This is a genomic window from Pedobacter puniceum, from assembly GCF_009674685.1.
GTDB lineage: Bacteria > Bacteroidota > Bacteroidia > Sphingobacteriales > Sphingobacteriaceae > Pseudopedobacter > Pseudopedobacter puniceum.
Window position 1 is genome coordinate 980,418 of the sequence record NZ_WKJI01000001.1, and the last position, 57,671, is coordinate 1,038,088.

Here is a 57,671-nt window from a genome sequence, read left to right on the forward strand (position 1 = left end):
GTAATTTAAGCATCCCAGAACAGCCAGAAATTACGGTTAAAGATGAGGTACAAACCCAACCTATGATAGAAGAGCGTACTGAGGCTACCGAACTTAAACCTGATTATAAACTTTCTAAGCCAGAAAAATACGAAAAAGAACAGTATGAACGTATGGTTTACGAAAGATTAAGATCTACAGATAAGAAACCTGCTGATTATTATAATCCTGAAATCCCTAGTGCAGAAGTTATAGAAAACAGGGCTATCCACGAAAAACATAAACATGGTATTTCACAACCCAAAAAAGAAGAACAAGAAAGCTACGACTTTGATTTAAGACAAGCCGTTATTAATGAAGCGATATTGAAAAGACCTTATTAGGTGGTTAGTTAGTTATATGGTTGGTTTGTTAGTTTGTTAGGTGGTTAGATTGTTAGGGCCGTTATTTCGATGAGGAACGAAGAAGTAAGCTGTTTTTATTGATTGAAGGATTGAATTTCTATTTATTGATTTTTAAATGAGTGAATGATAGATTGGTTTTTTTGAATTTTTAATTCTCCCTTTTGAATTTCTATTGATTGGTTTTTTTTGAATTTTTAATTTTCCCTTTTGAATTTTTAATTCTCTTACATTGCGCTCGTTTGTAACGAGTGCTTAACATGGTTTAACGATTACATCGTTTATTTATTTAACCACAGAGCCGGATAAAGACTTATTGATTGATTTTTGATTGAGTGATTTTTTAATTTTTACTTTTGAATTTTTAATTTCTCCTCACTGCTTAGCTGCATTAAACAAAGCTTTTAGTTCTGTAGCATCATCAGGATTCATTTTTCCTGATAAGATAAGTCGTAACTGTCTGCGTCTTAAAGCGCCATCATAAAGTGCTTTTTCTTCATCAGATTCTGGAATTAACTCTGGAACAGGAACTGTTTTACCTTCATCATTTAAAGCTACGAAAGTATAATAAGCCTCGTTAGATTTGATACGTGTTCCTGACGGAATGTTTTCTGCCCAAACATCTAACCTAACTTCAACAGAAGTATGGAAAGCCCTTGTAACTTTGGCATTTATCGTTACCACATCGCCCAATTTTATAGGCTGCTTAAAAGAAACATTATCTACAGAAGCGGTTACCACAATACGGTTGCTATGTCTTTGTGCAGAAATTGCAGCCGCAATATCCATCCAATGTAATAAACGACCACCCATTAAATTGTTTAGGGTATTGGTGTCATTGGGTAATACCAACTCGTTCATGGTAATTAATGAATCTTTTGCTTTCTTGCCGCTCATATATTTTAGTTTGTTCTGGGTAATTGTCTGCTGTTTAATTCTCTAAAGGCTATTAATTCTTCAAATCTTGAAGCTGGGGCCCTATAATAAACCATTATTTGATAATCATTCTCGGTTTCAAAAAAAGAACCATCAAAAGCATTATCATTGATGATTTTGCCATCTTCTGTAGCCCAAGTGTATTTATAATCATAAACACCTTGCTTTAAAAGCATCGTTTTTGAAAATTGTTTGCTTTCAGGATTATAAATCAATCTGCTATCTGCATTTTTTTGGTAAGCATTAAACTGCCCAATGATGTAAGCATGTCCGTTTGCATCTGGCTCTTCGGCGTTTAAGGTAAAAGTTACAGCTGCGTAATCACCAGCATAGTCATCACTATTACCATCTTGATTGATGATGTAAAACTTGCCATTTTCATCAAACTGATAGGAATAGTTTGGCGTATTTAAAACAGCATCAGGAAATAATAAAATTCTATATAAGCTATCTAGAACAATTTGCCCTACTCGTTCTGATTTAAACCTTAAACTTCTGGTATCAAACCTTCTAAACTCATTAGCGCCATCAAAATCATTAGTTAAATTATCTGCATAAACCAATAAGTTGTTTCTTACAAAAAGAGGTTTATTGATGGTTTTGATTAAATCTGTACGGTTATTTTTTAAGGTAACGATTCTAATTTCCTGATAAGGATTTTGAATAGCCAAACCCGGATGCGCAACATTGATATTAATTTTCTGACGCTCATCTCTTTTAGCTACAATTGCAGATTGTGTAATTTCTGCTTGTACATTAACCTTTGCTTGTACAATATATAACCTTCTGCTGATGAGTATTTTACGCTGGTCGCCATCTTCATAAACTTTAAGTAAGTAATTACCAGATATTTTAGGGATGATACTGCTATTGGGCAAGCTTAACTCGTAATGCGTATAGCTAATAAAAGTTCCAAAGGAATATCTAAAGTTATTAATACGCTCTTCGGTAAAGCTTTGCAAATACTCAATAGGAGATAAGGACGAAGGTTTCCAATCAGCATCGCAATGTTCTAGTGTGTAAAACAAATTTCTACTTCCACCACGTAAATCATCAAACTTTAAAATAATTTGCTGACTGCTACCTAAATTTAAAACCGGAAAGCTTTGGTCTTTCTCGGCATTAAAAAACTCTACACTTTTAATCTCTGGGATATAATTTTTATTATCATAAACCGTCACAGATTCTGGCGTAGGAGCAACAAAAGCCCTAACTTTTTTAGGTTTCTTTTGTGCAAAAGAAGATAAACTTAATAGCGTTAAAAACAGATATATCAAACTCTTTCTCATACCATTAAGTTTATTTAATATTTAGCCTTCCAAAATTAAAATCTCATCAGCCAGTTGCTCCCAATGTAATTGTAAAGCACCTAACTGTTCTTTTAATTGATAATAACGCTCGTTAACCTCTTTTAATTTTTGAGGATTACTATAAACTTCTTCTTTGGCAATTTCAGCTTCAGCTTCTTTCACCAATTTATCTTGTGCTGCTACATCATCTTCAAGCTTTTGCAATTGCTGATTTAGCTTTTTCAGTTGTTTAGCTTTATCATCAGAAACTTGTGGCTTAGCTTCTTCTTTCTTTGCCTTTTCTACTTTAGCATGTTTAATGCCTCCACCCGGAACAATCTCTTTTGCTCTTCTGGCTTGCCATTCTTCATACTCGGCATAAGTACCCGGATATTCTTTAATTTGTTTATCCTCAATAAACCAAATTTTATTAGCCACATTGTCTAAGAAATACCTATCGTGAGAAACAGCTATAAAAGTACCTTCATATTGCTGTAAGGCTTGTATTAAGATGTTTACCGATTGTATATCTAGGTGGTTGGTAGGCTCATCCAGAATCAAGAAATTAGAATCCGTAGTTAAGGATTTAGCCAAGGCAACCCTAGATTTTTCGCCTCCAGATAATACCCTAATTTTCTTAAATACATCATCACCAGAAAAAAGGAAACATCCTAAAATAGAGCGTAGCTCGGTATCAGAATGTTTAGGTGCAAAAGCCTGTAATTCTTCTAAAATAGCATTATCTAAGTGTAAAGATTCTAACTGGTGCTGTGCAAAAAAGGTTGTGGTAACGTTATGCCCGGTTTCACATTTACCGCTAAAAGCTTCTGTACCTGCGATAATTCTTAATAGGGTAGACTTACCCTTACCATTAGCTCCAATTAAAGCTATTTTATCTCCTTTTTCTATTACTGCCTCGGCGTTTTCTAAAATATCTATAGTTGGGTAGCTTTTAGATGCATTTTCTATTCTGATAACATGCCTTCCTGAAGGTTTAGAGAATTTAAACCTGAAGTTTACGGTAGGGTTATCATCGTCAACATCCTCAACACGCTCCATTTTATCTAAAGCTTTCATTCTGGATTGAGCCATCTTTGCTTTAGATGCTTTAGCTTTAAAACGTTCTATCAAACGCTCTTCTTGCTTAATTTTAGCTTGTTGGTTTTTAAATTCGCCTTTTTGAATTTCTGCTCTTAAAGCTTTTTCTTCTAAATAGAACGAGTAATTACCAGAATAGATGGTTAATTTACCTTTACGAGATTCTACAATACGGTTTACAATTCTATCTAAGAAATACCTATCGTGAGATACAATCACAATTGCACCTTCAAAGCTATTTAAATAAGTTTCTAACCACTTGATAGAAGGTAAATCCATGTGGTTGGTAGGCTCATCCAGCAATAAAATATCAGGGTTCTGTAGTAATATTTTAGCTAACATGACACGCATACGCCAACCTCCAGAGAAGGTGTTTAATGGCCTGTGTTGGTCTTCTGTACTAAAACCCAATCCGGCTAAAATCTCATTGGCTCTATACTCAATATTATAACCGTCTAAAGCCTCAAATTCTTGTTGTTTATCACTTAATTTATTGATGAGTTCGTCTGAATAATCAGTTTCAATCTTCTTAAGTAATACTTCAATTTCATCATGCAGCTGGTTTTGACGCTCAAAAGCTTCCATAGCTACGTGTAAAATGGTATGATGAGAATCGTAAGAAAGTAAATCTTGGTTAAGGTAACCTATTTTGATGTCTTTAGACATAGAAACAGTACCTTCAGAAGGCGTATATTCGCCAACGATAATTTTTAAAAGTGTAGATTTTCCGGTTCCATTAGCACCAATTAAACCTATTTTTTCTCCTGGTTTGATATGCCAGTTAGCTTCTTCATACAAAGCTCTTGAACCTATACGGAAAGTTAAATTATTTATTGCAATCATTTGGGCGCAAAGGTACGCAATTTTAGATAGCTTTTATTTCAGATTTCTGTTACACTAACACTCGTAAAATTCTATAGGTAATCCATCAGGATCAGCAATAAAAGTGAATTTTTTACCAGTAAATTCATCTATTCTAATATCCTCAACTTTAATGTTCTGATTTTCTAGTGTTAACTTAACATTCTCCAAATCATCAACAGCAAATGCCAAATGTCTTAGTCCGCAAGCTTCAGGAAATGATGAGCGTAGAGGAGGTTCAGGAAAAGAAAATAATTCTATACAATAATTATTTCCCAAGGCTAAATCTAGTTTGTAAGAATCTCTAGCCTCGCGGTATACTTCTCTTACAATTTTAAATCCCAATATTTGAGTGTAAAAATGCTTTGAAACAGAATAATTACTACAAATAATGGCAATATGATGAATATTTTTGAGCGATAACATTAGTAAATATTAATTATCTCTCAACATCAGCATATCCGCAAACTCTTTTAAAACAGATTTTCTTTCTTCATCAACTGCAATTTTGTCTAAAGAAGCTAAGCCTTTAGCTGCATAGTTTTCCATTTCTTTTTTAGCAATTTCCTGAATATTTAAACTGTTATAAATAGCGGTAACGGCTGTAACCTTCTCTTGTGGGTTAAATGTGGTTTTACTTAGCCAATTTTGAAGCTCTTCTTTTTGTGCTCCTTGCGCAAGCTCTAAAGCTCTTATCAGTAAAAAGGTTTTTTTATTAGAAATGATATCTCCGCCTACTTGTTTTCCAAATTTCTCTGGGTCGCCATAAACATCTAAAATATCATCTTGAAGCTGAAAAGCAATTCCTAGTTTCTCACCAAAATCATACAATAACTGAGCGTCATTTTCTGCTGCTTCGCCAATTAAAGCACCAATTTTTAATGCTCCGCCCAATAAAACAGCTGTCTTAAGTCTTATCATGTTGATGTATTCATCAACTTTTACTTCCTGATAGTTTTCAAAGTTCATATCAATTTGCTGACCTTCACAAACACCAACGGCAGTATCATTAAATATCTTTAAAATATCTGGTAGGATAGCAGTTTTAACCTGCATAATGAGTTTATAAGCTTCTACCAGCATCACATCTCCGGAAAGGATAGCCACAGCCTCATTCCACTTGGCATGTACCGTAGGATTTCCTCTTCTTAAAGGTGCTTTATCCATGATATCATCATGCATTAAGGTGAAATTATGGAAAACTTCTATCGCTAAAGCTGGTTTAATGGCCTTTTCAACATCGCCTTTGAATAAGTCTGTAGCCATTAACAACAAAGCAGGTCTTAACCTTTTACCACCTAAATTCATGAGATAGCTGATAGGCTCATACAGTTCTGATGGGTTTACAGGATATTTTTGTTGAGCTATAGCTCTGGTGATTAATTGTTGAAGATTAGAAATGCTGTACATTTAACTGTAAAAGATAATGGATTAGGAAATTAACGTAAAGTCTATTTGTCTCTTGCTTAAATCTACTCTTTTTACCCTGATACTCACTTCATCACCCAACTGATAGATTTTCTTTTTTCTTTGCCCAATAATACAATAATTTTTCTCGTCTAAGGTATAGAAATCATCAGAAATATCTCTCAGCCTAATCATTCCCTCACATTTATTCTCTTCAATTTCCACATACATTCCCCACTCAGTTACACCAGAAACTATCCCCAAATAGGTTTGCCCGATGTTATCTTGCAAAAATTCTGCTTGTTTATATTTGATAGAAGCTCTTTCTGCATCGGCAGCCTTTTTCTCCATTTGGGAAGCATGCTGACAAAGTTTTTCGTAATGTTCTGCACTGGCATTGGCACCACCGTCTAAATAATGTTGTAGTAAACGGTGTGTCATCACATCGGGGTAACGACGAATAGGAGAGGTGAAGTGCGTGTAAAAATCAAATGCTAAACCATAATGACTGCTACTTTTTGTGGTGTAAATAGCTTTCGCCATAGAGCGGATGGCTAATTGAGTTAATACATTTTGTTCTTTTTTACCTTCAATATCTGCCATTAATTTGTTTAAGGACCTGGCTGTATCTCGGTCTGATTTGGTAGAGATTTTATGCCCAAATTTTAAAGCAAACTGAGAGAAATTGGCTAAGCTTTCTGGTTTTGGCGAATCATGAGCCCGGTAAACAAAGGTTAATTTGTTTTTTCCTTTTCCTTTTTTAGCGATAAACTCGGCGACTCTTCTGTTGGCTAGCAACATAAAATCTTCGATAAGTTTATGTGCATCTTTACGTTCTTTGATATAAACGCCAGTAGGCTTGCCTTTATCATCAAGTTTAAATTTAACTTCGGTAGATTCAAAACTGATAGCACCATGTTTAAACTTACGGTCTCTAAGTTTATAAGCTAAATCATTTAAAGTCAATATCTCATCAACAAAATCACCTGTTTTTTGCTCGATAATTTCTTGTACTTCTTCATAAGCAAAACGTCTATCAGAGTAAATAACAGTTCTACCAAACCATTCATTCTGGATATTTGCTTCTGTATCTAATTCGAAAACAGCAGAAAAACATAGCTTTTCTTCTTTTGGTCGTAAAGAACATAAACCATTTGATAAACGCTCTGGCAACATTGGTATCACCCTGTCTACCAAATAAACGGAAGTTCCTCTGTCAAAAGCTTCTTTATCTAATTCTGTTTCTGGTATGACATAATGAGAAACATCTGCAATATGAACACCTACCTCATAGTTTCCATTTTCTAATTGTCGGAAAGAGATCGCATCATCAAAATCTTTCGCATCAAAAGGATCTATGGTAAAGGTGGTGATTTTTCTAAAATCTCTTCTTTTAGCTATCTCTTCTTTAGAAATCTGGTCTGATATAGCATTAGCTTCTTTTTCTACTACTTCAGGAAAAGCCAATGGGAAGCCATATTCTGCTAGAATGGCGTTCATTTCGGTGTCATTCTCACCTTGTTTTCCTAAAATACTTTTGATAATACCTACTGGGTTTTTAGCGCCATCAGGCCAATCAACAATTCTTGCTAATGCTTTTACACCGTTTCTGGCGCCATTTAAATCCTCTAAAGGGATAAAAATATCGTGAAGCATTTTTCTATCATCAGGAATGAAAAACGCAAAATGCTGAGATACTTTTACCAAACCTGTAAATTCTAATTTAGCTCTGGTGATGATTTCTACTACTTCACCTTCTTTACGCTTACCTTTTTTGCTGGCGTAAACATATAGTTTTACAATATCGCCATGTAAAGCAGTTCTTAACTTACGTGGAGCTATATAAATATCATTTTCAAAGGTATCATCAGGGATTAAAAATGCAGAGCCATCATTGGCCATATCAATTTTACCGGTAACAAAGGTTTTAATCTCATGTAATTGATATTTGCCTTTCTCTTTTTCTATAAACAAACCTTCTTTGGTAACATCTTTAAGAACGTCGTATATAGTTTTTTTTGATTCTGGATCACTGATATTTAGTTTAGCTGCTACTTGTTTATAATTGAGAGGCTTATTACCGTTTTTTTCAAAAATATCGGTGATAAGCTGTGTAAGAACATGTTTGATATTATTTCCTTTTTGGTTAGACATATTGTGACGTGTTTGTTCTAAATATAGTCTTAAAAGCTTAAATTGAGGATTAAGTTTTAAAGAATTTTTAGATTTTGGTGAAATTTAGTTAATCGATATCGTTAAATATGATATGACATATCAAAAAACCTACCATTGAAGTATTCATTAAGGTTTAAAAATAAGATGTTTTTGCTCTAGCGGCAGGTAGTGGTTTCTTTTTTTATTGGCAATTACGCACAAGGCTTTCCGGCCTCATAGGCGGCCAGCCCTAGGCACTTTTTTCTTGATAAAAATTGAACAAAAAACGAGGAACGAGTTCATGAATGCCTAAGAAAAACCATAAACAAAAAATGAATAAATCAAGGCTGATGAATATTTGTCGTTTCGTCTAAATAAATCTTTAGCCACAATCCTGAGTGGTGTGAAGGGTTTTGCTTGATGATTACTTCTACAACACCCGTCGGATTGTTTTCCGACAGTGTTTAATAAAAGTTTATGCAGAAGATTTATTTGACTACACTTCCAAATCTTCATAGGCCGTCTTCGTTCTTAGGAAAGATGAATTTTATGTTTATAGGTAGTTCCTAAATATCCACTTTTTAGGGTCTCTCTACTTTCTACTTTATACTCCGTATTTTTTACTACTAGATAGGAACAAACTTTGATAATAAAACAGCTTAAACCGAAGCGCATGATCAATCCCCCAGAGCCGGAAAGACGAAAAAACAGTAGCAGAAATTAAAAAATCTTGCACAACCAAGCCTATAGCGAATGCGGTTTTGCGTTCGAGTTTGTAAAAGCATTCATAAAGCACAAACGAGCAAAAATAAGCGCCAATTGTTTTTTGAGTGTGGGTAGGGTTTGTGCGACAAAGGCTCCTGCGGGATTGTTCAGGACTTTTGGTTCCTTTTGGTCCCGCAAAAGGAACGAGCCCCGCCGGCGATAGAGGCGGATATTTATGTTTTATAGAGATTGTGAACTAATTGGCTGTTGCGCACAAGGCTTTCCGGTCTCATAGGTCATCGATATAATCGAAAAACCATTTTAAGCACTCGTTGCAAACGAGCGCAAGATGGTCTTTCTACTTTCTACTCCGTACTTTCTACTTCCAAGACATATAAACAAAAAACTCTCCTAAAAAGGAGAGTTTGGAAGTTAAATTCTTCTAATATCAGCACCAAGTGCTCGTAATCGGGTATCAATATCTTGATAACCTCTTTCTATTTGTTCAATATTGTAAATGGTAGACCTTCCAGAGGCAGAAAGTGCAGCAATTAATAAGGAAACTCCTGCTCTAATATCAGGTGAAGTCATTTCTATACCTTTTAACTGATATTTCTTATCTAAACCAATAACAGTCGCTCTGTGTGGATCGCATAAAATAATTTGTGCACCCATGTCTATCAATTTATCCACAAAGAATAAACGACTCTCGAACATTTTTTGGTGAATCAATACCGAGCCTTTGGCTTGTGTAGCCACTACTAAAACGATAGAGAGTAAATCGGGTGTAAAACCTGGCCAAGGAGCATCAGCAACAGTTAAAATAGAACCATCAATAAAAGTATCTATTTCATAGCTTTTCTGAGCCGGTATAAAAATATCATCACCACGCAATTCCATTTTAATACCTAATCTTTTAAAAACATCAGGTATAATACCTAATTCTTGGTAGCAAACATTCTTGATGGTGATTTCAGACTCTGTCATGGCAGCTAAGCCTATAAAAGAGCCAATTTCAATCATATCAGGTAATAAACGGTGTTCTGTACCACCTAAGGCTTCAACACCTTCTATGGTTAATAAATTAGAACCAATACCAGTAATTTTTGCACCCATGCGATTAAGCATTTTGCAAAGTTGTTGTAAATAAGGCTCACAAGCTGCATTATAAATGGTAGTAGTACCTTTTGCAAGAACTGCCGCCATCACGATATTTGCTGTACCTGTTACAGAAGCCTCATCTAATAAAATAAATGTTCCTTTTAATTCGGTAGCATCAACATTAAAGAAATTGGTCTCTGCATTATAAATAAATTTAGCACCAAGTTTCTCGAAACCCAAAAAGTGAGTATCTAAACGTCGTCTACCAATTTTATCCCCACCTGGTTTAGGAATTGCAGCTTTACCAAAACGGGCTAAAAGCGGACCTACAATCATGATAGAGCCTCTTAAACTACCACCTTTTGCTTTAAAAGTTTGAGATTGAAAAAACTCTAAGTTGATATTGGCTGCTGTAAACTCATAAGTATCTTTTGATAATCTATTAACTTCAACACCTAAGTCTCCTAAAAGCTCTATAAGTTTATTGACGTCTTTAATATCGGGTATATTGCTTATGGTAACTTTTTCTGGTGTTAATAAAACAGCAGAAAGAATTTGCAATGCTTCATTTTTTGCTCCCTGGGGTATAATTTCTCCTTTTAAAGGTTTACCACCACGAATCTCAAATGCATTCATCATATAAAATATTTTTTGTTTTGATTAGTTTGATCTTTTACCACCACCATTGTTTTGGAAATTCCTAGGGCGGTTTTTGTTGTTGTTATTTTGGTTATTATTTTGTCTTTGGCCACCACCACCTCTATTGTTTTGGTTGTTCTTTTGTGAGCGACCATTATTGTTGTTATTGTTGCTGGATGGAGTATTTTGTTTAACATCAACTTTGTTTAACACAACCTGACTTAAATCTAACTCGCCACCAGATAAATCATTTAAATCAGAGATGATTTGTTCATCTGCAACATGATCTTTATTCCAAAGTACATAAGCCATTTTCATAAAATTAGCTATAGAATTTACCATATGCTGTTTTTTTTCAGGCTCGGTAATTTCTTTTGCTCTTTTAATCATGAGCTCAATGGTTTTTCCGTAATGCTTAAATTTAATACGGTTTTGAGGATAACTTAAAACTTCTGGTTTGAAATTGATGCCTTCTTTAGTAGGAGTAGGGTAAGGCGAATCAACATCTATCCTGAAACCCGAAATGATATGTAAATGATCCCAAAGTTTATGTTTAAAATCTGGAACATCTCTTAAATGAGGATTTAAAAATCCCATCATATCTATCACCACTTGGGCGTATTTATTTCTTTCTTCTTTGGTGGGTAACTCGCAGATATACTCAACCATATTCTGCACATTTCTACCATACTCTGCCAAGATGAGTTTATCTCTTGAAGTATTGTAATCAAATTTATTTTCAACAGTGTTATTCATTTTTGAATTATTAAAGCTAAATGGTGTAAGCTTTCTTTCTATACTGATAATGTTTTTTATGTATGATTAACTTATCCGTTTGATTATGAGATTATAACAATCAAAATAATTTAATAAAAGCGGGTTAAAAACAGTATGTAATTTTAATTTTTGTAGCTAAAAGCTGCAATTTAAGAAAATAAATAAAATTGCAATGTTTTTATTTATTCCTCTTCACGTTAATTTTTAACAATCCTCAGTTTTGCAAATTTCAGTAGTAATTGTTTTTGCCCAATCTCTTTAAAGAAAATAGTTGCTTTGATATCGGGCTTAGAGCCTTCTAAATTAATCACTTTTCCAAAGCCAAAGCGTTCGTGTTCTACCTCTTCGCCTACTTGTAGGTTAGAAGTATCATCTGGTGTAAACCCTTCGGTAGGCACATGTGCTTTTGCTAATAGGGAAGTAGTTTTTACTTTGCCAGCTACCGGTGGTTTAGGCTTAGAAAAATAATCTCCGCTACTAGTATTACTAGAACTGGTTTTACTTTGCCATTGTGTACGTTCATTCTCAAAAAACGGATTACCTGCTGGGGCCTTCTTAACAAAATCTAATTCTAAATATTTAGGGTCTATTTCATCTAAAAACCTAGAAGGCTCACAATTAATTAAGCTACCAAACTTAAATCTAGATGTTGCATAGCTCATATGCAATTTCTTTTCGGCCCGGGTAATCGCTACATAAAATAAACGACGTTCTTCTTCTAAATCTGCTCTAGAATTTAAGGCCATTTGAGATGGAAACAAGTTTTCTTCTAAGCCTACAATATAAACTTGCGGAAACTCTAAACCTTTAGAAGAGTGTATGGTCATCAAGGAAACGGTATCTTTATTGTCTCCTTTATCATTATCATCATTGGTAAGTAAAGCTACATCTTGCATAAAAACATCTAAACCTTTGTCTTCGATATCTTCACGTTCAGAAAATTCTTTAATACCATTTAACAACTCTTGGATGTTTTCATATCGGCTTAAGCCTTCTACAGATTTATCATCATATAAATCTTTTAGCAAGCCAGAGTGCTGGGCAATATGCAAAGCAGCATCATAAGCATTGCTGTTTTTAGCAACAGCGGCAAAACTTTTAATGGTAGTAGCAAAATTACTAACAGATAATGCTGCTCTATTATCAAGGTGTTGAGAAGCATTACTGATGATTTCAAACATGGTTTGATTTTGCTGATCTGCAGCAACGATAATTTTATCTATCGTAGTTTTTCCAATTCCCCTTGCCGGATAATTGATAACTCTTTTAAAAGCTTCTTCATCACTAGGGTTAAATGTTAATCTGAAATATGCTATTAAATCTTTAATCTCTTTTCTTTGATAGAAAGATAAACCGCCATAAATTTTATAAGGGATATTTAGCTTTCTTAGAGCCTCCTCCATAGAACGAGACTGAGCATTTGTTCTATATAAAATGGCAAAGTCATTCCAATTTAGAGCGTTATTACTTCTTTCTTGTAAGATAGATTCGGCAACACTTTTTCCTTCTTCATTATCAGAAAAAGAGCGAGTAATTTTTATTTTATCGCCGATATCGTTTTCAGAGAAAACATTTTTATCTAACTGGTTTTTATTGTTTGCAATAATGCTATTGGCAACATTTACTATATTTTGAGTAGAGCGATAGTTCTGCTCTAGCTTATAAATTTTAACGTCTGGATAATCCTTTTGGAAATTTAAGATATTTTGAATGTTAGCACCTCTAAAACCATAAATACTTTGCGCATCATCACCAACTACACATAAATTATAATTTACAGCAGCTAGCTTTTTTACAATCAGGTACTGCGAGAAATTAGTATCCTGATACTCGTCTACCATTAAGTATTTAAACTTATGTTGATATTTATGTAAAACGTCTGGATGTTCTTTTAATAAAACATTGGTTTTAAAAAGTAAATCGTCAAAGTCCATTGCTCCAGCTTTAAAACAACGGGCAGCATAGGTTTCATAAACTTTACCCAACATACCTCTACCGGTAGAAAAATCTTCGGCCTGTATTTGCTCGTTCTGGTTATACTCAGCGGCTGATATCAAATTGTTTTTGCACATTGAAATTCTTCCATATACAAAATTTGGGTTGTATAGCTTATCATCCAGATTCATCTCTTTCAGAATAGCTTTAATTAAGCTTTTGCTATCATCAGTATCGTAAATGGTGAAGTTATTAGGATAGCCTATTTTATGTGCTTCTACACGGAGTATTTTGGCAAATACCGAGTGGAAGGTACCCATCCAAATATTTTTGGCTTCAGCACCAACTACCTTCATGATACGCTCTCGCATCTCCTTTGCCGCTTTGTTGGTAAAAGTAAGAACCAGTATCTGAAACGGATCTACACCTTTTGATATTAAATGTGCTACACGATAAGTAATAACCCTTGTTTTACCAGAACCTGCACCAGCAACAATCATTACTGGGCCTTGTGTTTGTTCTACAGCTTGTCTTTGTGAAGTGTTTAATCCTTTTAAATAATCCAAATCGTCTCCTTTTAACAAGACGCTAAATTAAAGAATGGTCAGGAAATAATCTTCATGTTCATGACTAAAGATTTCCACCATTTTGATTCGGATTTTTTAAGCCGTGTCTAGAAGGGTCATGCAAGGCTATATTGATATCCATAATTTGCTCATCAATATCGTCAACACATTTTTTCATTTGTACGATACACTCTTTTTCCTCGATTAAATTATCCTGAGAAAGCATAATTAAACCTTTTAAGGTAGCAACAGGGCCACGTACTTGATGGGAGAGGTGGTAAGAATATTCTGAAAGTTTTTGGTTTTTACTGAGTAAGTCTTTGGTACGCTCGGCAATAATTTCTTCTAATTTGAGGTTAACCCTATCTAAATCTTCTTTCTGTCGAATAACTTCTTTATTTAAAGCAAGAAGTTCTTGATTACTTTTTTCAGTTTTTCGCTTACTTCTTATTAAAATAAAAATAATAATGGCAGAAAGAGCAGAAACGATGATAGCGGCCATAAAGAGTATTCGGTTGTTTTTTTGGCGTTCTAAGCCAACTTCATATTGTTTTTGAATTTCTGCGTTTTTAACTTGTTCCTCGTTGAGTTTTACAATATTCGCTAAATTTTTTTGATATTCAACACTATCCAATGCATGTACTTCTTTTAGATATTTTAATGCCTGCTTATGGTTTTGTTTTTTAAGCTCAATTTCATATTGGAGGAATTTGTATTCATAAATATACTTTTCATTTTCTAGCTCTACAGCTAAAGAATAACCATCATTAGCAAATTCCTGAGCTTTATCAAGCATGTTTTTCTTTAAATAAATATATGCTAGTATGTCATAACAAGACACAATAATGGTTTGCAGTTTGTTTTTCTTAGAAATTTCAATTGCTTTTAAACAATAAAACTCAGCTTTTTTATTGTCATTTAAATAATAATATGATATAGCAATATTGGAGTATGATGTGGCTAAACCTATTTCATTATTAAGTTTTGAGAATAGTTCAATAGCTTTTTGAAAATAAGAAATTGAGTTTTTATAATCTTTTTTTTCAATATATATAGTACCAATATTAGAATTACAACCAGCTATTAAATCTACTATGTCATACTTTTGAGCAATTTTTAGTGCCTTTTTGTAATATCCGATTGCTTCGTTTGGGTCTAAACTTTTATAAATTCCTCCTAAATTATTATAACATCTTGCAATACCTTCCGAAAATCTAATTTTTTCATATATATCTAATGCCAAATGGTAGTATTTAATACTACTATCTTTCTTATTTAAGAAATTATAGTTCATGCCTATAACTCGATAAGCTTCACCTAAACCTTTCTTATAATTAGTTTTTTTTGATAATGTTAAAGCTTCTTTTGCTGTTTCAATTCCTTTTAAAGGATTTGAAAATTTTAAACTCGATGCTTCTTTGTTCAGATTATCCACCAATGTTGTATCCTTAGCATTATTTGCAATAACATCAAAACCTAAACAACATAAAAGTAGTACAAGGATAGTAGAGTTTAATTTCATGTAAATGCTTATATGGTACAGTAAATGTATTTAATAAAATTAAAAATATTTATGAGTAGTAAAAAAAAATTAAAAATATACTAAAAAATAAATAATTTATTTAATTAAATATATATTTATTATAATAATTAAAATATATTTTATTTTGTAAATATAGGTTTATATATTTAAATATTATTTCATTTAAACAAATAAATTTAAATATAAAATCATGAAAAAATTATTCTTACTATCATTTCTATCTATTACTATTTTAATGGTTTCTTGTAAAAAAGAAGAAGCTTTAGTTGTTAAAAAGACAAATTCTACAACTGTAATGCATGGCGCTAAAACTATTCCTACATATGAAGAATAAAATATCATAAAGGGAATTGCCAAAATCTTGTAACAATTCCCTTTATAATTTGCTTCTCCAAATCATCATATTCAGATAATCTTATATTTGCATAAAAGCAATTTTATGCAAGAGATAAAAGATTATATAGAACAACATAAACCTCGTTTTTTAGAGGAATTATTTGCCTTATTAAGATTTCCATCAGTAAGTGCAGACCCTAAATACAAAGGTGATGTTTTAAAAACGGCTGAATTTGTAGCTTCTAAACTAGCTGAAGCTGGTGCTGATTTGGTAGAAGTTTGTCCTACGGCAGGTTATCCTATTGTTTATGGCGAAAAAATCATAGATAGCAGCTTGCCTACAGTCTTGGTTTATGGGCATTATGATGTTCAACCACCAGATCCTTTAGAGCTTTGGGAAACACCTCCTTTTGAACCAACAGTACGTGATGGTAAAATATTTGCCCGCGGTGCTTGTGATGATAAAGGTCAGTTTTACATGCACATCAAAGCATTTGAAACGATGATGAACACCCAACAACTTCCTTGCAATATCAAATTTATGATTGAAGGGGAGGAAGAAGTAGGTTCTGATAATCTTGGACAATTTGTAAAAGATAATAAAGCCAGATTACAAGCCGACGTAGTGCTTATTTCTGATACTTCTATGATTAGCATGGAAAACCCATCTCTGGAAACAGGGTTAAGAGGTTTAGCCTACATGGAGGTTGAAGTTGTTGGCCCTAATCGAGATTTACATTCTGGTGTTTATGGAGGTGCTGTTGCAAACCCCGCAACAATTCTTTGCCAAATGATTGCTTCTTTACACGATGAAAACAATCATGTTACCATACCCGGTTTTTATGATGGCGTTATAGAACTTTCTGATGCTGAAAAACAAGCCTTAAATGCAGCTCCTTTTGATTTAGATGAATACAAAAAAGATTTAGCTGTTGATGATGTTTGGGGAGAAAAAGGTTATAGCACTTTAGAGCGTACAGGCACCAGGCCAACGCTAGAAGTAAATGGTATTTGGGGTGGTTACACTGGGCCGGGTGCTAAAACAGTTTTACCTTCAAAAGCTGAAGCTAAAATTTCTATGCGACTTGTTCCAGGGCAAGATTGGCAAAGAATATCAGATTTATTCAAAAATCATTTCGAAAGTATTGCTCCAAAATCTGTTAAAGTTAAAGTAACGGCTCATCATGGTGGCATGCCTTACGTAACACCGGTAGACTCTGTTGCTTTCAAAGCAGCTTTCAAAGCTATTGAAGAATCTTTTGGTAAAGCACCTGTGCCAACTAGAGGCGGAGGTAGTATTCCAATCGTAGCTTTGTTTGAGCAAGAATTAAATATTAAAACCGTTTTGATGGGTTTTGGCTTAGATAGCGATAACTTACATTCTCCTAATGAGAAGTATGACATTTATAACTATTATAAAGGCATAGAAACCATACCTTTATTCTTTAAGCATTTTGCAGATTTAAGTAAGTAACAAAAAGAGGCTATCTCAAATCTCACAACTTTATGTCAGGCTGGGCGGAGTCGGTGCCCTTTCTTATCCTTCAACTCCGCTCAGGATGACATTTCCTTCGACTCCGCTAAGGACAAAGACTCAGCTTCATGTGATAAATATGATTTTTAAGACAGTTTCCTGTTTTATTCAAATGAGATAAAAAGACCTTCCTACTTCGCTTTAATGCTATTTCTAAGTATTTAATTTATCGTTTATGTTAGATAAATAGTATAGGATATAGATTTAACCTTGTAGTGCTTTTAACTATAGCATTATTAAGCAACAAAAACTTAACAATACCTTAATTAAACTTAAACACAAGTAGCTATATCTTTATATCTGTAGCTACCGTACTAACTTAAAACAATTCTTATGAAAATAGGGCTATTAAAAGCCTATTATACAACAATTTTGTAACATATTAGATGTTGAACTCGTAATATAAGTTATATTTAAAAGAAAACATAAATCCAAATTAATATCATGATAAAATCTGTCTATTTTAAATTTACCATCATCACGTTGATTTCTTTATTAAGTTTTGGCTGTGAGAAAGATTTATTAAAAAAAGGAGAATATTGATCCAAAAGTAACCTACAAAGGTGTAGTGTTAGCTAAACAGTGCCCGAGTTACGCAATAATTCAGATAATTGATAAAAATATTGGCGATAATTGGGTTCAGAATAGTATAAGTTACGATCATGTAATTGCCATATCTAATCTACCTGAAGATTTTCAAAGCGACAGTATTTTTTTATCGATTGATACTACAAAATTTAGCCAGGATTGTATCATACAGAAGCCATGTCAACAAATTGTAACCGTTGATTTGAGCAGTTTTGAAAAGATATATTGTGCTTCAAAAATAACCCCCAATTAACTGCTTATAAAATGAGAATTAAAATATTTTTACTGTTAATGTCCGTTTTTTATTGGACAGTTTCTTTTTGCCAAGATACTTATTACTGGTCAGCAAAGGAGAAAATTTATTTAAAAAAGGATTCTAATAAAGTTATTGTGTATTTTAAAAATTTTGAAGGTTTGGAAAGATTTAAAAAATACGATCAGACTATTTCAGATAATTCAAAAACAGCCGAAATATTAGTAGGAAGAACTAAGGCGGTACTTTTGGATTCTAATAAGATAGATGATTTTATTAATTATGAAGATGAACCGTAGATATTTTCAAGATAAACTCTTTGATGGACTCGTTATCGCTAATATTACTGAATTATGAGTGTTTAAGGATATAAAAAAAATTATTTTTTATTTGAATGACACCTAATCTCGTATAATTATTTTAATTCTAATAGATATATCTTATAAGTTTAATCCTATTTATGAAGCAATTATTAGCAACATTTGTATTAGCCATTCTTCTAACATGTTGTAAGAAAACCGGTTCAGAAAAAGAATTACAAAATAGCTCATGGATTACTGTAACCAGATTGAATAATCCAGACCACAGGTTTAGAGATATTGATTTTGTTAATGAAAAAGACGGTTATGCATTAGCAATAGAAGGAATTCTAGGAAACCACAGTCTTTGGTACACCAACAATGGTGGAGAAATATGGAAATCAAACTCATTTGTTTTTAAAGATGAATTTCCTAATAGCATTGCCATAAATGGGACTACTGTTTTTTGCGTTGGGAAATCTATTTATTGCTCAACAGACAAAGGCTCGACTTGGAAAAACCTAAACCCGCCTTTTGAGGGATACCGGGATATACAGTTCTTAAATAAGAATACCCTAATAGTAGGTAATGCAAATATCATCAGGAGATCTACAGACGGTGGAAATACATGGCAGGAAGTATTTAACTCAAATATTAGGGCTAGTTTTAAAAAATTCTTTTTCACTGTCCATCAAACTGGGTATGCTATTGCAGGCGAGACTTATGACAATACAAATTTTGGTATTGTTGCAAAAACAATTGACAATGGCCTTACGTGGAGGATTTTAGATAAGCGATTTGTAAATGTAACAGACATCTTTTTTCTTAATGATAAAATAGGCTTTGTATTTACGTTTAACTACGAGCTTTTTAAAACATTGGATGGAGGGGATACTTGGATACTGGTAAGTAATAAATCTCCAGATGCTTACCCTAATAGTTATTTTCTTTCCGAAAAAGAAGCGTATATAGGCGGTTATAGAGGCATATTCCACACATTAGATGGCGGCATAACCTGGAAAGAAGAGTATAAAGCGCAGGACTCAGTTGTAAATAAAATAATTTATAATGGCAAATCATTATATGCTATAACTGGCAATGGAGCCATTTTGACTAAAAAAAATAATAATTAAAATAATCTGATATGAAAAAAATCTTTACACTTTCACTTAATCCGCTTACATTAAAAGTATTAGCTGTAACGAAATATTTTCTATATTCGTAAGGATAAATATATTTCACCAATAAGCAACAAAAAAGTCAGTCATTAATTGATAAACATCTGTAATTATTAAAAATCAAAGATTAATTCTATTTTTTCTTATTATTTCTACAATCACCACTTTTAGTTGTGAAAAGTCTGATACTAATTGTGATTCTCTTGAATTTGAAGCCATTAATTTTATAAATTATCCCTCATTAAAAATTATTAATGACGATGTTGAAGACATTTATCTGGTAATTAATTCTAAAGAGGAATTTGATCAGAAAATTTATATAGCTGAAGAATCGTTGGAACAATTTAATATCGATTTTAGCAATAAAACATTATTGATAGGAAAAAAAAGAATTGGAGGGATACCAGGAAGTTTAATCTGCCAGACATGGCAAAAAGAATGCGGAAGTAATAATTACATTTATAAAGTTGATATAAAGAATGGAGGTTATACTGCATTAGGTAATTTTTATTTTGGTATTATCGTAGATAAGGTTAGCGCCGATGAGATTAGGTTTGATGTTTATTTAAGTGAATAATATCTAAGTAGATTTAATGGTAAATTATTTTAAATACTATAAACATTAACTTGATTCCGTAACTATTATTAGCTGTATCTTTTTTTTGATAATCAACGTATTATCTTAAAAGCGATTCTTTTGAAAATCTAAATCTCAAATCCTGCAGCTTCTACCTTTATGCTTTATTATTACCACAATTATGAAATGCGAAAAGGACGATACAACTCACCGGGAAAATGCAATTTTTATTTGCCCAGCTTAACTCTAATGATATTAAATTAATTAAATTTTCTTAGATTACTTTAAATATTTACCGAAATGAAAAATTCACAAAGACTACACTTAGCATTAGCATTAATCTTCCTCGTTTTTACAAACATGCAATGTAAAAAAGGAACAGTATTACCAAGATCAAAGGAAGAACTACCAGCCATTACACAAACTGGTGCCAATACATTTGGCTTTTTGTTAAACGGAGAATTATGGTTACCTAAGGCTCCTTTGTTAAGAGAAAAGCTTGATTTAACCTATGATCCTACCTATAAAGATGGTTCTTTTGGAATAATTGCTAATAGGTATTTATCTGATACAGATCAAATGGAGCTAAGCATAGGTTTAACAGGAATAAATAAAGCGGATAGATATTTTTTTAATGATAATGGTATAATATATCGAAGCACTAAATCAGGTTGTTATTATTTTGAAGACAGAAAAGTCTCAGGTTCGTTAATAATCACAAAAATAGATTTAAATAATAAATTTATTTCAGGAACTTTCGAGTTCAAACTGGAAAAAGACGGCTGCCCAACTATTAATGCTACGCAAGGCAGGTTTGATCTTAAAATAGAATAATCAATTAAATACATTTATATATGAGAAAAATCTACTTTACGCTCATTCTAATAATGGGCCTTAAATTTCTTTATGCTCAGGATACCACCCAGTTGGCCGGTAAGATGCAATTTGTATTTGCCCAGCTTAACCGTAATGCTATTTCAACAGGTTTTTTAGAAGAAAGGGCATTCCCACTGGTTTCTTTAACTCCGTTTAACGGGGTTTTAACTGATAGCAATAAAGTTTATCTTAATGCCTTGCGAGCTACATACTTTACGCAATACAGCGCATGCATGCTAAGTAATAATTCTATGCTGCCTGTTGATACTATAAACCAACGTATCAACCAATATTTGCCTGCTACTACTGCAGTTCCTGTTGCCGTACATTTTGGTGAATTTAATTCCTTTAAATCTTATGCTGCTACCAGCAATCTGGTAAGTATAGGGGCAGATGATGTGATACACGATGTACCTAACCGCACTGAAAACCCTTACTTGTTAAGGCAACTGTTTACGGCTTGCCCTATTAAAAGCGAGTTTGAAAATAGCAATTTCTCACTTGTTTTTAAATCAAATTTATTTTTCACCAATACCAGTTTAAGTGTTAGTGCCTTATATATAGATTTTGATGATTGACAAGGCTACCAGGCTGCTGCCTGGAATACCGAAGTTTCCCCAACTTACTATACAGCAGGAGAAAAGAATATGAGAATAAAGCTGGTGCTAAGTAATAGCAGTCAGTATGAATGTTATGCCCCTATTACTGTAAAAGAGGTTACCATACTAGGGCGTTTCAGTTCTAGTGGTCCTAACCATACCGAGTTTTTTTATGCCACATCTAACCATAGCGGAGGAAAGGCTTATGTACGTTATAGCAGTAGTAATAGTACCGGGCATCTTAAAAAACCACTAATAGTAGTAGAAGGTTATGATGCGTCCTTGGTGGCTCCTAATTTGGCAGGGGATAATTATAGTTATGAAAGTTTTATTACAAGCTTAAATCGTGTTGTAGATTTAGGTTACGATTTCAACTATCAGCTAGACGACATCGCCGGTTACGATCTTGTTTTTATAGATTATAATTACGGAACAGATTATATTGAACGTAATGCCAGTTTGTTTAAAGATGTATTAAACTGGGTAAATGCAGATAAGGCCTTGGGTGGTAGTGTCCAGCAAAACGTAGTTTTAGGCATCAGTATGGGCGGGTTGGTGGCTCGCTATGCGCTGGCAGATATGACAAAAAAATAACCAGCCTACACAAACTCGCCTGCTAATTACACATGACAGCCCGCATCAGGGTGCTAACGTACCGGTAGGCCTGCAAAAAGTAGTACAGGGTATGGGGCAGGCAGATATGTTCGGTAAAAAAATATTAGATGTTTTTCCACAATACAATGAAGTTACTGCTGTTTTAAATGAGCCTGCTACAGCGCAATTATTAACCTACAGATCTTTACAACATAATGGAAGCATACAAACTAATACCTGGCTTGCCGGTACCTATAAGCCCATGGTAACATTTGCTCCATCAGGTCCACAGCCTTCTTATCGTTTTATAGCAACCAGCCAGGGGTCAGAATGTGGTACGCCATTATTTGGTGCAGGTGCTCAGTTATTAAATGTACAGGCTAGTGGCGGTGCAGTAGTGTTTTTTTTACCAGGCTTCTATTCTAAATTTGGGGCAGAAATAAAAGCAAATGCGCTTCCTGCTACAGGGGGTAGCGTAGAACTGGCCAAGATAAAGTTGGAAGCAAAAGTAAAGTACTTGTTTGTGCGAGTAAAAAAAGAAACTTTTAACTTTTCTTATCCTTTATCATCATCACCATACCTTCCAATTGATGGCGCACCGGGTGGAGCTTCACCTGTAGGCTCTACAGCTATATCTCCTCAGTCTTTTGGTGGGTTAATAGGAATCATCTTTGGAGCTTACGTATTAAATGTAAATGTAGGAAGCCTTAATACCTTTACATTTGTGCCAACCCCAAGTGCACTTGATATTCAAAATTATAATCAATCCAGTTTAAATTCTACCTATGTTGGGGGGTGGAATCCTTTAAATCCTTCCTCTGCAGAAACTTTTATTGCCCAGGAAGCAGCTTCCGGTAGCTTTAATGAAAGTCATACCCGCTTTACTGCAAGGAATGCAGAATGGCTTTACAAACAAATGGAGAATATAAGCAGTAACACCTTAAATTGCTCAAATATCTGTTCTCAAGCTACAAACAACTCTTTAATAAATGGCCCTTCCCAATTCTGCACCACTGCCACTTACCAAATTCCAAACTTGCCTAGCGGTGCAACCGTAACATGGAGTGCTACAGGTAGCATTAGCATTTCTGGTTCTACTACAGCAAACCCTGTAAGTGTAAGCAAATCTATTGATGGAACAGGAACATTAACAGCAACTGTAAGTACGGCATGTGGGAGTTTTAATTTGTCTAAGATGATTAATACAGGAGCACCCACTTTAGGAATGCCTAGTTTTACAAATTTAGATAATCAAAACCCTTATTGGTGTTCAAATAATTCGGGTAATTCTTTTACTGTAGAATCTAATGATCTTAGTTCTACATATGAAGCAAGGCTATTAACATATCCATCTTTAAATGTATATGCTTCCAACAATAATGCTTATCCTGGATTTGATGTTTTTGGTTATGTTCCACCTGGTTATTATGTTTTTCAATTAAGAGCCACAAATGCTTGTGGTACATCAGCTTGGGTAGAAACAGAGGTAGAATCTGTTTATTGTACAAGCGATTGGGAAAGCAATAATTTAAATGTTTATCCAAACCCTGTTGAAGAAACCCTTACCATAACTTATTCAAGTACAGAAGGCATGCAAGCTTTTAAACTATCAAAAACAGCATCAGAAGAAAAACACCTACTTCTTTTTGATGATAAGGGTAAGGAAGTTAAAAAAGATATGATGAAGGCAGGAGAAACTAAATTGGAATGGGATATCAAAAACTTTCCAAGTGGTCGTTATTTCTTACATATAAAAGAAGGTAAAGAAGTTGTCAAAAAGCAAATCATCATCAAACATTAAGAGATTGTTATATCCAAACAGGAGGCTGCCTCAAATCACCACTTTGTGTCAGGCTGGGCGGAGTCGGTGCCCTTTCTTATCCTTCAACTCCGCTCAGGATGATCGAGACACAGCTTGATGTAGTGAATATGATTTCTGACACAAGCTCTTTTAAGTGCCTTAATAATAATTAAGAATTTTCATCATATAATTAAAGATTACAAAAAAATAATTAATTTTGTCTTTAATTATTATGAAAAACCAAATAAATATTAATCCTAAAAAAACTTTTAAGATAATATTTGCCTTAGTACTATCTGCTTTAATACTTTCATGTTCTAAGGAAGAGCCAGAGTTCATATGCAATGGAGATTTCTTTTTAGAAAAAAGAATTGTTAGAGATACAAGCGCTCAATACAGTAATGCTTTTCCTTTTGTAAAAAAGTGTTTCAAAATTGCTTCTGTTAGTAAATCTACAGAAAACCAATTATCAAAATTAAATATTAAACTTACGGAAACTGGAAATGGTGCATTGGGTAATTATTTAACTTTCACCCTTTATTACCAAAATGATGATGATTTCTATACTAAGAGTTCAAGAAATATAACTTTAAGTGTTTCTAAATATTTGTATGATGACCAACAAACGGGTATAAATTTTAACGCTTATCCAAGTTTAAAAACAATAAATTCAAATCCTAAAATACAAGCAGGCGTTCATAATTTTAAGATATTAAATATAGATAAAGAAGCTAAAACTTTAACTTTTACTATTGATAAAATTGTAGGGATAACCGGGCATGATTCTTATATAGAGTACGTAGGTTTTAGTCCTATTACCATTAAAATACCTGAATAAAAAAAACCGATGGATATCTCTACATCGGTTTTTTATATTTTCAAATATCTTTTTAATTAAGCTGCAGCTTTTTGTGTTACACTTGAATCTTTATAGTATTTATTTTTAAAAATAAATGGGAATATCAAAGCTAAAACTAAAGCATAGCCAGCAAAACTAAGCCATATTCCTTGCCAGTCTTTACTTTGGTCTGCTAAAGTAAAATACTTATCAATGATAATTCCACTAGCAAAGCTTCCCAAAAGAGCACCAAAACCGTTAACCATCATCATAAATAAACCTTGAGCGCTTCCTCTTATATTGGCTGATGTTTGAGTTTCTATGTACAAAGAACCAGATATATTGAAGAAATCAAAAGCCATTCCGTAAATGATACATGATAAAATAATCATCCAAAGACCATCTGCTGGATTTGCAAAAGCAAATAATCCAAATCTTAAAACCCAAGCTATCATACTGAAAAGCATCACTTGCTTAATACCAAATTTCCTTAAGAAAAATGGAATCGCTAGTATAAATAGTGTTTCAGAAATCTGTGAGATAGACATGATAATGGCAGGATATTTCACTGCAATTAAATCCTTATAAGCATCAACTTTATTAAAATCATGAATATAGGTGTCTCCATAAGCATTGGTAAGTTGTAAAGCAGCACCTAAGAACATAGAAAAGATAAAGAAAATAGCAAATCTACTTTCTTTAAATAGTTTAAAAGCATCTAAACCTAAGGCGTTAATAAAAGATTTAGTATTCTCTTTTTTAAGTAATGGAGGGCATTTAGGAAGTGTAAATGCATATAAACCTAAAAACAAAGAAACAGCTGATGCAATATAAAATTGATTTACCGATGTCTCATTATGTGTTAAACTTACCACCCATAAAGCTGCAATAAAGCCTATTGTTCCCCATACTCTAATAAGTGGATAATCTTTAATTACATCATAATTATTGTTTTTCAAGGCTGTATAAGCCACTGTTATCGATAAGGATAAAGTTGGCATATAAAAAATCATGTTTAATAAAATAACCCAGAAAAATGTGGTAGGATTATCTACAAGGGGAAGACAAAATAGAACTGTTGCTCCTAAGATATGCATAATAGCATATAATTTTTCTGCATTAACAAATCTATCTGAAATGATTCCTATAAGAGCTGGCATAAATATAGCCGAAATACCCATGGTAGAGAATATGGCTCCAAACTCGGCACCAGACCATTGTTTATTTTGAAACCAATAGGCACCTATGGTTATTAGCCAAGAACCCCAGATGAAAAATTGCATAAAGCTCATGACCGTTAAACGGAACTTCATATTCATGGAATAAGGATAATATGATTTAAAACTTAAAATTATTTTTTAATATACGATGTTTTAAGTCCTTTTATAGAAAAGTGTAATACAATTTTTAATAAAATATGTAATTATAAGCTTATGAGGATTTTCTTTTATTGAGCTCATCTCTAATTTTAGCTGCCTTTTCATAAGCTTCTTCAGCCAAAGCTTCTTGAAGTTTAGTTTGCAATTCTTCATTAGAAAAACTAGAAAATTTATCGCCAGAACTAGAAGAGCTGCTAGCAACGTTGCTTAAAGGACCGTCTTCTGCAACGGGCTCAATATTATCTAAAAACAAAAAGTCGTTACCTTCTATAACAATTCCCGCTGAAGCTAGTATAAACTCGTAGGTATAAATAGGGCATTCAAACCTTACTGCTAGAGCGATAGCATCTGATGTTCTGGCATCAATTTCTAAAATTTTCTTGCCATCATTACAGATGAGTTTCGCATAAAAAATACCTTCAACCAGGTTATAAATGATAACTTCTTGAATGTTGATATGATAAGCGTCCGCAAAAGATTTGAATAAATCATGCGTTAGCGGACGACTAGGGGTCATTTTTTCAATTTCTATAGCAATTGCTTGAGCTTCAAATCCACCGATAATAATGGGTAGCCTTCTTCTTCCATTAACCTCGCCCAATACCAGGGCATAAGCCCCGGATTGAGTTTGGCTGTATGATAATCCTATGATATCTAATTTTAATTTCTTCATTTAATTAGACAAACCTAGTTATTTGCTTTGAAAGATTTAAGCTCTTCAATTAATTTTGGTACAATTTCAAAAGCATCACCAACTATGCCATAATCTGCAACTTTAAAAAATGGTGCTTCAGGGTCTTTATTAATCACCACAATAACTTTTGATGATGAAACACCTGCCAAATGTTGTATAGCACCTGAAATGCCAATAGCTATATACAAATTAGGACTAATGGCTATTCCTGTTTGTCCAACGTGTTCAGAATGTGGCCTCCAATCAGCATCAGAAACAGGTTTAGAACAAGCTGTAGCAGCACCTAAAAGATTAGCCAATTCTTCAACCATACCCCAATTTTCAGGACCTTTTAATCCTCTACCGGCAGAAACCACCAACTCAGCATCAGGTAATGAAACTTTATCTGTTGCCCTAACAATATCTTTAATTAAAGCCGTTAAATCTGTTGGTTTAACTGTAGCTGCAAAGTCTTCTATAGCAGCCTGTCCTCCTGCTTCTACGATTTTATAGGAGTTTGGAGTTAATGAAATAACTTTTTTATCGGCATGAAGCTCTACATAGGCGAAAGCTTTATTTGAGAAAGCTGTTTTTTTAACAATAAATTTCCCATCATTTAGCTCTGGTAAAGATATAGCACCATCTACCAAACCAGCGTTTAATTTTACAGCTATACGAGGGGCTAAACCTTTTCCGGAGAAAGAATTAGATAAAACTACTACAGAAGCAGCTATTTTTTCTGCTGCCTCAGCAATAACAGAAGCATAAGCTTGGTTGATAAAACTCTTTAAAGCATCCTGATTTACATTTAAAATTTTTGCAGCACCATAATTACCCAATTTTTGTAATTCGTCTTGGGCAACATTACCTATAGAAACAGCTGTTAAGCTGGTGTTTAATTGGTCTGCAATTGCTTTTGCATAAGATACGGCTTCAAAAATTGATTTTTTGAATTTGCCTTCTGCATTTTCTACATATACTAGAACTGACATCTTTTCTTAATTTTTTAGTGGATAGATTAAATAACTTTGGCTTCTGCGTGTAGTAAGTCTACCAATTTCTGCGGCTCCGCAGCATCAATCAGGGTAACTTGTCCGCGAGGTGCAGGTGTCTCAAATTTCACGATTTTAGAAGAAGTTTGCACTTCAATAGGCTCTAAAACTTGTAAAGGCTTTGTTCTTGCAGACATAATACCTCTCATATTAGGAATTTTCCATTCGGCAACACCTTCGGCTGTACCAGCTACGAAAGGGAAGGGTATAGCTAATACTTCTTTACCGCCTTCTATTTCTCTTTCTACCACGCCCATATTACCTTCAATATTTAACTTTTTGATGATAGAAACAGATGGGATATCTAAAATTTCTGCCAACATAGCCGGCACTTTAGCACCATTATAATCTATAGATTCTCTTCCCGCCAAGATTAAATCAAAATTTTGGTCTTTAGCGTAAGCAGCTATTTGTGTGGCTACAAAAAAAGCATCAGTAGGTACGGCGTTTACCCTTACCGCATCATGTGCGCCAATAGCCAAGGCCTTTCTTATGGTAGGCTCGGCAGAAGCATCACCAACATGTATAACGGTTACCGTTCCTGCTCCGTTATCTGTTAATTCTATAGCTCTGGCCAAAGCAATTTCATCATAAGGATTAAGAATAAATTGAACCCCGTTTTGGTTAAACTGTGTATCGTTATCACTAAAAGTTATTTTTGTAGTGGTATCGGGTACATTACTTATACAAACTAGTATTTTCATCTTTCTTGTTTATTTTGGTGTAGATAATTGATTTTATATTTTAGCGTATGATGATTTCAAAACTATACGTAGTTTTATCACCTCTTAAAACAAATTTAATTAATTAAGCGAAATTCTCTCATGCCAATAAATAGATTAGAACGATTATTAGAATTCTTTAACAATGAGCCCAATGACCCCTTTCTAAAATACGCATTGGCTACTGAATATGTTCGGTTAAATAACGAAGATTTAGCTTTAAAGTTTTACCTTGATTTGGTAAAAAACCACGAAGATTATGTAGGGACTTATTATCATTTAGGTAAACTTTATGAAGGTTTAAATCAAAAAGAAGAAGCTCTTAAAACTTACGAGAAGGGTATCCAAGTAGCTAGAAAGATAAAAGATCAACACGCTTTAAACGAACTTTTAGGGGTATATAATAATTTACAGGACGAATTATTTGATTGATATTTTGAGAAAAAGACACCTCATTTTTTTAAGGGATGTAATAAGTTTTATGCTTACCTCTTTTGGTGGGCCTCAAGCACATATTGCTATTCTTTTAAAAGATTTTGTACTTAAAAGAGCCTACCTCACAGAAGAAGAACTGTTAGAGCTCTATTCTCTTTCTCAAATTTTACCGGGCCCAGCATCAACCCAAACCCTTATTGGGATAGCATATAAGGTAGGAGGATATTTTCTGGCTATTATTACATTTTTCATTTGGGCGCTACCTTCTGCTGGAATCATGTGCTTTTTAGCCATCAGCTATAAAAGTTTATCCTTAAGTCGGGTTTTTGTTAATATAAACCAATATATACAGCCTATAGCATTAGGGATAGTTGCTTTTGCAGCTTATTCCTTTGGTAAAAAAATCATCAAATCTAAAGTAACCCTAGCTTTAACCATAGGTGCTGTTATTTGTTCGCTTATCCTTAAAAATGCCTATGCTTTTCCTATCATGATTTTGATAGGAGGGATCATTACATCAGCCACGGAAACAAAAAAAGAAGAAAACGAATTAAGGGTAAGGCTTTTTTCTAATATCAATATCAAAAAAGTTATTTACTTTATTGGGGTATTACTTTTCTTTGGTTTATTAGGAGCTACCATCAACAGAACATCTCCTTTTAGCTTACCGGTAAGGCTATTTGAGAATTTTTACAGAAACGGAATACTAATTTTTGGAGGTGGCAATGTACTTGTTCCTTTAATGTATACCGAGTTTGTAGAGATGAAACATTATTTAACTAGTCATGAGTTTCTGAGTGGTTTTGCTATACAGCAAGGTTTACCCGGGCCTACTTTTTCTTTCACTTCTTTTCTTGGCGCCATGACTTTAGCTAATAATGGCTATGGAGTTACTGGACAAATGATGGGAGCATTAATTGCTGTTTTAGGCATCAATTTGCCTGGCATTATCCTCATCTTATTTATTGTTCCCTTTTGGGATGATTTGAAAAAGATTACCCGTATTAAAAAATCATTATCAGGAATTAATGCGGTAGGAGTAGGTTTTATGGTTGCTGCTTTTATCCTTTTAATGATTCCTATAGGTACAAGTTATACCTCTTTAATGATTGTTTTGGCAACCTTTTTAATACTACAATTTACCAAAATAAAAACCCCATACTTGATATTAGCTGGGGTTCTATTAGGTTGTATTCCTTTATGGTTAAGTTAAAAAGGCGGATCTTCATCATTATCCCAATTCTTAGGTTTTAGGGTGATGCTTTCAAACTGTGTTGATGGACTAATTCCTGAGAATGGATCCACTTGAGTATCTTGACTACCCATAGCGCCAAATCCATCGTCTAAATCAGCAAATTTCACATATTTACCTATGAATTTAAGAGGGACAGTTCCGGTTTCGCCATTTCTATGTTTTGCAATGATAACCTCACCAATACCTGCGGTAGAATTACCATTTTCATCTTGCTCCAAACCGTAATATTCTGGTCGGTATAAGAATAATACCATATCCGCATCTTGCTCAATCGCTCCAGATTCACGTAAATCTGATAGCATTGGTCTTTTAGAACCACCCGGACGATTTTCTACCGCTCTACTTAACTGCGAAAGTGCAATAACAGGTACGTTAAGCTCTTTAGCAACTTGCTTTAAAGCTCTTGAAATACTTGAAATCTCTTGCTCACGGTTACCACCACCTTTACCATCGGCCTTGCCCTGCATCAATTGCAAGTAATCGATGATAACCATTTGGATATCGTATTGTGATTTTAATCGCCTACATTTAGCTCTAAACTCAAAAACATTAAGCGCTGGGGTATCATCTATGATTAAAGGCGCTTCACTTAAATTACCAATCTTAGAAGTTAACTGGTGCCATTCCCAATCTAACAAATTCCCTTTTCTGATTTTTTCTTGTTCTATTTCTGCTTCGCCTGCAATTAAACGATTGGTTAATTGAACAGAAGACATCTCTAGAGAGAAAACAACAACTGGCTTATTAAATTGTACAGCAGCATTTCGGGCGCAACTTAAAACGAAAGCCGTTTTACCCATCGCTGGACGAGCAGCTATGATTACCAAATCTGATTTTTGCCAACCATTGGTCATCCTATCTAAAGCTGTAAATCCCGAAGGGACACCCGTTAAAGAATCGTCTTTATCTTTTAAAGACTCTAGCATTTTTAGAGATTCTTTAACGATATCATCCATTTTACGAGAATCTCTTCTCAAGTTATTTTGGGCAATATCAAAAAGGTTTTTCTCGGCATAATCTAAGAGCTCAAAAACATCACTGGTATCTTCATAAGACTGATTGATGATATCTGTAGAAATCCTAATCAACTCCCTTTGGATAAACTTTTGTGAGATGATACGAGCGTGATATTCAATATTAGCTGCTGAAGCAACCCTGTTGGTTAATTCTGTAATGTAGTATGCGCCACCCACCATTTCAAGGTCACCTTGTTTTCTTAGTTGGGCGGTAACAGTTAAAATATCAACAGGAGATGATTGCGTAAATAATGTTTGAATGGCTTCAAATATTTTCTGGTGTGCATCTTTATAAAAAACGTTAGGTTTTAAAATATCGATAACAGCAGAGAGGGCATCTTTCTCTAACATCAAGGCTCCCAAAACAGCTTCTTCAAGGTCTAAGGCTTGTGGTGGCAATTTACCTAAACCAGAAACCATAGAACTTAATCTATTTCTTTTATCTTTCGATAGGGGAGACTTATTGGATTCGGCTTCTAAACTCATAACTACAAAAATATATAAAATTCCTGCATCGTGTGTAAGAGTTCTTAACTATGCAAGCATAGTAAATTTAAAAACCTCAAAATTAAAAGGCATTTATCGTGTGTATTCCACAATCAGATGTTCATAAGCTGTTGATAAACAAAATAAAGTGGCATTAAGATATCAACATGGGCCTGTTGATAAAAAGTAGTGCTGTTAACTTATAAAAATAACTTCTTCATAGAAGCGCTTTGAGCCTGTAAAAAAACGCTATCTTTACCACAATTATGGATAGAAATTTTCAAAGACAGCCAAAAGAATCTAATCAGATGATTTTTGGTATTAGAGCAGTTATTGAAGCTATAAAATCTGGTAAAGATATTGAGTCTTTATTTTTACAAAGAGGTATAGCAGGGGGCTTAATGTCTGAATTGAAAACCATTTTAAGAGAGTATGATATTCCTTCGCAACAAGTACCTGTAGAAAAACTGAACAGAATTACGGCTAAAAATCATCAAGGTGCTATCGCTTTTATTTCGCCTATCACTTATCAAAAAATTGAAGATATTATTCCTACCATTTTTGAGAATGGGGAAGTTCCTTTGATTCTTATTTTAGATGGGATAACCGATGTAAGAAATTTTGGTGCTATTGTGCGTACCGCAGAATGTTCTGGTGTACATGCCATTGTTGTTCCTAAAAAAGGCTCGGCTCAAATCAATCCAGATGCGGTTAAAACGTCTGCCGGAGCATTGTATAAAGTACCTATTTGCCGACATGATAATTTGCTTAGCATTGCCAGGTTTTTAAAAGATTCTGGCTTACAAGTGGTCTCTTGCACTGAAAAAACAGATGATTTCATTTATAAACCCGATTATACAGCACCTACAGCTGTAATTATGGGAGCAGAAGATGAAGGTATCTCATTCGATTTAATCAGAAACTCTGATTACCTAACCAAAATCCCGATGATGGGAGAGATAGAAAGTTTAAACGTTTCTGTATCTGCCGGCATTATTTTGTATGAAGTGGTGAGGCAAAGGGTAGGAGCTTCTGCTTCTCAATAAACTACTCAAAGCTTAACATTTTTGTCATAACGAACTTAGTGAAGCTATCTCTTCATGCAGGTATTCATTATTTTGTCATAGCGAACGCAGTGAAGCTATCTCTTCATGCAGGTAACATTATTTGTTATAACGAACACAATGCAATGAAGCTATCTTTAAAAGGTAATTTGTAAGAGAAAAGCTTTGTTTCTGATGATGATAGTGAAATATGGCTTAAAAGTATTTTTATTTTTCCTCCTCCTGCACCTCCTCCAAGAGGAGGACACCTTGCAAATAGGTTAGGAATAAAGCTTTTATATGAAATTTTACTTTAAAAAATAGAATTTCTAATGCTTATCCTTGAAAAGTTCATCTTTTAAAAAAGATTTCAATTTATACTACTCTTGATAGGTATGCCGCCAGTATCTCCCTCTGGAGGGAGAATTAAAAGAGGGAGGGATTTTTTTGTTAAGTCTTTTAGACATCTTAATACTTTCTACTTTAAAATATCCACTCTTTACGCATCTTTCTACTTTATACTATATACTCATATTAAATCAATATTATTTCCAATATAATTCCACAGTAAGTCCACGTTTTTATTATTTTTTGTGGACTATTACTGTTAATAATTATTAATTAATTTATAAATGATAAGAATCTAAACAACACAATTCTTATATTTAGCCTTAAAATCTACGATATGGCAATTATTGATAAAAAAGGACGCATACACGGTAAAATAGGAAACCTGGTTTACCGCACTGTTGGTGATACAGAGATTGTACAAACCAAAGCAGCCAAAGTAAAACAAACACTTTCTACCAAAGAGAGTGCTATGGAATTTGGTCTTGCCAGTAACTGTGGACGTATATTAAGATCGGTGTTTTCTACGTTTTGCTGCAATAGCGATGGTAAAATGATTAACCGAATGAACGTTACTTTGCTGAAATGTATTAAAGATAATATAAGCAAAGAACGTGGTAACCGCGATTTGCATGATGGAAATTTAGAACATCTGTTGGGTTTCCAATTTAACGCACATTCGCCTATGAATATGGCTTTAGCTATTCGTCCGCTTTGTTTTATGGAAGCAGGCAGGGTTAAAGTAAAGCTCCCAGAAATTAAAGAAAACACTCAATTACAGCAGTTGAAATATGGCAGACATGCGGTGTTACGCTTGATGTTGGTAGCTGTTAATTTTAGAGAAAACTACTATGAATATCTTAGTTATCAGGATATTGATATTGCTAAAGGTGCTGTTATTCCAGAGCAAGAATGGAATCCTGATGTGGTTCTACCTCCTAGAAGTATCCTATTGGTTAGTGCATCTTTACATTATAGTGGTTTAACAGATGTAAGCGGCCAGGCACAAAGCATCAACAGTAAAGATTTTAGTCCTGCCGAGCTTATTGGCGCTTTCCATATATCCGAAGAAGAATTTACTCAGCAAATAGAAAAAGCAGAAGAGGAGCGTATGCGCTATCCTTTAGATAATTACCGCGGACAAGAAATTTTAAAAGAAATAAATAAAAAGCGTGGTAAAAATAGCAGATCACAAGTCTTAAAACCAAAGACATCTATTATCAAAACTGCGGATAAAAAAGAAACAGTCCCGGAAATACCTATAGGCAAAGTATTTTACCAGACGGAATTGAATTTTGGGTGAGGGGGGAACGGAATGATTGAAAAAAGGAATATTTCATGTGTTGGTAAGGATGTAGTATTCGCTATGACAAAGCGAGGAACGAAGCTTATCTCATAATATTTATAGGGATAACTTGCATTAAGGGATAGCTTCACTGTGTTCGCTATGACAAAGCGTTTGTCACTGCGAGGAACGTGGCAGTCTAGCATCACCACTATGTTGGCTATGACAAAGCGTTGCGAGGAACGAAGCTTATCTCTTAATATTTACAGGGATAACTTGCATTAAGGGATAGCTTCATTGTGTTCGCTATAACAAAATTAAATGTATGAAATGCTTTTTATCTCCTCTAAGAGGAGGACACTTAGCAAATGGGTTAGAATGAGCTATCTCTAAAACACAGGTTGTAAGAGATAAGCTTCATTCCTAAAGATGACAAAACCTAAACATCCACCTTTCAGGCTCTTTATACTTTTTACTTTCTACTTTTCCTAAATAAACTTATTCCCAAACTTCTGTTTCACATCAGCAACTACTTGTTTCACATGTTGCTCGTTACTTCTAGGGCAAATTAATAAGGTATTGTTAGATTCTACAACGATATAATCATGTAAACCTTCTAAAATAACCAGTTTATCAGAGGGTACATTAACCATGCAGTTAGAAGAATCGTACATCATTACTTTTTCTGAATTGATGACAGCATTACCTACATAATCTTTTTCTGAAAGGTCGTAAACAGAAGCCCATGTACCTAAATCAGACCAGCCAAAATCTGCTGGCATCACATATACATTTTCTGCTTTTTCCATCACACCGTAATCAATAGAAATGTTCACGCATTTCTGAAAACCAGCTTGTATATATTCCTTTTCTCTTGGGGTGTTATAATGTTTTTCGCCTTCTTTAAATATTTCAGCAATATCAGGTAAAAACTGGTCAAAAGATTTAGAAATAGCTTTTGCAGACCATACAAATATCCCGGCATTCCAAAGAAAGTCTCCACTAGCTAAAAAAGTTTCGGCAATTTCAAGACTAGGTTTTTCTGTGAAAGTTTTAACCTTGTGCAGGTTATCCAGCAAAGTTTTATCAGAATATTGGATGTATCCGTAACCCGTATCAGGTCTTGATGGTTTAATGCCTAATGTAATCAAACAATCGTGATTACTGGCTGCATCTAGTGCTTTATTAATAATTTCAACAAAGTTTTCTGTATCTAAAATTAAGTGGTCTGATGGGGCTACTACAATATTAGCATCGGCATCAATCAATTTTATTTTTGCCGTACCATAAGCAATACAAGGTGCTGTATTACGCATAATGGGTTCACAAATAATTTGATGATCTTCTAAATCAGGAAGATGTTCTTTAACCAAATCAAAATAGCTCTCATTGGTTAAAATAAAAATATTTTCTTTTGGTAATATCTTTAAAAATCTATCGTAGGTGTTTTGTATTAAACTTTTACCAGTTCCTAAAATATCTAGAAATTGTTTAGGAAAAGTGGTTCTGCTAACTGGCCAAAAGCGACTTCCAATACCGCCAGCCATGATAAGTGCAAAATTATTGCTCATTTTATATTATACCTTCTTTAAGTAAATCATGCAAATGTATTACACCATTGTAATTATTGTCTTTTGTAACTATAAGTTGTGTAATATTATGCTGTTTCATCAATTTTAATGCATTTACTGCTAATTCATCACTTGCTATTGTTTTAGGTTGTATATTCATGATGTCTTTGGCAGATAATTCTTCAAAGTAAGTGAATTTTTCCATCATTCTTCGCAAATCTCCATCAGTAATTACACCTTTTAAATTATTTTCTATGGTTACAGCTACCACACCAAGTCTTTTCTTGGTAATCTCTAAAATCACATCTCTGATACTTGCATCAGGATGAACTTCTGGTTTTTCATTTAATACTGCTAAATCTTGTACCTTAAGGTATAAGCGTTTACCTAGTGAACCTCCTGGATGATATTTAGCAAAATCTGCGCTGGTAAACGCTCTGCATTCTAGTAAAGCTACTGCCAAAGCATCGCCCATAGCTAGCTGAGCGGTGGTACTGGTAGTAGGCGCTAAATTATGCGGGCAGGCCTCTGTTTCTATGGTAACATCTATTTTATAATCAGATTGTTGGGCTAAGTATGATTGCATATCGCCCACAATACAAGCCAGTTTATTATCTGCCTGTTTCAAAAGCGGGATTAAAACTTTAATCTCTGCTGTATTACCACTCTTTGATAAGCAAATCACCAAATCATCTTTTTGTATGATACCTAAATCACCATGAATAGCATCAGCAGCATGCATAAATATAGCAGGTGTTCCGGTAGAGTTGAAGGTAGCTACAATTTTTTGTGCGATGATAGCACTTTTGCCTACACCAGTCATAATAACCCTACCTTTTAGGTTTAATATCGCCTCAACAAGATGATAAAAATCATGATTTAATTTAGAAGATAAATTTAGAATTGCCTGTGATTCAGTTACTAAGGTTCTTTTAGCTATATCAAGAATTTCTTGAGGTGATTTCAAAATGAAAAAAGTTTAAATTTTAATACTATATAATCACAAAAATATGTTATTTTGATGTTTAAAATTAGCATAGGTTAATTTTTCCTTAAAAATGCAGATTAAAAAATCATTAATTGATAATTTACAAACGTTTTTTGGCTTTGACAATTTCAAAGGAGACCAGGAAGCTATCATAACCAGTATCTTAGAAAAGAAAGATACTTTTGTTATTATGCCTACCGGAGGCGGTAAATCTATCTGTTACCAATTACCAGCGCTTATGAGCGAAGGTACAGCAATTGTAATTTCTCCTTTGATTGCCTTGATGAAAAATCAGGTAGACCAATTAAGGGCCTTTGGAGGTTATGATAGTATTGCCCACTTTTTAAATTCATCATTAACCAAAACAGAAATTACCAAGGTTAAAGAGGATGTAACTGCTGGGCAAACCAAACTCTTATATGTTGCGCCAGAATCTTTAACAAAACAAGAAAATATAGATTTTTTAAAATCTATAACAGTTTCTTTTGTAGCTGTAGATGAAGCCCATTGTATATCAGAATGGGGGCATGATTTTAGACCTGAGTACAGAAAAATCCGTCAGGTAATTAATAATATCAGAGAAAACATACCTGTTATTGCTTTAACGGCAACGGCAACACCAAAAGTTCAGCATGATATTCAGAAGAATTTGCAGATGACTAAGGCAAATATCTTCAAATCATCTTTTAACCGTCCTAACTTATATTATGAGGTAAAACCAAAGTCTGATGTTTTAAAAGAAATCATCAGGTATGTTAAAAATAATCCGGGTAAGTCTGGTATTGTTTATTGCCTAAGTCGTAAGAAAGTTGAAGAGGTAGCTAATGCTCTAGAAATTAACGGAGTTAAATCTTTACCTTACCATGCTGGTTTAGACCCCAAAGTAAGAGCCGAAACACAAGATAAATTCTTGATGGAAGATGTTGATGTAATTGTGGCTACCATTGCATTTGGTATGGGTATAGATAAACCAGATGTGAGGTATGTTATACACCATGATATTCCTAAAAGTATGGAGGGCTACTACCAAGAAACGGGTAGAGCCGGTAGAGATGGTGGTGAGGGGCATTGTATTGCTTTCTATTCTGATAAAGACGTAGAGAAGCTAGCTAAATTTATGAAAGATAAACCTGTTTCTGAAAGAGAAATAGGTACGCAAATATTAAAAGAGGTTATAGATTATTCTGAATCTGCTGTATGTAGAAGAAAACAAATCCTGCATTATTTTGGGGAAAACTTTAACGAAGCTGGTTGCAATAACATGTGCGATAACTGTCGGGCTCAAAAGCAATCTTTTAATGCCGAAGAGCATTTAAGTAAAGTTTTAAACATGATACAGGAATTTGGCGAAAAGTTTGACGACCATTACATCATCAATGTGTTAATGGGACAAGAAACAGCACAAATTCAATCTTATAAGCATCATCAATCACCACATTTTGGTTCAGGAAAAGCAGAGGGTTTGTTTTTATGGAAATCTGTTCTTAGACAAGCTGTTTTAAATAATTTCTTAGCCAAAGATGTAGACAACTTTGGTTTGTTGAGGTTAACCAAAAATGGTCAGTCTTTTCTTACCAATCCTTATGCTTTAAGATTTGTGATGAACAGATCTATGGATATTCCTGAAAAGGATGATGATTCATCTGTACAACATGGTAGTGGCGCTTTAGATACGCAGCTTTTGCAGATGTTAAAAGACTTAAGGAAGAAAATCGCTAAGCAAAAAAATCTTCCTCCTTTTGTTATCTTCCAAGACCCATCTTTAGAAGAAATGTGTACGCATTATCCAATTAATATGGATGAGTTGAAACATATTTCTGGTGTAGGCAATGGAAAAGCGCTAAAATTTGGAACTCCTTTTATAGAACTTATTAAGAAATACGTTGAGGATAATGATATAGACAGACCAATAGATTTTGTTGTTAAAACAACAGCAAATAAATCGGCTTTAAAAGTTTCTATTATCCAAAATATAGATAGACAAATTTCTTTAGAAGATATTGCAGCCTCTAAAGGCATTACTTACGAAGAAATACTAAAAGAGGTAGAATCTATTGTAAGCTCTGGCACCAAACTTAATTTGAATTACTTTATTGATGAGGTTATTGATGAAGACAGGCAAGATGAGGTTTTTGATTACTTTAAAACCGCAGAAGTAGACTCTATTGATAAAGCTTTAGAAGAGTTAGGTTCTGATGATTATAACCGCGAAGAAATACAATTAATGAGAATCAAGTTTATGTCTGAATTAGGAAACTAAAACATAAACTTATATAAACATGATGAAACTAGACAAACTAAAACACACCCATACCAACAATTTCTTCCTAATGGCGGGCCCTTGTGCTATAGAAGGTGAGGATATAGCGTTAAGAATAGCTGAAAGAATTGTTGAGATTACCGATAAGTTGCAAATACCTTATATTTTTAAAGGCTCTTTTAAAAAAGCAAACCGCTCTAGGGTTGATTCTTTTACTGGTATTGGTGATGAAAAGGCCCTAAAAATACTACAAAAAGTTTCTCAAACTTTTGATGTACCTACGGTAACCGATATCCACGAAAGTACTGATGCGGCAATGGCTGCGGCTTATGTAGATGTTTTGCAAATTCCTGCTTTTTTATGCAGACAAACAGATTTATTGATAGCTGCTGCACAAACCGGCAAGTATGTAAATGTTAAAAAAGGACAGTTTTTATCTGCAGGCTCTATGAAGTTTGCTGTAGATAAAATTAAAGATGCCGGAAATAACAACGTCATCTTAACAGATAGAGGTAATACCTTTGGCTATCAAGATTTAATTGTTGACTTTAGAGGGATACCAGAAATGAGAAGCTTTGATGTTCCGGTGGTGATGGATTGCACACACTCTTTACAACAACCCAATCAAACATCTGGAGTAACAGGTGGTAAGCCTGCCTTAATAGAAACTATTGCTAAAGCGGCTATTGCTGTTGGTGCAGATGGACTTTTTATAGAAACACATCCAGACCCGAAAAATGCAAAATCTGATGGTGCGAATATGTTACAATTAGATTTGTTAGAAGATTTGTTAAAGAAATTAATCAGAATTAGAGAAGCTATTATTTAATAGTTTCTCTAATTTCTGTAATCACAAACTCTGTTCTTCTATTGCTTGCCCTTCCTTCTGGCGTAAGATTATCAGCAATAGGATTTGACTCTCCGAAACCTTTATACTTAATTCTGTTTTCGTTAATACCAGCTGTTAAGAGATAGTTATAGACAGATTTAGACCTGTTTTGAGATAACAATAAATTAGATTGATTGTCTCCAATGTCATCTGTAAAACCTCTTATTTCTATCACTACCTTAGGGTTTTCCGTTAAAAACTCAATCAGTTTCTCGAGTTCTACTTTAGACTCTGTTTTGATGTTATACTTATTAGAATCAAAGAAGATATTTCTTAAAATAACTTTATTACCTATAGCAATTTTATGCAGAGGAACATCTAAAACAACAGGTTCTCCAGGTTTATGATGCTCTACAGAAAAGCTTTCAGAATAAAACAAATAACCTTTTTTAGATACATTTAAACTATAAAGTTTATCATTGGGTAGGGTAGCCATAAACGTTCCATCTACTTTATTGGCATAAGAAACGTAAAGAGAATTTTCTGTTTTTAAATCAACAATATCAACCACAGCATCTAAAGGTTGCTTACTTTCTGCATCATAAACTTTACCCTTTACATAATTAACTGTTTTAGGCTTTAAGGCACTTGGTAAATCAAAAGAATAAATATCAAAACCACCAAAGCCATTAAAATTATTGGAAGAGAAAAATGCTTTAGTACCGGTAGCATTAATGGTTAAACCACTTTCTTCGCCATAAGTATTGATAGGATAACCTAAATTTTGTGCATCAGACCAATTACCATCTTTATCTAACCGAGATATAAAAATATCCTTATTACCTAAACCTATCCAACCGTTAGATGAGAAGTATAAAGTTTCATTATCTGGATGAATAAATGGCGATTGCTCGTCATAAGGAGTATTGATTTTAGAACCAAGATTGATAGGATTACCCCATTTCCCTTCATCAGTAAGTTCACTTTTCCAGATATCATAACTTCCAAAACCATCTTCACGATCACTTACATAATATAAAGTTCTACCATCTGCAGAAATAGAGGGTTGAGATTCCCAGCCTTTGGTATTGATAGGATTTCCTAAATTAATAGGCTTACTCCAGCCATCACCTTCTCTTTGCGACACATAAATATCACATCTGCCTAAGCCATCGGGTCTGTTACAACCTGTAAAAAAAAGAAATTGCCCATCAGGAGAAATACATTGTGCACCCTCATTGTAGTTAGGCGTATTGATATTGGTACTTAAATAATTAGCTTTTTCCCAGTTTGCATTTTTCTTTTTCGAAATATAGAAGTCCTCGTTATTGTTAATCTGACGAGTAAAAATCAAAGTATTTTCATCTGTAGTTAAAGCCGCTAGATACTCTTGATCGCTAGTGTTAATACTAGGACCTAAATTTTCTGGTTTAAATGAAACAGGGTTTTTAATTGCTAAAATTGAAAACTCACAATCTTTAAGATATTTATTTGTTAAGGCAAGTCTTTTAGCTTCTTGAGGTTTTGCTTTAGAGAGGTAACTATTCAAATGTGTAATAGCCTCTTTGTAATCTCCAGTTTTAATTTCACACTCGGCTAAATAGAAATATCTTTCTGGGGCAAAATCTGGTTTTATAGCAAAAGCTTTGCGATAAGTAGACTTAGCATTTATTAAATCAAAGGTTACCCTGTAAACATCAGCTAATAATAAATAGGCTTCAATAAATTGATCATCCTGTTTAACAGCATAGTTTAATTCAACTTTTGCCTCTGTAAAACGATTTAAATCTAAGAAGTAACTAGCTTTTTCATAACTTCTAATAGCAGTTTTATCCTTAGAGGAATATTTATCCTGCCCGAAGCATAGTATACTTATGCTTAACAATAAGAAACAGGATAAAAGTCTCATGCGTATAATTTAAGTTCAGTTAACTAAATTATGTATTATTAGGGTATATTCAAATATTTATGCGTTTGTAAAGATATTTCCCATTTAGGATTATTCTTTACATAATCTATAATTAAAGGTAGCATTTCATTAGCTTTTGACCATTCTGGCTGTAAGTACAATTTACAATTTTGGCCAACTAATAAGGCATGTTCCTCTGCCCAAGCAAAATCACTCTTATTAAAAACAATGATTTTAAGTTCATTTGCAAATTGAGCAATAGATGGAGTAGGTGCTTTAAACTTTTTTGGCGATAAGCAAATCCAGTCCCAATGGCCAGATAAAGGATAAGCACCAGAGGTTTCTATAAAGGTTAAAATGTTATTTTCTTTTAACTTTTTAGTTAGGTAATCAAGATTATACAACAAGGGCTCTCCACCAGTAATGACAACAGCTTTACCTGGATATTGAATTGCATTTTTAACAATATCATCACTTGGAGTTAACGGATGCAAATCAGCGTCCCAGCTTTCTTTTACATCACACCAATGGCAACCTACATCGCAACCGCCTAGTCTAATGAAATAGGCAGCTTTACCTGTATTAAATCCTTCGCCTTGTATGGTATAAAACTCTTCCATCAAAGGAAGTAAAGTGCCGTCTTCTGGGATAAAATTCTTCAAGCTAATCTTTTTAATTGTGCAAAGATAATGCTATTTTGCTTAAAAATCCTGTTTTTATAACGCAGAAGCTCGTATGCAGTGGATAAAAGTCTTAGATCATCTTCCAGAACAGGAAAATATGGTACAAATTAAAGTTTACCATAAGAAAATTAATATTATCAAACATCAGCATCAATTTTATGCGTTTGCGAATAAATGTCCACATGCCGGAGCCGATTTAGGCAGTGCTTGGTGCAATGAAGGTTATATCATTTGCCCGGTTCACCGTTATGGATATTGCTTAAAAACAGGTAAGGGTAAAGCAGGGCAGGGCGATTATCTCAGAATTTATCCTTTAAAAATTGAGGACAATTGCATTTTTATCCAAATAAAAAAACCTTGGTGGATGATATAATTATTAATATTCAAGAATTTTTCCACAGGAAGAAGCAATTACATCTAATTTATTAACTTCGCAGTTATGCTTTTATATAAGCACTTTCTTTTATAGAATATTTTAAAATATGGCCGAAGAAACTGATAATCAAAACGAAAACCAACACGACAAGATTATACCTATCAATATTGAGGAGGAAATGAAATCAGCATACATTGATTATTCAATGTCTGTTATCGTTTCCAGAGCTTTACCTGATGTTAGAGACGGCTTAAAACCGGTTCACAGAAGGGTATTATTTGGTATGTTAGACCTAGGTTTGGCAAGTAATAAACCTTATAAAAAATCTGCCCGTATTGTGGGCGAGGTATTAGGTAAGTATCACCCACATGGTGATGCTTCTGTTTATGATACGATGGTGCGTATGGCGCAACCATGGTCTTTACGCTATCCTTTGGTAGATGGGCAAGGTAACTTTGGTTCTGTTGATGGCGACTCGCCAGCAGCGATGCGTTATACCGAGGCTCGTTTCAAAAAAATGGCAGAAGAGCTATTGGCAGATATCAATAAAGATACTATTGACTTCCGCTTAAATTTTGACGATTCCTTAGAAGAGCCTACTGTTCTACCTTCTAAATTTCCTAACCTTTTGGTTAACGGAGCATCGGGTATTGCAGTTGGTATGGCAACAAATATGCCACCACACAATTTAGGTGAAATTGTAGATGCTACAGCGGCGTTAATTGATAATAAGGATATTGAGGTTAGCGAACTGATGAAGCATGTAAAAGCTCCTGATTTTCCTACTGGAGGTTTTATATACGGTTATGAAGGTGTAAGAGAAGCTTTTGAAACCGGTAGAGGTAGGGTAATGATGCGTGGTAGAGCAGAAATTGAAACCTTTGGTAATGAAAGAGAGCGTATCATCGTTACTGAAATCCCTTATCAAGTGAATAAGGCGATGATGATTGAGCGTACTGCCGAATTGGTAAATGAGAAGAAAATTGAAGGTATTTCTGAGATTAGAGATGAGTCTGATAGAGATGGTATGCGTATCGTTTACGAAATAAAACGTGATGCCAATGCAGCAATCGTACTTAACAACCTTTATAAATATACTGCCTTACAAACTTCTTTTAGTGTTAACAATATTGCTTTAGTTAATGGCCGACCAATGCTTTTAAATCTTAAAGATTTAATAAGACATTTTGTTGATCACAGACATGAAGTTGTTATCAGAAGAACCAAGTTTGAGCTTAATGAGGCAGAAAAAAGAGCCCATATCTTAGAAGGTTTATTAATTGCTTTAGATCATTTAGATGAGGTTATTAAATTAATCAGAAGTTCACAAACTCCAGATGATGCTCGTGAAGGTTTAATGAGCCAATTTGGTTTAACAGATATTCAGGCAAGAGCCATATTAGATATGACTTTACGCCGTTTAACAGGTCTTGAAAGAGATAAGATTAAAGAGGAATATGCTGAGCTGATGAAATTAATTGAGCGTTTACAAGCTATTTTAGCTGATGAAGGCTTAAGAATGCAAATTATTAAAGACGAACTTTTTGAGTTAAAAGAAAAATACGGTGATGAAAGAAGAACAGAAGTTGTACACTCTGCAGCCGAACTTTTAACAGAGGATTTTATTGAGGATGAGGATGTTGTAATTACCATTTCAAGAGAAGGTTACATTAAAAGAACTCCTTTAACAGAGTATAGAACGCAAGGAAGGGGTGGTAAAGGTTCTATTGGTTCTACATCAAGAGATGAAGATTTTATTGAGCATATTTTCATCGCATCTAACCATAATTATTTATTATTCTTTACAGATAAAGGTAAATGTTACTGGTTGAGGGTTTTTGAAATACCAGAAGGTACAAGAACTAGTAAAGGAAGAGCTTTACAAAATATCATCAATATTGAAAAAGAAGAAAAGATAAGAGCTTATATTAAGGTTGTTAATCTTAAAGATCAAGACTATCTGGAAAACAATTTCATTATCATGTGTACCAAGAAAGGTACTATCAAGAAAACTACGCTTCAAGCTTACAGTCGCCCAAGAACTAATGGTATCAATGCAATCAATATTAATGACGGTGATGAACTATTAGAAGCAAACTTAACTACTGGTAATTCAGAAATTATTATGGCTTTACGTTCTGGCAGGGCTATTAGATTTAATGAATCTACAGTGAGGCCAATGGGTAGAACAGCTACTGGAGTTAGAGGTGTTAAATTAGCTCATGATAAAGATGAAGTTGTGGGTATGATTAGTATTGATTCTCCAGAGGCAACTATTTTAGTAGTTTCTGAAAAAGGATATGGTAAACGTACAGATTTAGAAGATTACCGAGTTACCAACCGTGGTGGTAAAGGTGTAAAAACTATTAAAGTAACAGAAAAAACTGGCGAACTTGTAGCTATTAAAGATGTTACCGATAAAGATGATTTAATGATTATCAATAAATCGGGTATTGTTATCAGAATTGCGATGAGTCATTTAAGAGTTATGGGACGAGCCACACAAGGAGTAAGACTTATAAATCTTAAAGCTAATGATGAGATTGCTTCTGTTGCTAAAGTAGAACACGATGAAACAGCCGAAGAGGATACTGACGCAATTGTTAAAGATATCGAAATCATTGAAGGAGATGTAACTGAAGAGGATTTAGATGATGATGAGGACGATGCAGTAGAAGATGAGGGTGAAGAAACAGCAGAATAAATAAAACAATTAATCGTTTAACACATACAATTAATAATAAAAATGAAAAAACTATTATCGAGCCTTATAGCACTAAGTCTTTGTACAGTTGTAATGGCTCAAAAATCAGAAATTAGTGCCGCAAAAAACACTTATGCAATTTTTGAGGTTGGTATGCAAACTAAAGCATCAGCTAAGAAGCAATTAGAAACTTTAAATACAGCTAAAGCTTCTATTGATAAAGCTACTGTTCATGAAAAAACTTTAAATTCTCCAGAAGCTTGGGGATATAAAGCTTTAATATACTCGGCAATTGCTGTTACTGATACGGTAAATAAGAGTAATGCTGATGCAGCTTTTAAAACAGCACAAGAAGCTATTGCAAAAGCTAAAGAGCTAGATAAAGAAGGTAAAGAGAAAAACAACATTGAAAACTCTGAAAGAAACCTTTCTATTGTGATGCAAAACAGAGGTGTTTCTGCATTCAATAAAAAGGACTATAAAACAGCTTATACATCTTTCAAATACATTTCGGATGTGATGCCTAAAGACTCTTTATTTAGTATGTATACAGCTATAGCTGCCAACAGTGCTCAGATGACAGATGAGGCTATTAAGTATTACAATAAGACCCTTGAGTTGAACACCAAAAACCCTTCTTTATATCAAGAATTAGGTCGTTTATACATGTCTAAAGCCGATACTAATAGTGCCTTAAAAGTAATTGAAGCAGGTAGAGCAGTTCATCCGAATAATTTGAATTTAATTTATGATGAGTTGAACGTTTATTTAGCTAGAGGACAAGCAAGTAAACAAATTTCTAAAATAGAAAGCGCTATTGCACAAGAGCCTAAGAATAAAACTTTACATTTTGTTGCTGGTGTAGCATATGCTTCAAATAAACAATTGGATAAAGCAGAAGCAGCTTATAATAAAGCTTTAGAGATAGACCCATCTTATGCCGATGCTGTTTATAACTTAGCTGTTATTTATATTGATAGAGGAAATGCTTTTATTAACCAAGCGAATGCTTTACCAAACAATAAAGGTACAGAAGCAAAATATAATGCATTAAAAAGCCAATTTAATGCTCAATTAGCTAAAGCTGCTCCCTTATTAGAGAAGGCAAGAGAGTTAAATCCTAAAGACAGAAATGTTGTTAGAGCGCTTAGAGAAGTTTATGTAAAATTGAATAAACTTGATAAAGCTGCTGAGTTGAAAAAGCAATTAGACCAAATGTAAAAAGAGTCTTTCTTTTAAAAATTATAACAAATAGCTCGCAATGTTGCGAGCTATTTGTTTTTTTAAGGTTATTTTTTAGAGAAATATCATTTATTTGGGTTTTAATTGCAATTTTATTTGGATTGATTTTCAGATTAACGTAATTTTCGCCCAATTATGTTTACACTTAGACCTCAACTAAATTCTAAAGAGACTGTATTTAAAAACGAGATTACAACAAAATTCGAATTATATAACAGTCTTTTCCTTACTCTGCCATTTTATCGTGTAAAAAATACCGGACTAGCGCTTCCATATTTCTTTGCACATTGTGAGAGCGGTGTAGAAGAAAAACAAAGACCAGATGATATTATAGAATCTTTCTTTGCTAAACAAAAGGGTATTACAGACCAGCATGAAATAACCGATTTACTTTTCAGATTTATCCAATACATAGAAAGGCAAGTTGTATTATTTGACGCTGTAGAAGATGCTGCTTTTGTAAAAACCAGATCTAATGAAGACTTAAGCTCCTTAAGTACTTTAATGAGTAGTGCTTTAGAAGATGAAGAACTTTATAAACGTATTCAGGATTGTTTAAGAGAATTTAAATTGAGATTGGTTTTAACAGCACATCCAACTCAGTTTTATCCAGGTCCGGTGTTAAGTATCATGACAGACTTAACCGAGGCTATCAAAAACAATGATGTAAACGCCATTAATCTTCTTTTACAACAATTAGGTAAAACACCTTTCTTCAAGAAGAAAAAGCCAACCCCAGTTGATGAAGCTGTTAGTTTAAATTGGTATCTAGAAAATATACTTTACCAAACAGCGTCAGACGTACATAATAACCTAGAAGAAGTTTTTAAACTTAATTTAGGAAACCATAGTTTAATAGAATTAGGTTTTTGGCCTGGTGGCGATAGGGATGGAAATCCTTTTGTTACCGCTGAAACTACTAAACAAGTTTCTGTTTTCTTAAGACAAGCACTTTTCAGATGCTACTATAGAGATTTTAAGAAACTTAAACGTAGAATTACTTTTAACGGTACAGAGCAATATTTAGAAGAACTAGAAAATCTTATCTACAATAACGCTTACCAACAAAATTCATCTTGCTTAAACATCAAGGAAACCTTATTAACGAATTTAAGAAAGGTAAAAGAGGTTTTAATCAATTATCACGATAGTTTATTTACTGAGCTGGTTGATGATATGATTTGGAAAGTAAAGCTTTTTGGTTGTCATTTTGCTTCATTAGATATCAGACAAGATAGCCGTATTTTACGTAAGCTTTTTAAAGAGTGTATAGAATCAGAAGAACTTAAAGGTCTTTTACCAGAAAATTATTTTGATTTAACTGAAGAAGAAAAAATAGCTGCTATACCTTTAAGCGAAGCAGACTTTACTAATTATGCTTCTTTTGCCGAATTAAGTAAAGATTCTTTAGATGTTATCCGTCTAATTAAACAAATGCAAACAGATAATGGTAAAAGAGCCTGCCACAGGTTTATCATTAGTAATTGCCAAAAAGCATCAGATATTCTTCAGTTAAAACAATTGTTTTTATGGAGCGGATGGAAAGCAGAAGAATTGGACATAGATTTTGTACCTCTTTTTGAGACTATAGATGATTTAAAATTTGCTGATAATGTTATGGAGAGTTTATATGCTCATCCTGTTTACAGCAAACATCTAGAGATTAGAAAAAAACGCCAAGTTATCATGCTAGGTTTCTCTGATAGTACCAAAGATGGTGGTTATTTAATGGCAAATTATTCTATTTTCTATGCTAAATCTAGCTTAACAGCTGTTTCTAGAAAATACGATATAGATTTAGCTTTCTTTGATGGAAGAGGAGGGCCACCTGCCAGAGGAGGGGGTAAAACGCATAAATTCTACGCTTCATTTGGTAAAGATATCGCTAATAAGCAAATCCAAATGACGGTTCAAGGGCAAACCATCAGTTCTCATTATGGAACTTATGAAAGCTCTACCAACAACATGGAGCAGCTTATCCATGCAGGTATCAATTCTGCATTAGAGAAACAGCATACCAATACCATGAGCGATGAGGAAAAAGTGCTTTTCTCTAGAATGGCTGATATTAGCTATAATGCTTTTATGGATTTAAGGAAACATCCTTTATTCTTGAAATTTATGGAGGTACAAACTCCTTTAAAAATGCTTTCTCAAATCAATATCAGTAGTAGACCAGTAAAAAGAAACTCTGATGCCGAATTGAAATTGGAGGATTTAAGAGCTATTAGCTTTGTTACTTCATGGAGCCAAGCAAAATTAAATATACCAGGTTTTTATGGTGTTGGTACAGCTTTAAAAACTTTAAAAGAATCGGGTAAATGGGAGCAAGTGAAAGGATTATATAAAAACTCTGGCTTCTTTAAAACAGTTATAGATAATTGTATGATGTCTATGAGTAAAGCTGATTTTAGATTAACCGAGTATTTATCTGAGGATGCTACATTTGGTGAGTTTTGGAAAGGTATGAAAGCCGAGTTTGACCTTACCCAAAGTTTAGTATTAGAGCTTTCTAACACAGAAACTTTAATGGAAAATTATCCAACAGATAAACGTTCTATCTCTTTAAGAGAAAAAATTGTATTGCCTTTGGTTATCATCCAAAGATATGCGATTATCAAATCTTTATCTGATGATGTATCTGAGGAAAGAAAACAAATCTATAACAAACTTATTTTAAGAACCCTTTATGGTATAGTAAATGCAGCTAGGAACTCTGCATAAAACATAAAATCTAAACGAAAGCCTTCTGTAAATGCAGAAGGCTTTTTTTATGCCTTTTCTTTGGAATAGTAATTGTTTTTAAAAACAAAACAACTACTATGAGATCTATCTGGAATGGCACCATTGCCTTTGGTTTAGTAAATATTCCTATCAAGCTCTACTCGGCTATAGATAATAGCACTTTAGATTTAGATATGTTGGATAGTCGAGATCATGCTCGTATTCGCTTTTTAAGAGTTAATGAAAAAACAAAGAAAGAAGTCCCTTATGAAAAGATAGTTAAAGGTTTTTTCTTGAAAGATGATTACATCATTTTAGAAGATCAGGATTTTGAGGATGCCAGCCCGGACAAAACCAAAACCATTGATATTCAAACATTTGTACAGTCATCAGAAATTAACCCGATGTTGTTTGAAACTTCTTACTATGCAGAAGCTAGTAAACAAGGACAAAAAGCTTACGCTTTACTTCTCAATGCCTTAAAGAAGACTAAGATGGCAGGGGTGGGGCAGTTTGTGCTTAGGCAAAAAGAAAATTTATGCATCATACATCCGCAAGACAATGTTATTGTAATTTCAAGAATACGTTTTGCTCAAGAAATAAAAGACACATCAGAAATTAATACTCCTGATGATTTAAAAATCCCTAAAAAAGAACTAGATGTAGCTTTAGCTTTAATAAAACAATATACTGCCGATTTTAATATCGATAAATATAAAGACACTTATACCGCAGAACTTTTAAAAATTATAAAGGCAAAAGCTAAAGGAAAACGACCAACCATCAAAAAACTGAAACCTAAAAAAGCTAAAAGTGATGATTTGTACGAGCAATTATTAGAAAGTTTGAATAAGAAAGGAGCATAAAATGTCTTTAACAAAGTATCAGCAAAAAAGAAATTTTGAGCAAACTACAGAACCTAAATCTCTGCAAAAGGCTAAAAGAAAAACATTGAGTTTTGTGGTACAAAGGCATCATGCATCGCACTTACATTATGATTTTAGATTAGAAATAGATGGTGTTTTAAAAAGTTGGGCCATTCCTAAAGGTCCGTCGTTAAACCCCAAAGATAAACGTTTAGCCATGATGGTAGAAGACCATCCTTATGATTATAAAAATTTTGAAGGTGAGATTCCTAAAGGAAATTATGGCGCTGGTACCGTTTATATTTTTGATGCAGGTAATTATCAATCTTTATCAAAAACTAGAAAAGAAGATGAAAAAGAGTTAAAAAAAGGCTTAGCTACGGGTAGCTTAAAATTTAAACTGAATGGTAAAATTCTTAAAGGAGAATTTGCTTTAGTTAAGCTTAAAAACTCAGAACAAGATGCTTGGCTTCTGATTAAACATCAAGATGAATTTTCTGTAAACAAGAGTTTTAATATCGAAAATCTTATCCCTAAAGAGGTTATAAAAGCAGGAAAGGATTTTAAAAAACAGAAGCCAGAAAAGAAACATCAGCCAAAAGAAAAACAAAAAAAAGTTCAAGAGCATGGCTATTCGCCCATGTTAACCAAATTGTCAAATCATATTTTTAATGATAAAAATTGGCTTTTCGAAAGAAAAATAGATGGTTACAGAATTCTTGCCAGCACAGGAGAAAAGATTACATTAACCTCAAGAAATGGTATTGATTATACATCAAAATATCAACAAATCAGTAATCATCTGAAAGAAATTAAGGTTGATGCGATTTTAGATGGTGAAATTGTTGCAGAGAATAAAGATGATGTTCATCAGTTTCAATGGTTACAAAATTTTGATACAAATGCTAAAGGACTTACGCTTAAATTTTATGTATTTGATATTTTAAAACTCCATGAAAATGAACTTTTAGATATGCCCCTTTTAAAAAGAAAAGAGCTCTTAAAAGTATTGCTAGAGAAGTATAAAGCTAAAAATATTGTTTTTAACGATTATATTTTAGCCGATGGCGAAAAGCTTTTCGAAGAAGCTAAAAAGCAAAAATGGGAGGGAGTGATTGCTAAAAGAATTGATGATGAATATTATCCTGGTAAAAGAACAGACTCTTGGTTGAAGATTAAATTAAATAACAGCCAAGAAGCTATTATTTGCGGCTTTACAAAACCCGCTGGAAGTAGAAAATATTTTGGAGCTTTAGTTTTAGGAATGTATGATGATAACCAGAAGCTCAGTTACATAGGTAATTGCGGAACAGGTTTTAATGATGAAACATTAAAAAATCTTCATCAACAAATGGAGGATATCATTACCACAGAAAAGCCTTTTGCTGATAAAGTAAATATGGAAAGCAAGGTAACCTGGCTAAAACCCCAATTAATTTGCGAGGTAAATTATACCGAGTGGACTTTAGACCATCATTTAAGGCATCCGGTTTTTAAGGGCTTAAGATTAGATAAAGATATGGAAGAAGTAAAAGAAGAAAAGGTTCTTAAAAACGAGGAAACTAAAACTTTTGGAACTAAAAAAGTGAAATTAACTAATCTAGACAAGTTGTATTGGCCCAAGGAAAAAATCACCAAGGGAGAGCTGCTAAATTATTATGAAAGCATTGCCAATTATATTTTACCTTATTTAAAAGATAAGCCACTTTCTTTAAACAGGCATCCAAACGGAATAACTAAACCTGGCTTTTATCAAAAAGATGTAGACTTAGAGCAAATTCCGAAATGGGCAAAAACAGCTCAAATACACTCAGAAAGCAATAACAAGGAGATTGATTATCTGATATGTAACGATAAAGCATCATTATTATACATGGCAAATTTAGGTTGTATAGAGATAAACCCATGGTTAAGCACTTATAAAAAGCCAGAAAATCCAGAATATATGGTGATAGATTTAGACCCCGATAAAAATGATTTCAAAGAAGTTGTACAGGTAGCTTCAGCGGTTAAAGAAGTTTATGACGAGATGAATATTAAAAGCTTTGTAAAAACTTCCGGCTCTAGTGGTATCCATATTTTTATTTACTTGGCAGCAAAATATGATTATAAGATTGTAAAGAACTTTGCTGAGTTTATTGCGCAAAAGGTACATGAAAAAACATCAGAAATTACCAGTTTAGAAAGAAGTCCTTCTAAAAGAAAAAACTTAATTTATATAGATTACTTGCAAAATAGAAGAGGACAAACCATTGCAGCACCATATTCTGTAAGACCTAAACCTAATGCAACGGTTTCTTTTCCTTTAAGTTGGGATGAAGTAGATGAAAACTTAGATATGAAGGATTTCCATCTTAAAAACGTTTTAGCACTTTTAAAAGACAGAGAAGACCCTTGGAGGGATATGAAAAATCAAAAAATAGACATTTTAAAGACACTCAAAACCCTTAAATAGTTGTTTTTTTATTATATTTTGCGATATGAGGTTTTTATTTACTTTAATTACTATAATTTTAATATCCTTTAACTGCCATAGCTTAGCAATAGATAAGCAAAAGCAATCTTTATTGCTTAAAAACGATTGCTTTTCAGTAAAAAGTTATTTTAAGAAGTATGTAAAAGCTAATAAATTACTCACATCAGATATTAATCAGGAAAACCAATTTATTTTAAGAAAAAACGCCAGGCTAACAGCCAATTTTAACAGGTCTGGTTTTAACTTAAACTTTGAAAATAATGATAATTATATCCTTCATAAAAGTTTAATAACCTCAATATCACAACATTATTATATATCTCAGTTATTATTTCCATTTCATAGTTTTCTGGAAAAGCTTTCTTAAAGCTAATGAACTCTATTAAATCAAAATAATACGATATATAATTTATGATACACTTACCAAATTTAATCACAGATTTAGGACTTATACTCGGCGCTGCAGCCATTATTACACTCATCTTCAAATACTTGAAACAGCCTTTAGTTTTAGGTTATCTCATTGCTGGATTTCTAGTAGGCCCACATTTTTCATTATTTCCCACCATTGTAGAAACAGAAAACGTAGCTGTATGGGCAGAAATAGGTGTAATTATCCTCTTATTTAGCTTAGGATTAGAATTTAGCTTCAAAAAGCTGATGAAAGTAGGAGGTTCTGCCTCTATAACTGCTATAACAGAAGTAGTAGTTATGCTTTTATTAGGTTATTTTACAGGAAAAGCTTTTGGTTGGTCTACAATGGATAGTATTTTTCTTGGCGGTATACTTTCTATATCCTCAACAACTATTATCATTAGAGCCTTTGAAGAATTAGGCGTAAAGGGACAAAAGTTTGCAGGCTTAGTATTTGGAGTTCTTGTGGTAGAAGATTTGGTTGCTGTAGTGCTATTGGTTTTACTATCTACATTAGCGGTTAGTCAGCAATTTGCGGGCTCAGAAATGCTATTTTCTATATTAAAGCTTATCTTCTTTTTAGTGATTTGGTTTGTACTGGGTATATTCTTTTTACCGAGTTTTTTAAAAAAAATTAAACCATTAATAAGCGAAGAAATGTTACTGATTATTTCTTTGGCATTGTGCTTTTTGATGGTAATTGCAGCAACAAAAGTTGGTTTTTCTCCGGCTTTAGGAGCTTTCATCATGGGCTCTATATTGGCAGAAACCAGTCAGGGTAAAAAAATAGAACATTTAGTAATGCCTATTAAGGATTTATTTGGCGCAGTATTTTTTGTTTCCGTTGGGATGTTGATAGACCCATCCATGTTAGCAGAACATGCTTTACCTGTAATAATTATTGTTTTAGTAACCATAGTGGGAAAAATATTCAGCTCCTCATTAGGTGCTTTAGCATCAGGGCAACCTTTAAAAACATCGGTTCAAACGGGTTTTAGCTTGGCACAAATAGGGGAGTTCTCTTTTATAATAGCCACACTAGGAGTTACTTTAAATGTAACCAGCTCTTTTTTATATCCAATTGCGGTAGCAGTATCTGCTATAAGTACTTTTACCACACCTTATCTCATAAAATTATCTTTTCCGTTTTATAATTGGCTAAATAAAGTTTTACCATCAAAATGGATAGAGAATTTAAATAGATATAGTTCTGCTACCCAGAGCGTTACTACAGTTTCTAACTGGCAATTATTTGTAAAATCATACACGGCTAATACTTTAATCCACTTTAGCATAAGTTTAGCTATCATTTTACTGTCTTCTAATTATTTAAGTCCGTTTATACAAGGAAAAACAGAAAATGCAGTTTGGAGTAATATTGCATCATTAGTAATTACCATCATCATTTTATCACCATTTTTATATGCTTTAAGCTTTAGAAATCTTTATAATGGGGTAGTGGTTGAGTTAAAAAATGAGCGATTATACCGTAATTTAGTTTTAGTAATGCGCTTATTTAGGCTTTTATTATCTGCAGCATTAATCATTACTTTATTAAATAATCTGCTTTCTGTAACAGTTGCGCTTTATGCTGCATTGTTGATAATTGTGGTATTATTTATTTTTTGGAAACAGGTTCAAAATGTGTATCTAAAATTAGAAATGTTATTCTTAAAAAATTATCATGATGAAGAGCAACAACCAAAAAAAGAGCAACAAATACTAGCACCTTGGGATGCCCACTTTACAGAGATAGACGTTAAACCAGAGTCGCCAGCTGTAGGAAAAACCTTAATGGAGTTGAAGTGGCGAGAAAGGGCTGGTATAAATGTAGCTATGATAAACAGAGGAAGTATAACCATTCATTCTCCAGAAAGTAACACCATTATTTATCCTGGAGATATTTTAAAAATTATTGGTACCGATGCTCAAATTAGGAAACTAAGTTCTATCATCAGACCTGATAAAAAAGCTATCGAACAGCATGATAATTATCAACCTAAATTACATAAGCTATTGGTGAGAAAGAATTCATTTTTAGAAGGTAAATCTTTAAGAGAATCAAAAATTAAAGACTTAACCGATGGAATTGTTGTAGGTATAGAAAGAAACGCTGAGCGTATTGTAAATCCAGAATCTAGTTGGGTATTCCAAGAAAATGATATGGTTTGGATTGTAGGAGATAGCGCTAAAATACAATCAACTTTATAGATATAAATGCTTCCCTTGAAGGGAGGTGATTTCACTACTTAACATAATGTTAATTATAAGACGTAAATATAAACTAATATTATGCAGAGTATATAATGTTTAATGAAATAAGCTTATCTAAATGTCTTTATCCAAAGCTCTTCAACTTTTGTACGAGCCCAATCTGTTTTTCTAAGAAATTTTAAACTAGAATTTACACTTGGATTTTCATTAAAGCATTTAATCTTAATTTTTAATCCAAGTGTTGGCCAACCATAAAACTCAACCAAATCATTTATAATAGCTTCTAAGGTTCTGCCATGTAATGGATTATTTGGTTGCTTTTCCATTTCTTTAAATACTAATCTTTTCGAAATAAATATTTAGCTCTTTTTCTAAAGCCGTAATTTTTTCTAATTCTGATGGTGCTACAAATGCCAATGAAAGCCCTTTATTTCCGGCTCTAGCAGTTCTGCCGCTCCTGTGTGTAAAATATTCTAATTGCTCTGGTAATTGATAATGAATAACATAAGATAAATTACTTACATCGATTCCTCTGGCAGAAATATCTGTTGCTATTAATACCTGTAATCTTTCGCTTTTAAAAGCTCGCATTACTTTTTCGCGGTCTCTTTGACCTAAATCTCCGTGTATGGCCTCAACCTTTAAATTTTTGGCTAATAATTGCTTGGCAAGCGTTTGTGCGCCAGCTTTTGTTTTACAAAATACAATACCACGTTTACCATCATTATTCTTGATAAAACTCTGCAAAAGATTAGGCTTATCTTTAATATCGCAAATCACATATTGATGTTTGATAGCTGTATTCATTACATCTTTATGGTCTACTTCTATTTTATAAGCATCATCAGCCATATAATCGCTAATAATTTGCTTAATAGCTGATGGTATGGTTGCAGAAAAAAGCCAAATATTTCTGTCTATTTGTGCAGTATGACTTAAGATTTTATCAATATCTTGCTTAAAACCCATGCTTAACATTTCATCGGCCTCGTCTAAAACAATATTTTTAACTTCCATTAAATCAACCGCTTTACGCTCTAATAAATCTATTAAGCGACCTGGTGTAGCTACCAAAATTTGTGTTGGACGCTTTAATCTACCTATTTGAATGTCAATTTTTTCACCACCGTAAACAGCTTCAACAAAAATCTTTTTGCTTACATATTTGGTGAACTTAAAAAGCTGTTTAGCTATTTGTTGACCTAATTCTCTGGTTGGACAAATAATTACCGCTTGAATGTTTTTTTGCTCTGGATTTACCAGTTGTAATAATGGCAAACCAAAGGCAGCTGTTTTTCCTGTTCCGGTTTGTGCCTGGCCAATAAAATCTGTTTTACCTTTTAATAAAACAGGAATAGCTTGGGTTTGAATAACCGTTGGGGTATTTATATTTAATTCATTAAGGGCTTTGATAAGCTCTTGATGAATTCCTAAATCTTTAAAATTGCTCAAAATATAATATTTAAGCAGCAAAGTTAAGCTTATTTATAGGGATATGCTATTTTAAGACATATTCTATACCTCCGGCAAGGTGTTTTAAAAATAATTCGTCTTGAAAATCTTCAATAGTATGCCCTAATCCGGTATAAAATACTTTTCCTCCGTCAAATTCATGATACCACGCCATCGGATGAAAATCAGGCATTTTACCGCCGGTATAGCTCTTTTCATCAACCGTCATGATTACTTTTACATCTTTATTGAAGTCTTTAAAATTATACCATTCGTCTGTATGCATCCAAGGATTTGGTAAACCCTTTGTTGATGGATGATTAGCGTTTAAAATATCTAGTTTGGCTTCTTGAACTTTTGGATGACCAGCAAAAAAACCACCAACAAGCTTACCATACCATTCCC

At 33.5% G+C, this 57,671-nt stretch carries 46 protein-coding genes (2 of these 46 cut by a window edge); 24 read left to right on the forward strand and 22 right to left on the reverse strand.

Features of this window, described 5'->3' with window-relative positions; translation table 11 throughout:
• Positions 1-362: the 3' portion of a hypothetical protein gene (locus GJJ64_RS04385; protein ID WP_154286519.1), read on the forward strand. It extends 94 nt beyond the left edge of the window; the window shows 362 of its 456 coding nt (coding positions 95-456); its start codon lies beyond the left edge, outside the window; the stop codon is at positions 360-362.
• Positions 363-755: 393 nt separating this feature from the next.
• Here the strand turns inward: GJJ64_RS04385 and GJJ64_RS04390 are convergent, their stop codons facing one another.
• The 10 genes from GJJ64_RS04390 to GJJ64_RS04435 all read right to left on the reverse strand — a co-directional run bounded on the left by GJJ64_RS04390 (position 756) and on the right by GJJ64_RS04435 (position 15,370).
• On the reverse strand, positions 756-1,277 hold the full coding sequence (locus GJJ64_RS04390; protein ID WP_154286520.1) for an acyl-CoA thioesterase: 522 nt from the start codon (positions 1,275-1,277) through the stop codon (positions 756-758).
• 5 nt (positions 1,278-1,282) lie between these two features.
• On the reverse strand, positions 1,283-2,605 hold the full coding sequence (locus GJJ64_RS04395) for a type IX secretion system plug protein (protein ID WP_154286521.1): 1,323 nt from the start codon (positions 2,603-2,605) through the stop codon (positions 1,283-1,285).
• 21 nt (positions 2,606-2,626) lie between these two features.
• A complete protein-coding gene (locus tag GJJ64_RS04400) occupies positions 2,627-4,546 on the reverse strand; it encodes an ABC-F family ATP-binding cassette domain-containing protein (protein ID WP_154286522.1) in 1,920 nt (639 codons plus the stop codon).
• 54 nt (positions 4,547-4,600) lie between these two features.
• Positions 4,601-4,990, reverse strand: coding sequence for an SMU1112c/YaeR family gloxylase I-like metalloprotein (gene gloA2, locus GJJ64_RS04405; protein WP_154286523.1), 390 nt, complete (start codon positions 4,988-4,990; stop codon positions 4,601-4,603).
• A gap of 9 nt (positions 4,991-4,999) precedes the next feature.
• Positions 5,000-5,974: a polyprenyl synthetase family protein gene (locus GJJ64_RS04410; RefSeq protein WP_154286524.1), complete on the reverse strand. Its 975-nt coding sequence runs from the start codon at positions 5,972-5,974 to the stop codon at positions 5,000-5,002.
• A gap of 21 nt (positions 5,975-5,995) precedes the next feature.
• On the reverse strand, positions 5,996-8,125 hold the full coding sequence (gene rnr / locus GJJ64_RS04415) for a ribonuclease R (protein WP_154286525.1): 2,130 nt from the start codon (positions 8,123-8,125) through the stop codon (positions 5,996-5,998).
• 1,137 nt (positions 8,126-9,262) lie between these two features.
• The gene (gene murA, locus GJJ64_RS04420) at positions 9,263-10,567 is read right to left on the reverse strand and encodes a UDP-N-acetylglucosamine 1-carboxyvinyltransferase (protein WP_154286949.1); all 1,305 of its coding nucleotides are present in this window, start codon (positions 10,565-10,567) and stop codon (positions 9,263-9,265) included.
• 24 nt (positions 10,568-10,591) lie between these two features.
• Positions 10,592-11,326 (reverse strand): DUF4290 domain-containing protein, encoded by a 735-nt coding sequence (locus GJJ64_RS04425; RefSeq protein ID WP_154286526.1) that lies wholly within the window; start codon positions 11,324-11,326, stop codon positions 10,592-10,594.
• A 218-nt stretch (positions 11,327-11,544) separates the two neighbouring features.
• Positions 11,545-13,848, reverse strand: a complete 2,304-nt coding sequence (locus tag GJJ64_RS04430) for an ATP-dependent helicase (protein WP_154286950.1) — start codon at positions 13,846-13,848, stop codon at positions 11,545-11,547.
• A gap of 64 nt (positions 13,849-13,912) precedes the next feature.
• Entirely contained in the window at positions 13,913-15,370 is a 1,458-nt protein-coding gene (locus GJJ64_RS04435) for a tetratricopeptide repeat protein (protein WP_154286527.1), read from the reverse strand.
• Between the two features lie 211 nt (positions 15,371-15,581).
• Between GJJ64_RS04435 and GJJ64_RS04440 the strand changes: the two genes are divergently transcribed.
• From GJJ64_RS04440 to GJJ64_RS04485, 10 genes are all read left to right on the forward strand, one after another.
• Positions 15,582-15,725: a hypothetical protein gene (locus GJJ64_RS04440; RefSeq protein WP_154286528.1), complete on the forward strand. Its 144-nt coding sequence runs from the start codon at positions 15,582-15,584 to the stop codon at positions 15,723-15,725.
• Positions 15,726-15,830: 105 nt separating this feature from the next.
• Positions 15,831-17,201, forward strand: a complete 1,371-nt coding sequence (locus GJJ64_RS04445) for a dipeptidase (RefSeq protein WP_154286529.1) — start codon at positions 15,831-15,833, stop codon at positions 17,199-17,201.
• A gap of 912 nt (positions 17,202-18,113) precedes the next feature.
• Positions 18,114-18,401 (forward strand): hypothetical protein, encoded by a 288-nt coding sequence (locus GJJ64_RS04450; RefSeq protein WP_154286530.1) that lies wholly within the window; start codon positions 18,114-18,116, stop codon positions 18,399-18,401.
• Positions 18,402-18,562: 161 nt separating this feature from the next.
• Positions 18,563-19,534 carry a WD40/YVTN/BNR-like repeat-containing protein gene (locus GJJ64_RS04455; RefSeq protein ID WP_154286531.1) on the forward strand — a complete coding sequence of 324 codons (972 nt, stop codon included), beginning with the start codon at positions 18,563-18,565 and terminating at the stop codon, positions 19,532-19,534.
• A gap of 379 nt (positions 19,535-19,913) precedes the next feature.
• Positions 19,914-20,156 carry a hypothetical protein gene (locus GJJ64_RS04460; protein ID WP_195759223.1) on the forward strand — a complete coding sequence of 81 codons (243 nt, stop codon included), beginning with the start codon at positions 19,914-19,916 and terminating at the stop codon, positions 20,154-20,156.
• A 300-nt stretch (positions 20,157-20,456) separates the two neighbouring features.
• Positions 20,457-20,990 (forward strand): DUF6252 family protein, encoded by a 534-nt coding sequence (locus GJJ64_RS04465; RefSeq protein ID WP_154286533.1) that lies wholly within the window; start codon positions 20,457-20,459, stop codon positions 20,988-20,990.
• Positions 20,991-21,010: 20 nt separating this feature from the next.
• Positions 21,011-21,610 carry a hypothetical protein gene (locus GJJ64_RS04470; RefSeq protein ID WP_154286534.1) on the forward strand — a complete coding sequence of 200 codons (600 nt, stop codon included), beginning with the start codon at positions 21,011-21,013 and terminating at the stop codon, positions 21,608-21,610.
• A gap of 69 nt (positions 21,611-21,679) precedes the next feature.
• On the forward strand, positions 21,680-22,225 hold the full coding sequence (locus GJJ64_RS04475) for a lipase family protein (RefSeq protein ID WP_154286535.1): 546 nt from the start codon (positions 21,680-21,682) through the stop codon (positions 22,223-22,225).
• 91 nt (positions 22,226-22,316) lie between these two features.
• The gene (locus tag GJJ64_RS04480; RefSeq protein WP_154286536.1) at positions 22,317-24,026 is read left to right on the forward strand and encodes a T9SS type A sorting domain-containing protein; all 1,710 of its coding nucleotides are present in this window, start codon (positions 22,317-22,319) and stop codon (positions 24,024-24,026) included.
• A gap of 232 nt (positions 24,027-24,258) precedes the next feature.
• Entirely contained in the window at positions 24,259-24,864 is a 606-nt protein-coding gene (locus GJJ64_RS04485; RefSeq protein WP_154286537.1) for a hypothetical protein, read from the forward strand.
• Between the two features lie 56 nt (positions 24,865-24,920).
• On the opposite strand, the gene GJJ64_RS04490 is transcribed toward GJJ64_RS04485, so the two are convergent.
• The 4 genes from GJJ64_RS04490 to GJJ64_RS04505 form a co-directional block, all read right to left on the reverse strand.
• Positions 24,921-26,183: a nucleoside permease gene (locus tag GJJ64_RS04490; protein WP_154286538.1), complete on the reverse strand. Its 1,263-nt coding sequence runs from the start codon at positions 26,181-26,183 to the stop codon at positions 24,921-24,923.
• Positions 26,184-26,295: 112 nt separating this feature from the next.
• The gene (locus GJJ64_RS04495; protein ID WP_154286539.1) at positions 26,296-26,916 is read right to left on the reverse strand and encodes a bifunctional nuclease family protein; all 621 of its coding nucleotides are present in this window, start codon (positions 26,914-26,916) and stop codon (positions 26,296-26,298) included.
• Between the two features lie 14 nt (positions 26,917-26,930).
• A complete protein-coding gene (locus tag GJJ64_RS04500) occupies positions 26,931-27,908 on the reverse strand; it encodes an electron transfer flavoprotein subunit alpha/FixB family protein (protein WP_154286540.1) in 978 nt (325 codons plus the stop codon).
• Between the two features lie 26 nt (positions 27,909-27,934).
• Entirely contained in the window at positions 27,935-28,672 is a 738-nt protein-coding gene (locus GJJ64_RS04505) for an electron transfer flavoprotein subunit beta/FixA family protein (RefSeq protein ID WP_149074196.1), read from the reverse strand.
• A gap of 120 nt (positions 28,673-28,792) precedes the next feature.
• Between GJJ64_RS04505 and GJJ64_RS04510 the strand changes: the two genes are divergently transcribed.
• Positions 28,793-29,122 (forward strand): tetratricopeptide repeat protein, encoded by a 330-nt coding sequence (locus GJJ64_RS04510; protein WP_149074198.1) that lies wholly within the window; start codon positions 28,793-28,795, stop codon positions 29,120-29,122.
• A gap of 49 nt (positions 29,123-29,171) precedes the next feature.
• Positions 29,172-30,338 carry a chromate efflux transporter gene (chrA, locus tag GJJ64_RS04515; RefSeq protein ID WP_154286541.1) on the forward strand — a complete coding sequence of 389 codons (1,167 nt, stop codon included), beginning with the start codon at positions 29,172-29,174 and terminating at the stop codon, positions 30,336-30,338.
• Here the strand turns inward: chrA and dnaB are convergent.
• Positions 30,335-31,882, reverse strand: coding sequence for a replicative DNA helicase (gene dnaB, locus GJJ64_RS04520; protein WP_154286542.1), 1,548 nt, complete (start codon positions 31,880-31,882; stop codon positions 30,335-30,337). The two genes, chrA and dnaB, sit on opposite strands and share 4 nt — an antisense overlap.
• 266 nt (positions 31,883-32,148) lie before the next feature.
• Here dnaB and rlmB point away from each other — a divergent pair, with 266 nt between their 5' ends.
• Together rlmB and GJJ64_RS04530 are read left to right on the forward strand one after the other, a co-directional pair.
• A complete protein-coding gene (rlmB, locus tag GJJ64_RS04525) occupies positions 32,149-32,928 on the forward strand; it encodes a 23S rRNA (guanosine(2251)-2'-O)-methyltransferase RlmB (RefSeq protein ID WP_149074199.1) in 780 nt (259 codons plus the stop codon).
• Between the two features lie 682 nt (positions 32,929-33,610).
• Positions 33,611-34,576, forward strand: coding sequence for a hypothetical protein (locus GJJ64_RS04530; protein ID WP_154286543.1), 966 nt, complete (start codon positions 33,611-33,613; stop codon positions 34,574-34,576).
• A gap of 470 nt (positions 34,577-35,046) precedes the next feature.
• Here GJJ64_RS04530 and GJJ64_RS04535 read toward each other — a convergent pair whose 3' ends face one another.
• Both GJJ64_RS04535 and GJJ64_RS04540 read right to left on the reverse strand, forming a co-directional pair.
• A complete protein-coding gene (locus tag GJJ64_RS04535) occupies positions 35,047-36,129 on the reverse strand; it encodes a mannose-1-phosphate guanylyltransferase (protein WP_154286544.1) in 1,083 nt (360 codons plus the stop codon).
• A gap of 1 nt (position 36,130) precedes the next feature.
• On the reverse strand, positions 36,131-37,096 hold the full coding sequence (locus tag GJJ64_RS04540; protein ID WP_154286545.1) for a KpsF/GutQ family sugar-phosphate isomerase: 966 nt from the start codon (positions 37,094-37,096) through the stop codon (positions 36,131-36,133).
• Positions 37,097-37,187: 91 nt separating this feature from the next.
• Between GJJ64_RS04540 and recQ the strand changes: the two genes are divergently transcribed.
• Together recQ and kdsA are read left to right on the forward strand one after the other, a co-directional pair.
• The gene (recQ, locus tag GJJ64_RS04545) at positions 37,188-39,377 is read left to right on the forward strand and encodes a DNA helicase RecQ (RefSeq protein ID WP_154286546.1); all 2,190 of its coding nucleotides are present in this window, start codon (positions 37,188-37,190) and stop codon (positions 39,375-39,377) included.
• 22 nt (positions 39,378-39,399) lie between these two features.
• Positions 39,400-40,206, forward strand: coding sequence for a 3-deoxy-8-phosphooctulonate synthase (gene kdsA / locus GJJ64_RS04550; protein WP_229655490.1), 807 nt, complete (start codon positions 39,400-39,402; stop codon positions 40,204-40,206).
• On the opposite strand, the gene GJJ64_RS04555 is transcribed toward kdsA, so the two are convergent.
• Positions 40,199-42,115 (reverse strand): OmpA family protein, encoded by a 1,917-nt coding sequence (locus GJJ64_RS04555; protein WP_154286548.1) that lies wholly within the window; start codon positions 42,113-42,115, stop codon positions 40,199-40,201. The genes kdsA and GJJ64_RS04555 overlap by 8 nt on opposite strands.
• A gap of 38 nt (positions 42,116-42,153) precedes the next feature.
• Positions 42,154-42,777: a 7-carboxy-7-deazaguanine synthase QueE gene (locus GJJ64_RS04560; RefSeq protein ID WP_229655457.1), complete on the reverse strand. Its 624-nt coding sequence runs from the start codon at positions 42,775-42,777 to the stop codon at positions 42,154-42,156.
• 73 nt (positions 42,778-42,850) lie between these two features.
• Between GJJ64_RS04560 and GJJ64_RS04565 the strand changes: the two genes are divergently transcribed.
• The 7 genes from GJJ64_RS04565 to GJJ64_RS04600 all read left to right on the forward strand — a co-directional run bounded on the left by GJJ64_RS04565 (position 42,851) and on the right by GJJ64_RS04600 (position 55,811).
• The gene (locus GJJ64_RS04565) at positions 42,851-43,171 is read left to right on the forward strand and encodes a Rieske (2Fe-2S) protein (protein WP_154286549.1); all 321 of its coding nucleotides are present in this window, start codon (positions 42,851-42,853) and stop codon (positions 43,169-43,171) included.
• Positions 43,172-43,280: 109 nt separating this feature from the next.
• Positions 43,281-45,878: a DNA gyrase subunit A gene (gene gyrA / locus GJJ64_RS04570; RefSeq protein ID WP_154286550.1), complete on the forward strand. Its 2,598-nt coding sequence runs from the start codon at positions 43,281-43,283 to the stop codon at positions 45,876-45,878.
• A gap of 42 nt (positions 45,879-45,920) precedes the next feature.
• Positions 45,921-47,099: a tetratricopeptide repeat protein gene (locus GJJ64_RS04575; RefSeq protein WP_154286551.1), complete on the forward strand. Its 1,179-nt coding sequence runs from the start codon at positions 45,921-45,923 to the stop codon at positions 47,097-47,099.
• 156 nt (positions 47,100-47,255) lie between these two features.
• Positions 47,256-49,844 (forward strand): phosphoenolpyruvate carboxylase, encoded by a 2,589-nt coding sequence (locus tag GJJ64_RS04580; protein ID WP_154286552.1) that lies wholly within the window; start codon positions 47,256-47,258, stop codon positions 49,842-49,844.
• Between the two features lie 98 nt (positions 49,845-49,942).
• Positions 49,943-50,710, forward strand: a complete 768-nt coding sequence (ku, locus tag GJJ64_RS04585) for a non-homologous end joining protein Ku (protein ID WP_154286553.1) — start codon at positions 49,943-49,945, stop codon at positions 50,708-50,710.
• Between the two features lies 1 nt (position 50,711).
• Positions 50,712-53,165 carry a DNA ligase D gene (ligD, locus tag GJJ64_RS04590; RefSeq protein ID WP_154286554.1) on the forward strand — a complete coding sequence of 818 codons (2,454 nt, stop codon included), beginning with the start codon at positions 50,712-50,714 and terminating at the stop codon, positions 53,163-53,165.
• A gap of 432 nt (positions 53,166-53,597) precedes the next feature.
• Positions 53,598-55,811, forward strand: a complete 2,214-nt coding sequence (locus GJJ64_RS04600; protein ID WP_154286556.1) for a cation:proton antiporter domain-containing protein — start codon at positions 53,598-53,600, stop codon at positions 55,809-55,811.
• 113 nt (positions 55,812-55,924) lie between these two features.
• On the opposite strand, the gene GJJ64_RS04605 is transcribed toward GJJ64_RS04600, so the two are convergent.
• The 3 genes in view from GJJ64_RS04605 to GJJ64_RS04615 are tightly spaced (at most 46 nt apart) and all read right to left on the reverse strand, a layout consistent with a single transcriptional unit that may run on beyond the window.
• Positions 55,925-56,140, reverse strand: coding sequence for a VF530 family protein (locus GJJ64_RS04605; protein WP_154286557.1), 216 nt, complete (start codon positions 56,138-56,140; stop codon positions 55,925-55,927).
• 4 nt (positions 56,141-56,144) lie between these two features.
• Positions 56,145-57,266: a DEAD/DEAH box helicase gene (locus tag GJJ64_RS04610; RefSeq protein ID WP_154286558.1), complete on the reverse strand. Its 1,122-nt coding sequence runs from the start codon at positions 57,264-57,266 to the stop codon at positions 56,145-56,147.
• Positions 57,267-57,312: 46 nt separating this feature from the next.
• Positions 57,313-57,671, reverse strand: partial view of a ThuA domain-containing protein gene (locus tag GJJ64_RS04615; protein ID WP_154286559.1) — the final stretch only. 367 nt of this gene lie beyond the right edge of the window; the window shows 359 of its 726 coding nt (coding positions 368-726); its start codon lies off the right edge, out of view; its stop codon occupies positions 57,313-57,315.

What these genes read in the sequence shown, in the direction of transcription:
- GJJ64_RS04390 (WP_154286520.1), bottom strand. Translation starts at nt 1,277, where the DNA reads ATGAGCGGCAAGAAAGCAAAAGATTCATTAATTACCATGAACGAGTTG.
- GJJ64_RS04395 (WP_154286521.1), bottom strand. Translation starts at nt 2,605, where the DNA reads ATGAGAAAGAGTTTGATATATCTGTTTTTAACGCTATTAAGTTTATCT.
- GJJ64_RS04400 (WP_154286522.1), bottom strand. Translation starts at nt 4,546, where the DNA reads ATGATTGCAATAAATAATTTAACTTTCCGTATAGGTTCAAGAGCTTTG.
- gloA2 (WP_154286523.1), bottom strand. Translation starts at nt 4,990, where the DNA reads ATGTTATCGCTCAAAAATATTCATCATATTGCCATTATTTGTAGTAAT.
- GJJ64_RS04410 (WP_154286524.1), bottom strand. Translation starts at nt 5,974, where the DNA reads ATGTACAGCATTTCTAATCTTCAACAATTAATCACCAGAGCTATAGCT.
- rnr (WP_154286525.1), bottom strand. Translation starts at nt 8,125, where the DNA reads ATGTCTAACCAAAAAGGAAATAATATCAAACATGTTCTTACACAGCTT.
- murA (WP_154286949.1), bottom strand. Translation starts at nt 10,567, where the DNA reads ATGAATGCATTTGAGATTCGTGGTGGTAAACCTTTAAAAGGAGAAATT.
- GJJ64_RS04425 (WP_154286526.1), bottom strand. Translation starts at nt 11,326, where the DNA reads ATGAATAACACTGTTGAAAATAAATTTGATTACAATACTTCAAGAGAT.
- GJJ64_RS04435 (WP_154286527.1), bottom strand. Translation starts at nt 15,370, where the DNA reads ATGAAATTAAACTCTACTATCCTTGTACTACTTTTATGTTGTTTAGGT.
- GJJ64_RS04440 (WP_154286528.1), top strand. Translation starts at nt 15,582, where the DNA reads ATGAAAAAATTATTCTTACTATCATTTCTATCTATTACTATTTTAATG.
- GJJ64_RS04445 (WP_154286529.1), top strand. Translation starts at nt 15,831, where the DNA reads ATGCAAGAGATAAAAGATTATATAGAACAACATAAACCTCGTTTTTTA.
- GJJ64_RS04450 (WP_154286530.1), top strand. Translation starts at nt 18,114, where the DNA reads ATGAGAATTAAAATATTTTTACTGTTAATGTCCGTTTTTTATTGGACA.
- GJJ64_RS04455 (WP_154286531.1), top strand. Translation starts at nt 18,563, where the DNA reads ATGAAGCAATTATTAGCAACATTTGTATTAGCCATTCTTCTAACATGT.
- GJJ64_RS04465 (WP_154286533.1), top strand. Translation starts at nt 20,457, where the DNA reads ATGAAAAATTCACAAAGACTACACTTAGCATTAGCATTAATCTTCCTC.
- GJJ64_RS04470 (WP_154286534.1), top strand. Translation starts at nt 21,011, where the DNA reads ATGAGAAAAATCTACTTTACGCTCATTCTAATAATGGGCCTTAAATTT.
- GJJ64_RS04475 (WP_154286535.1), top strand. Translation starts at nt 21,680, where the DNA reads ATGAGAATAAAGCTGGTGCTAAGTAATAGCAGTCAGTATGAATGTTAT.
- GJJ64_RS04480 (WP_154286536.1), top strand. Translation starts at nt 22,317, where the DNA reads ATGGGGCAGGCAGATATGTTCGGTAAAAAAATATTAGATGTTTTTCCA.
- GJJ64_RS04485 (WP_154286537.1), top strand. Translation starts at nt 24,259, where the DNA reads ATGAAAAACCAAATAAATATTAATCCTAAAAAAACTTTTAAGATAATA.
- GJJ64_RS04490 (WP_154286538.1), bottom strand. Translation starts at nt 26,183, where the DNA reads ATGAATATGAAGTTCCGTTTAACGGTCATGAGCTTTATGCAATTTTTC.
- GJJ64_RS04495 (WP_154286539.1), bottom strand. Translation starts at nt 26,916, where the DNA reads ATGAAGAAATTAAAATTAGATATCATAGGATTATCATACAGCCAAACT.
- GJJ64_RS04500 (WP_154286540.1), bottom strand. Translation starts at nt 27,908, where the DNA reads ATGTCAGTTCTAGTATATGTAGAAAATGCAGAAGGCAAATTCAAAAAA.
- GJJ64_RS04505 (WP_149074196.1), bottom strand. Translation starts at nt 28,672, where the DNA reads ATGAAAATACTAGTTTGTATAAGTAATGTACCCGATACCACTACAAAA.
- GJJ64_RS04510 (WP_149074198.1), top strand. Translation starts at nt 28,793, where the DNA reads ATGCCAATAAATAGATTAGAACGATTATTAGAATTCTTTAACAATGAG.
- chrA (WP_154286541.1), top strand. Translation starts at nt 29,172, where the DNA reads ATGCTTACCTCTTTTGGTGGGCCTCAAGCACATATTGCTATTCTTTTA.
- dnaB (WP_154286542.1), bottom strand. Translation starts at nt 31,882, where the DNA reads ATGAGTTTAGAAGCCGAATCCAATAAGTCTCCCCTATCGAAAGATAAA.
- rlmB (WP_149074199.1), top strand. Translation starts at nt 32,149, where the DNA reads ATGGATAGAAATTTTCAAAGACAGCCAAAAGAATCTAATCAGATGATT.
- GJJ64_RS04530 (WP_154286543.1), top strand. Translation starts at nt 33,611, where the DNA reads ATGGCAATTATTGATAAAAAAGGACGCATACACGGTAAAATAGGAAAC.
- GJJ64_RS04535 (WP_154286544.1), bottom strand. Translation starts at nt 36,129, where the DNA reads ATGAGCAATAATTTTGCACTTATCATGGCTGGCGGTATTGGAAGTCGC.
- recQ (WP_154286546.1), top strand. Translation starts at nt 37,188, where the DNA reads ATGCAGATTAAAAAATCATTAATTGATAATTTACAAACGTTTTTTGGC.
- kdsA (WP_229655490.1), top strand. Translation starts at nt 39,400, where the DNA reads ATGAAACTAGACAAACTAAAACACACCCATACCAACAATTTCTTCCTA.
- GJJ64_RS04555 (WP_154286548.1), bottom strand. Translation starts at nt 42,115, where the DNA reads ATGAGACTTTTATCCTGTTTCTTATTGTTAAGCATAAGTATACTATGC.
- GJJ64_RS04565 (WP_154286549.1), top strand. Translation starts at nt 42,851, where the DNA reads ATGCAGTGGATAAAAGTCTTAGATCATCTTCCAGAACAGGAAAATATG.
- gyrA (WP_154286550.1), top strand. Translation starts at nt 43,281, where the DNA reads ATGGCCGAAGAAACTGATAATCAAAACGAAAACCAACACGACAAGATT.
- GJJ64_RS04575 (WP_154286551.1), top strand. Translation starts at nt 45,921, where the DNA reads ATGAAAAAACTATTATCGAGCCTTATAGCACTAAGTCTTTGTACAGTT.
- GJJ64_RS04580 (WP_154286552.1), top strand. Translation starts at nt 47,256, where the DNA reads ATGTTTACACTTAGACCTCAACTAAATTCTAAAGAGACTGTATTTAAA.
- ku (WP_154286553.1), top strand. Translation starts at nt 49,943, where the DNA reads ATGAGATCTATCTGGAATGGCACCATTGCCTTTGGTTTAGTAAATATT.
- ligD (WP_154286554.1), top strand. Translation starts at nt 50,712, where the DNA reads ATGTCTTTAACAAAGTATCAGCAAAAAAGAAATTTTGAGCAAACTACA.
- GJJ64_RS04600 (WP_154286556.1), top strand. Translation starts at nt 53,598, where the DNA reads ATGATACACTTACCAAATTTAATCACAGATTTAGGACTTATACTCGGC.
- GJJ64_RS04605 (WP_154286557.1), bottom strand. Translation starts at nt 56,140, where the DNA reads ATGGAAAAGCAACCAAATAATCCATTACATGGCAGAACCTTAGAAGCT.